51 protein-coding genes and 1 pseudogene (1 of these 52 only partly in view) are annotated in these 56826 nt (G+C 70.2%); 24 read left to right on the top strand and 28 right to left on the bottom strand.

What is annotated here, in order from left to right; translation table 11 throughout:
* Positions 1-633: transposase family protein (locus ACFPZN_RS03240; RefSeq protein ID WP_378279959.1), on the bottom strand; the 633-nt coding region annotated here is incomplete at its 3' end.
* Between the two features lie 304 nt (positions 634-937).
* Positions 938-2302 (bottom strand): group II intron reverse transcriptase/maturase, encoded by a 1365-nt coding sequence (ltrA, locus tag ACFPZN_RS03245; RefSeq protein ID WP_378279961.1) that lies wholly within the window; start codon positions 2300-2302, stop codon positions 938-940.
* 3373 nt (positions 2303-5675) lie between these two features.
* Here ltrA and ACFPZN_RS03250 point away from each other — a divergent pair.
* The 4 genes from ACFPZN_RS03250 to ACFPZN_RS03265 all read left to right on the top strand — a co-directional run bounded on the left by ACFPZN_RS03250 (position 5676) and on the right by ACFPZN_RS03265 (position 10433).
* On the top strand, positions 5676-7136 hold the full coding sequence (locus tag ACFPZN_RS03250; RefSeq protein WP_378279963.1) for an alpha/beta hydrolase: 1461 nt from the start codon (positions 5676-5678) through the stop codon (positions 7134-7136).
* Positions 7137-8737: 1601 nt separating this feature from the next.
* Positions 8738-9088, top strand: a complete 351-nt coding sequence (locus ACFPZN_RS03255; protein WP_378279964.1) for an ArsR/SmtB family transcription factor — start codon at positions 8738-8740, stop codon at positions 9086-9088.
* Positions 9085-9729, top strand: a complete 645-nt coding sequence (locus ACFPZN_RS03260) for an SRPBCC family protein (RefSeq protein WP_378279966.1) — start codon at positions 9085-9087, stop codon at positions 9727-9729. Before ACFPZN_RS03255 ends, ACFPZN_RS03260 begins: the two co-directional genes overlap by 4 nt.
* A 59-nt stretch (positions 9730-9788) precedes the next feature.
* Positions 9789-10433 carry a DNA alkylation repair protein gene (locus tag ACFPZN_RS03265; protein ID WP_378280445.1) on the top strand — a complete coding sequence of 215 codons (645 nt, stop codon included), beginning with the start codon at positions 9789-9791 and terminating at the stop codon, positions 10431-10433.
* A gap of 545 nt (positions 10434-10978) precedes the next feature.
* Here ACFPZN_RS03265 and ACFPZN_RS03270 read toward each other — a convergent pair.
* Positions 10979-11359, bottom strand: coding sequence for a winged helix-turn-helix transcriptional regulator (locus tag ACFPZN_RS03270; protein ID WP_378279968.1), 381 nt, complete (start codon positions 11357-11359; stop codon positions 10979-10981).
* Between the two features lie 206 nt (positions 11360-11565).
* Here ACFPZN_RS03270 and ACFPZN_RS03275 point away from each other — a divergent pair, with 206 nt between their 5' ends.
* Positions 11566-11970: a RidA family protein gene (locus ACFPZN_RS03275; protein WP_378279970.1), complete on the top strand. Its 405-nt coding sequence runs from the start codon at positions 11566-11568 to the stop codon at positions 11968-11970.
* Between the two features lie 274 nt (positions 11971-12244).
* Here ACFPZN_RS03275 and ACFPZN_RS03280 read toward each other — a convergent pair whose 3' ends face one another.
* The 6 genes and pseudogenes from ACFPZN_RS03280 to ACFPZN_RS03305 form a co-directional block, all read right to left on the bottom strand.
* A complete protein-coding gene (locus ACFPZN_RS03280; RefSeq protein ID WP_378279972.1) occupies positions 12245-12610 on the bottom strand; it encodes an SCO6045 C-terminal-like domain-containing protein in 366 nt (121 codons plus the stop codon).
* Positions 12607-13131 carry a hypothetical protein gene (locus ACFPZN_RS03285; RefSeq protein ID WP_378279974.1) on the bottom strand — a complete coding sequence of 175 codons (525 nt, stop codon included), beginning with the start codon at positions 13129-13131 and terminating at the stop codon, positions 12607-12609. Before ACFPZN_RS03285 ends, ACFPZN_RS03280 begins: the two co-directional genes overlap by 4 nt.
* Positions 13131-13987, bottom strand: a pseudogene (locus ACFPZN_RS03290) (MbnB/TglH/ChrH family RiPP precursor modification enzyme). The gene ACFPZN_RS03285 and the pseudogene ACFPZN_RS03290 overlap by 1 nt, the downstream one beginning before the upstream one ends.
* Positions 13987-14886 (bottom strand): TIGR04222 domain-containing membrane protein, encoded by a 900-nt coding sequence (locus ACFPZN_RS03295; protein ID WP_378279976.1) that lies wholly within the window; start codon positions 14884-14886, stop codon positions 13987-13989. The pseudogene ACFPZN_RS03290 and the gene ACFPZN_RS03295 overlap by 1 nt, the downstream one beginning before the upstream one ends.
* Before the next feature lie 513 nt (positions 14887-15399).
* Complete coding sequence (locus tag ACFPZN_RS03300) at positions 15400-16494, bottom strand: HAMP domain-containing sensor histidine kinase (protein ID WP_378279977.1); 1095 nt, start codon at positions 16492-16494, stop codon at positions 15400-15402.
* 10 nt (positions 16495-16504) lie between these two features.
* Entirely contained in the window at positions 16505-17200 is a 696-nt protein-coding gene (locus ACFPZN_RS03305) for a response regulator transcription factor (protein ID WP_378279980.1), read from the bottom strand.
* A gap of 168 nt (positions 17201-17368) precedes the next feature.
* On the opposite strand from ACFPZN_RS03305, the gene ACFPZN_RS03310 reads away from it, so the two are divergent.
* The gene (locus ACFPZN_RS03310) at positions 17369-17968 is read left to right on the top strand and encodes a M15 family metallopeptidase (RefSeq protein ID WP_378279982.1); all 600 of its coding nucleotides are present in this window, start codon (positions 17369-17371) and stop codon (positions 17966-17968) included.
* Positions 17969-17991: 23 nt separating this feature from the next.
* Entirely contained in the window at positions 17992-19071 is a 1080-nt protein-coding gene (locus ACFPZN_RS03315) for an endonuclease/exonuclease/phosphatase family protein (RefSeq protein ID WP_378279984.1), read from the top strand.
* A 315-nt stretch (positions 19072-19386) separates the two neighbouring features.
* Here ACFPZN_RS03315 and ACFPZN_RS03320 read toward each other — a convergent pair whose 3' ends face one another.
* The 3 genes from ACFPZN_RS03320 to ACFPZN_RS03330 form a co-directional block, all read right to left on the bottom strand.
* Entirely contained in the window at positions 19387-20634 is a 1248-nt protein-coding gene (locus tag ACFPZN_RS03320; protein ID WP_378279986.1) for a tetratricopeptide repeat protein, read from the bottom strand.
* Positions 20635-20821: 187 nt separating this feature from the next.
* A complete protein-coding gene (locus tag ACFPZN_RS03325; RefSeq protein ID WP_378279987.1) occupies positions 20822-21043 on the bottom strand; it encodes a hypothetical protein in 222 nt (73 codons plus the stop codon).
* Between the two features lie 22 nt (positions 21044-21065).
* On the bottom strand, positions 21066-21821 hold the full coding sequence (locus ACFPZN_RS03330; protein WP_378279989.1) for a L,D-transpeptidase: 756 nt from the start codon (positions 21819-21821) through the stop codon (positions 21066-21068).
* A 93-nt stretch (positions 21822-21914) separates the two neighbouring features.
* On the opposite strand from ACFPZN_RS03330, the gene ACFPZN_RS03335 reads away from it, so the two are divergent.
* A complete protein-coding gene (locus ACFPZN_RS03335) occupies positions 21915-22604 on the top strand; it encodes a response regulator transcription factor (RefSeq protein ID WP_378279991.1) in 690 nt (229 codons plus the stop codon).
* Positions 22594-24567, top strand: coding sequence for a sensor histidine kinase (locus ACFPZN_RS03340; protein ID WP_378279992.1), 1974 nt, complete (start codon positions 22594-22596; stop codon positions 24565-24567). Before ACFPZN_RS03335 ends, ACFPZN_RS03340 begins: the two co-directional genes overlap by 11 nt.
* Positions 24568-24771: 204 nt before the next feature.
* On the opposite strand, the gene ACFPZN_RS03345 is transcribed toward ACFPZN_RS03340, so the two are convergent.
* Complete coding sequence (locus tag ACFPZN_RS03345) at positions 24772-25545, bottom strand: IclR family transcriptional regulator domain-containing protein (protein ID WP_378279994.1); 774 nt, start codon at positions 25543-25545, stop codon at positions 24772-24774.
* Positions 25546-25697: 152 nt separating this feature from the next.
* On the opposite strand from ACFPZN_RS03345, the gene ACFPZN_RS03350 reads away from it, so the two are divergent.
* The 9 genes from ACFPZN_RS03350 to ACFPZN_RS03390 all read left to right on the top strand — a co-directional run bounded on the left by ACFPZN_RS03350 (position 25698) and on the right by ACFPZN_RS03390 (position 33420).
* On the top strand, positions 25698-26210 hold the full coding sequence (locus ACFPZN_RS03350) for a nuclear transport factor 2 family protein (protein ID WP_378279995.1): 513 nt from the start codon (positions 25698-25700) through the stop codon (positions 26208-26210).
* A gap of 30 nt (positions 26211-26240) precedes the next feature.
* Complete coding sequence (locus tag ACFPZN_RS03355) at positions 26241-27416, top strand: serine hydrolase domain-containing protein (RefSeq protein WP_378279997.1); 1176 nt, start codon at positions 26241-26243, stop codon at positions 27414-27416.
* A gap of 114 nt (positions 27417-27530) precedes the next feature.
* Positions 27531-28367: a cupin domain-containing protein gene (locus ACFPZN_RS03360; protein WP_378279998.1), complete on the top strand. Its 837-nt coding sequence runs from the start codon at positions 27531-27533 to the stop codon at positions 28365-28367.
* Positions 28364-29338, top strand: coding sequence for a fumarylacetoacetate hydrolase family protein (locus tag ACFPZN_RS03365; RefSeq protein WP_378280000.1), 975 nt, complete (start codon positions 28364-28366; stop codon positions 29336-29338). Before ACFPZN_RS03360 ends, ACFPZN_RS03365 begins: the two co-directional genes overlap by 4 nt.
* Before the next feature lie 15 nt (positions 29339-29353).
* Positions 29354-30190, top strand: coding sequence for a mycofactocin-coupled SDR family oxidoreductase (locus ACFPZN_RS03370; RefSeq protein ID WP_378280002.1), 837 nt, complete (start codon positions 29354-29356; stop codon positions 30188-30190).
* Positions 30174-32153, top strand: a complete 1980-nt coding sequence (locus ACFPZN_RS03375; RefSeq protein WP_378280004.1) for an acetoacetate--CoA ligase — start codon at positions 30174-30176, stop codon at positions 32151-32153. The genes ACFPZN_RS03370 and ACFPZN_RS03375 overlap by 17 nt, the downstream gene beginning before the upstream one ends.
* Positions 32154-32172: 19 nt before the next feature.
* The gene (locus ACFPZN_RS03380; RefSeq protein WP_378280006.1) at positions 32173-32934 is read left to right on the top strand and encodes an SDR family NAD(P)-dependent oxidoreductase; all 762 of its coding nucleotides are present in this window, start codon (positions 32173-32175) and stop codon (positions 32932-32934) included.
* A complete protein-coding gene (locus ACFPZN_RS03385) occupies positions 32934-33194 on the top strand; it encodes a hypothetical protein (protein ID WP_378280008.1) in 261 nt (86 codons plus the stop codon). Before ACFPZN_RS03380 ends, ACFPZN_RS03385 begins: the two co-directional genes overlap by 1 nt.
* Positions 33195-33273: 79 nt before the next feature.
* A complete protein-coding gene (locus ACFPZN_RS03390) occupies positions 33274-33420 on the top strand; it encodes a hypothetical protein (RefSeq protein WP_378280010.1) in 147 nt (48 codons plus the stop codon).
* Positions 33421-33435: 15 nt separating this feature from the next.
* Here ACFPZN_RS03390 and ACFPZN_RS03395 read toward each other — a convergent pair whose 3' ends face one another.
* From ACFPZN_RS03395 to ACFPZN_RS03410, 4 genes are read right to left on the bottom strand one after another with little or no spacing between them, the layout of a single operon-like run.
* Complete coding sequence (locus ACFPZN_RS03395) at positions 33436-34173, bottom strand: SDR family oxidoreductase (protein WP_378280012.1); 738 nt, start codon at positions 34171-34173, stop codon at positions 33436-33438.
* The gene (locus tag ACFPZN_RS03400; RefSeq protein ID WP_378280014.1) at positions 34170-35567 is read right to left on the bottom strand and encodes an amidase; all 1398 of its coding nucleotides are present in this window, start codon (positions 35565-35567) and stop codon (positions 34170-34172) included. The genes ACFPZN_RS03395 and ACFPZN_RS03400 overlap by 4 nt, the downstream gene beginning before the upstream one ends.
* The gene (locus ACFPZN_RS03405; RefSeq protein WP_378280016.1) at positions 35564-36838 is read right to left on the bottom strand and encodes an aspartate aminotransferase family protein; all 1275 of its coding nucleotides are present in this window, start codon (positions 36836-36838) and stop codon (positions 35564-35566) included. Before ACFPZN_RS03405 ends, ACFPZN_RS03400 begins: the two co-directional genes overlap by 4 nt.
* A 26-nt stretch (positions 36839-36864) precedes the next feature.
* Positions 36865-38574, bottom strand: a complete 1710-nt coding sequence (locus ACFPZN_RS03410; RefSeq protein WP_378280018.1) for a thiamine pyrophosphate-binding protein — start codon at positions 38572-38574, stop codon at positions 36865-36867.
* A gap of 165 nt (positions 38575-38739) precedes the next feature.
* On the opposite strand from ACFPZN_RS03410, the gene ACFPZN_RS03415 reads away from it, so the two are divergent.
* The 4 genes from ACFPZN_RS03415 (at position 38740) to ACFPZN_RS03430 (ending at position 42803) form a co-directional block, all read left to right on the top strand.
* On the top strand, positions 38740-39516 hold the full coding sequence (locus ACFPZN_RS03415; protein WP_378280019.1) for an IclR family transcriptional regulator: 777 nt from the start codon (positions 38740-38742) through the stop codon (positions 39514-39516).
* Between the two features lie 269 nt (positions 39517-39785).
* Positions 39786-40766, top strand: a complete 981-nt coding sequence (locus ACFPZN_RS03420) for a tripartite tricarboxylate transporter substrate binding protein (protein WP_378280021.1) — start codon at positions 39786-39788, stop codon at positions 40764-40766.
* Positions 40767-40781: 15 nt separating this feature from the next.
* The gene (locus tag ACFPZN_RS03425; RefSeq protein WP_378280023.1) at positions 40782-41237 is read left to right on the top strand and encodes a tripartite tricarboxylate transporter TctB family protein; all 456 of its coding nucleotides are present in this window, start codon (positions 40782-40784) and stop codon (positions 41235-41237) included.
* A 12-nt stretch (positions 41238-41249) separates the two neighbouring features.
* Positions 41250-42803, top strand: coding sequence for a tripartite tricarboxylate transporter permease (locus tag ACFPZN_RS03430; RefSeq protein ID WP_378280025.1), 1554 nt, complete (start codon positions 41250-41252; stop codon positions 42801-42803).
* 198 nt (positions 42804-43001) lie between these two features.
* On the opposite strand, the gene ACFPZN_RS03435 is transcribed toward ACFPZN_RS03430, so the two are convergent.
* The 9 genes from ACFPZN_RS03435 to ACFPZN_RS03475 form a co-directional block, all read right to left on the bottom strand.
* Positions 43002-44303 (bottom strand): cation:proton antiporter, encoded by a 1302-nt coding sequence (locus ACFPZN_RS03435; protein WP_378280027.1) that lies wholly within the window; start codon positions 44301-44303, stop codon positions 43002-43004.
* Between the two features lie 22 nt (positions 44304-44325).
* Positions 44326-44469: a hypothetical protein gene (locus ACFPZN_RS03440; RefSeq protein WP_378280029.1), complete on the bottom strand. Its 144-nt coding sequence runs from the start codon at positions 44467-44469 to the stop codon at positions 44326-44328.
* A gap of 65 nt (positions 44470-44534) precedes the next feature.
* The gene (locus tag ACFPZN_RS03445) at positions 44535-46211 is read right to left on the bottom strand and encodes an NAD(P)/FAD-dependent oxidoreductase (protein WP_378280031.1); all 1677 of its coding nucleotides are present in this window, start codon (positions 46209-46211) and stop codon (positions 44535-44537) included.
* Between the two features lie 9 nt (positions 46212-46220).
* On the bottom strand, positions 46221-46583 hold the full coding sequence (locus tag ACFPZN_RS03450; RefSeq protein WP_378280033.1) for a hypothetical protein: 363 nt from the start codon (positions 46581-46583) through the stop codon (positions 46221-46223).
* An 893-nt stretch (positions 46584-47476) separates the two neighbouring features.
* Positions 47477-48358, bottom strand: a complete 882-nt coding sequence (locus tag ACFPZN_RS03455; RefSeq protein WP_378280035.1) for a glycosyltransferase family 2 protein — start codon at positions 48356-48358, stop codon at positions 47477-47479.
* A gap of 152 nt (positions 48359-48510) precedes the next feature.
* Entirely contained in the window at positions 48511-50301 is a 1791-nt protein-coding gene (locus ACFPZN_RS03460; protein ID WP_378280037.1) for an AfsR/SARP family transcriptional regulator, read from the bottom strand.
* A 107-nt stretch (positions 50302-50408) separates the two neighbouring features.
* A complete protein-coding gene (locus ACFPZN_RS03465) occupies positions 50409-50795 on the bottom strand; it encodes a rhodanese-like domain-containing protein (protein ID WP_378280038.1) in 387 nt (128 codons plus the stop codon).
* A gap of 33 nt (positions 50796-50828) precedes the next feature.
* Entirely contained in the window at positions 50829-51197 is a 369-nt protein-coding gene (locus ACFPZN_RS03470; protein WP_378280040.1) for a hypothetical protein, read from the bottom strand.
* Between the two features lie 43 nt (positions 51198-51240).
* Positions 51241-51675: a hypothetical protein gene (locus tag ACFPZN_RS03475; RefSeq protein WP_378280042.1), complete on the bottom strand. Its 435-nt coding sequence runs from the start codon at positions 51673-51675 to the stop codon at positions 51241-51243.
* Between the two features lie 523 nt (positions 51676-52198).
* Between ACFPZN_RS03475 and ACFPZN_RS03480 the strand changes: the two genes are divergently transcribed.
* Positions 52199-53476, top strand: coding sequence for a hypothetical protein (locus ACFPZN_RS03480; RefSeq protein WP_378280044.1), 1278 nt, complete (start codon positions 52199-52201; stop codon positions 53474-53476).
* Between the two features lie 293 nt (positions 53477-53769).
* Here ACFPZN_RS03480 and ACFPZN_RS03485 read toward each other — a convergent pair whose 3' ends face one another.
* Positions 53770-54399: an LUD domain-containing protein gene (locus ACFPZN_RS03485; RefSeq protein WP_378280046.1), complete on the bottom strand. Its 630-nt coding sequence runs from the start codon at positions 54397-54399 to the stop codon at positions 53770-53772.
* Between the two features lie 157 nt (positions 54400-54556).
* Here ACFPZN_RS03485 and sigJ point away from each other — a divergent pair, with 157 nt between their 5' ends.
* Positions 54557-55468: an RNA polymerase sigma factor SigJ gene (sigJ, locus tag ACFPZN_RS03490; RefSeq protein WP_378280048.1), complete on the top strand. Its 912-nt coding sequence runs from the start codon at positions 54557-54559 to the stop codon at positions 55466-55468.
* A gap of 457 nt (positions 55469-55925) precedes the next feature.
* On the opposite strand, the gene ACFPZN_RS03495 is transcribed toward sigJ, so the two are convergent.
* Positions 55926-56826: the final stretch of a WD40 repeat domain-containing serine/threonine protein kinase gene (locus ACFPZN_RS03495; protein ID WP_378280050.1), read on the bottom strand. 1151 nt of this gene lie beyond the right edge of the window; the window shows 901 of its 2052 coding nt (coding positions 1152-2052); its start codon lies beyond the right edge, outside the window; the stop codon is at positions 55926-55928.

Genomic DNA, 56826 nt, shown 5'->3' on the forward strand with positions numbered 1-56826 from the left:
GAGTCGTGCGTGGGCGCGGTTGGCCTCCTTCTGGGACTCTGGCTTGCCGCGCCCTTTGTAGGGCGTCAGGACGTGTTCACCGGCTCCCTGGTAGGCCTTGTCGGCCAGGGTGAGCAGCCCGGCTTCGGCCAGCGCCCGGATGATGCCCCAGATCCGCGCGGCCCTCAGATCGTGGACGGCGCCGCGCAGTTCCCCCGACACCCACAGCCATGTTCCGTCCGGTCCGGCGATGACCTGGAGGTTCATTCCGTGCCGGCGGTGCTTGCCCGAGTAGAAGGGGCGGTCGGCGGCGACCCGGTCGATCGCGATCAGGACGCCGTCCAGCACCAGGTAGGGCAGCGCGTCGCGACGCGCTCTGCGCAGCACGGCGGGCAACTTCGGGGCCCGGGCCGCCAGCAGGTCGATGGCCTCGTTGACATAGCGCCAGGCGGTGGCGACCGATACACCGAACCCGGCGGCCAGCGCGGCATAGGTCTCGCCTTTACGCAGGTGGACCAGGGTCATCAGGGCTTGGGTGCCGGGCGGCAGCGCCCGGCCCCTGCTGCCGATCGCCCTGCGGTGGCGGCGGACCACGCCGGTGGCGTAGGCCAGGGTTCGGCGCGACAACGGCAGCGAAGCACGGTAGAAAAGCATGGAAGCCTCTGGTGTGGACGGCCGGTTGTGAGAGATCAACCGTCCTACCAGGGGCTTCTTCTCTTCTTGGAGCCACCACGCCGCCCGCGATCATGCTGTGATCAGCCCACCTCAAACCACTGCTGTAGGGTCGGGAGCTGGCGCGGTGGCGTTCCTGGCGGTAGGGCTCGGGGTCTTTCTTCCGCCGGTTTCCCGGACGGCTGTGCCCTCCCCGATGACCATGGCCAGGTCCTTGCTCCGTTTCCAGCTCCCGCCACTTCGAACCGTGCATGCGGTTCTCCCGCACACGGCTCACCGACGCCGTTCACACGGGGGCATTCGGCCTCACCCGCCAGGGCTTGCCCGCCCTGGGTGCGACGGTGATTCCATACAAGCCGATCAGACCGAGATCGACCGGCCGGGAGTTGATCAACACCTGCCAGCCGAACATCATGCTGCGGCGGTGACGTCGGCGCATGAACTGCGCCAACCGCCACTGCGCATACCGTCTGATCTTACTGAGGCGCTGAGCCGAGTGCCCGTAACGAAAATAGGCCGCCCAGCCTCGCAGAAAAGCGTTCAGCCTCTCCACGATCACCTCTGGCCGCAGCAGCAGCCACCGCCGGGACGTCATTTCCCGGACCCGGTCACGGGCATGCTGCATGGCCTTGTCCGCAGGCCAGCGAGCCAGGAACGTCACCTTCGGGCGGCCCCGATCGCCCCGCGACCGCACCAGCCGATGGTGAAAGCCCAGAAACTCAAAGCCGCCACCTCCAACCTCAAGGTGCAGGATGCGGGTCTTGGCCGCCTTGGGCTCCAAACCAAGTTCAGCCAGCAACTCGACCAAGCGCGCAAGCGCCCGCTCGGCCTGACTGGCCGACCAGCACATCACGACCACGTCGTCGGCGAACCGCACCAGCGCCCCATCACCGTCATCCCACGCCCGATCCAATCGATGCAGGTAGACGTTGCAGAGCAGCGGTGACACCGGCCCTCCTTGCGGAGTTCCGGTGATCTCTCGCCGTACTTGCCCGTCCTTCATCACCCCGGCACGCAGGATCGCGCGCAGCAGTTTGAGCACGGACTGGTCGCAGACGCGTTCCTCGATCGCCTGTATCAACTCCGTGTGCGGAATCGCCGAGAAACAATCGGCGATGTCCGTCTCGACCACCCACCGCCGCCCCCGATGGCACTCATCAATGAGCACCTGCAGGGCGTCGTGTGCCGACCGCCTCGGGCGGAAGCCGAACGAGCAGTCGGCCATGTCCGCCTCGAAGACCGGCTCGAGCACGATCTTCAACGCGGCCTGCACGATGCGGTCACCGACCACGGGAATCGACAACGGCCGGAACTGATCTTTCAGCCCAGGTTTGGGGATCAGCACCCGCCGCGCCGGCAGCGGCCGATACCGCCGCTCCCGCAGTTGGCCGGCCACCTCACCAAGGAGCCGGTCCACTCCGTACTCCTCGACCATGGCCAGGGTGGTCTTGTCGATACCCGGTGCGCCGTTGTTGTTGCGCACCGCCACCCACGCGCGCTGCAGCACGTCCCTGCGGCAGACTTTATCGAACAGCGCGTGGAATCTCCGCCCGGGATCGGCCTTGGCCGCCCGGTAAAGCGCATGCTGCAAGGCACGGACCGGATCCCCAAGGGATCCCTTCGCGGCGGGGATAGCCTGACCGGCACTCACCGGGTCTCCTCCTTGAAATCGCTGCGCATCGACGAAGCAGCGGCCCTTCCCTCACCGCCGGTTGTGTTGTCCGGTCGGCTCAAGCGGTACTACGGCCGCCTCCGACGCCCACCCGGCACCCGCTCATTTCCCGAGGTCATCGGTTATAGAGCGCGATGCTCCGGCAACGACACTTCCGCAGGTTGCCGGGCCGGGGAGGGCCTCCCCAGTTCCCGCCGCCACTATTGATGCGTTCCGCGCCCCCATACGCCGGGGAGTCCTTGGCGGCTGCGCTTCCAGGCTCTTCACCGCGTCCCTGGCCTTCGCCCCGATTTCGAGAGGCTCGGCACTCCCTTGTCCCACCCGAGCGGGCGGGCTGAGTAACGACGCCGCAGGCTTCGCTTCATGCTACGGACCGCACCATCGCTCCCCCATGAAAGGGCTTTTGACGCTGGGCTTCGACCCCGCCCGTTTCCAGACGAAGCCGCCAGCCTGCTACCGGGCCTCCTGGCAGCTACCCGGACCGGACTCCCACCGGCAAGCGACGACGAGCTTGCGAACAACAAGATCCACCGCTACGTCACGGCTTCACCTCCTGCTCTGCTGGGCGCACGAAAAAGGCTCAATGAGCGAGTCGAAGACCTGCATCTCATCTTGACGCATGATGCGGTGGTAGCCCGCGGCACTACGGTTGGCGTCGCGGGCTTCGGCAGAGAAGTATTCGGAGCTCGCCACACCGTCGTGCATTCTGGGTGAGGTGTCGTGGAGGACCTCACACTGGATGTATCGCCGTACGGTCGCCGACTCCTTCTGGGATTCGGCGAGACGCCAGTGTTGCCGCCACCGCGGAACCCATTGCTCGCGTGTCATGCCCGGATTGCGGTGGGCCAGATAATTGATCCGCAATATGGTCATCGATTCTGCCGTTCGTCGTCGGTATGCCTGCCCAGCCCGTCGCCGTGGCCCATCTCGATCACCGGACGCCCTCGGCCGTGATGGCGTGCATCCCCTCCCGCAACGTGACGTCCAGGAGGTAGACCTCCGATCCGGCCATCAGACCGCCTCCTCGGGAACAGCCCGGCGACCAAGATCGGGCATCGTCGGCTGAGCGGCGAGCGAGAGAGCGCGCACAGGTCAACGGACACGGCGAACCCTCCCTGCCGACGCCGCCCCTCGCCCTACCCGCGGTGCGACACCACCATTTTTCGCTATTTACACATTAAGACTCGTTAAGTACACATGCTAGTTGTCACTGGAGGCGCCGTCAACGGCGTGAACCGGTGCGGGGCGCCACCTCAATGACAATGAAGGGCCATGGCTGCTGCGGATCATCCGTCGCGGCACCGTGTCCCGCGCGGCACCGGCTCCCTTCTGTGAGCTAAGCGGCATGGTCGCGACCGTTGCTCTACCGGTTGCTCCGGATCTTGCTCCGTCCGATCGGGGAGCTGGTCCGCTGGGACCGTCCAAGGACGTGGTACTGCGGCACGAGAACCAGGTGTTACACCGATCTCCACGGTCGGCCACGCCGGGAGCACGCCGATCGGCTCTGGCCGGTGGCGCTGTCGCGACTGATGCACCGCCGACATTGGGCGGAGATCTTCACGGTCACCCCAGGGACGATCCTGCGCGAGCGGAACTACTCCCCGAGCGGATGGCGCGGGAGAACCCGACGTGGGGCCTCCACGGCTGCACCGCGCAGGCAGTGATCCCGCGCAGACGGGCAGGACGTTGAGCAGGTAGCCCAGGATGCCGACGCGCTGGACTGCCTCCCTCCAATTAACGAGCCGTTCGCGACCTGGCGGGGTGCTGCGCACGCTCCTCAGAGGGAGCGCCGGATGGAAATAGGGAAACCGGTGCCAGATAACGGACGAACATCATTTTTCGGCTTGCCCCCCACATGGCGAGGAAGTTATCTGCCTTGACCTCTGGGGTCACCTGACCAGACCCGAACCGGGAATAACTGCAGGTGGATGGGTCACCCCGAGCGCGGTAATCGGCGGGCGATAGACCGCCTTGGCCATCTACTTTCGTCCTCGATCGCTGCTTGATCTCGCGGACAGCGGGGCGGGAATGACTGACAATGCCTGAATCGAGGAGTTTGCAGCTTGGGTAAGTTCCTGGACGCCGGCGCCGCCCTTCACGCGCTGGAGACCGCAGCGCCGCACGCCAACACGGCCGGACAAGAAGTGTCCGACCTGTGGAACGGTTCGAGCTGGACGTCGCCGGGCGGGGAGAGGCGTGACCTTCCGGCGATACGCCCGGGTATGGGTGAGTGGCTGATCTCCCCGGTTGAGCCCTGGCACTAGAGAACGCCGGCGCCGACGAGGCCCAGCATCAACATGACGCACCGCGCCGTGACATTGCCTTGATCGTGGCTCCGCCCGGGACGGTTGAGCGGAAGATGTCCAGCGACATCTACGCGGTGGCTAATGAGCTGCCGTCCGCCACTGACGCCCGTGCTACACAACTCCTCTCGCCAGCCAGTTCGACACCTTCCGTGCTCCCGCCGAGTGGGTCTCTGCGTCGTGCAGTGCTCATATGCGTACTTCGGCGGTCGTGCGGGAGGCGTTCCGTGCTGCTGAGCCCGTTCTCACCCGTTCGCCGGGGGTGCAGACGGGGAAGCGTCGCAGGCGCGCCGGCTGCGGCGGGTCCGTCTCCGTACGGCCGCGATGGAGCGGGACGAGGGTCGGCGAGTGTGTCCGGTGCGAGTGGCCGAGTTGGAACACCACAGGAACGCGGTGTACAGCTCGCCGCAGTCCCGCCCGAGGGCCTGGGTCGCTCGAAAGGGAGCGTTCGTCCAAGCGTCTGGATGAACGCTCCGGCGAACGGTTCATGCGCCGGATCTGGTTTCGAACGGTCATTTGCCGTCGTTGCCGGTGGTGGATCTCGAATTGGCTCGCCCGTGGCGGGCGTTGGGCCAGGTCTGGTCGCCGGTGGTCCGGTCTGCCGGGCCCCGCCCCGTGAGGGATGGTGACCGCTAGGCCCGCTCCCACGTCCACCGCCGCGGTCACCCGTGAGCGCTACGAGCACATCATCGCCGGTGACCGCGAACTGGTCGGACAGATGCAGCACTGAGACAGGGCGGGCCCGTCCCACGATCACTCCATCCGATGAAAGAGGTTGCGGGGCCAAAGTCGCTGGGGCCTGGCGCCGGATGCGACCTTGCGCCGGGCGCAGTCGCTGGCCGCCTCGACGGCAGTTGACACGGATGTGTGCCGACGTCCAGCGCTTTGGCGGCATCGGGCGTTCAGCCAAAAAGGAAGGACAGAGCATGCCCATATCTGGACCCCTGGCGGCTCGCCGACGTGCCGCCGCGGTCATCGCCGTGGCGGTGGTCTGCTCGACGGCATGCAACGGGCTGGACGTCGGCACGTCCCACCGACCGTCACCTTCGGTGCCCACCCCGCAGCTGGACTGGAGTCCCTGCGTCCAAGGCAGTGAGTTCGACTGCGCGACCGCGAAGGTGCCACTGGACTACGACAGCCCAGGTGGTCGCACCATCGAGCTGGCCGTCATCAAGCACAAGGCAACCGGTCCCGGACGGCGCATCGGCACCCTGTTCTTCAACCCCGGCGGCCCCGGCGGGCCCGGGACGGTGCAGATGCCACAGAGATACGAGTTCTTCCCGCGGAAGGTGCGGGAGCGGTTCGACATCGTCAGCTGGGACCCCCGCGGGATCGGCAACAGCACCGCGGTGAACTGCTTCAAGAGTCGCGAGGAAGCCGACGCCTGGATTTCGAGCAAACCGGCAGGCTTCCCTGTGGGCGAGCAGGAGCGGACGACCTGGATTGCCGCGTACAAGGATCTGGGACAGCGCTGTCACCAGCGTGACCCGGAACTCCTGCGTCATGTATCGACCGTCGACAGCGCTCGCGACCTCGACCACCTCCGCCAGGCGGTGGGCGAACCACAACTCACCTACTTCGGGATCTCCTACGGCACGATCCTCGGCGCCACCTACGCCAACCTCTTCCCCGGCAAGGTCCGCGCCATGACCCTCGACAGCAATATCGACCCGCAGGCCTGGACGAACCACGCCAACGACACCCCCCGGCTCCCGACGCTCCTGCGCATGGGGGCGGACCGCAGCGCCGCCGCGACGCTGGACCAGTTCCTCTCCCTGTGCGGGTCGACCACTACCGCCGTCTGCGCCTTCTCCGCCGGCGGCCCCAAAGCGACGCGGGCCAAGTTCGACCAGCTGATGCGGCGCCTCCGGGAGCATCCGGTGGGCACCTGGACCTACGGCCGTACGGTCGGTGACACAGTGAACAGCCTCTACATCGTCCACCCCGGATGGATGAACCTCGCCGGCAGGCTGCAGGACCTGTGGCACGGCCGCGTCCCGAAGCCGTCCGCACCCCCACCCGCACCACCGGTCCCGAATCCGAATCCGTATCTGGGCGAGGAACAGGCGGCTGCGGTGTTCTGCGGCGACAGCCCCAATCCGCGTGACCCCGGTGCTTACCACGCCCTGGAGAAGGCCAGTGCCTCCCGTTCAGGCGACGCCGGACGCTACTGGACCTGGGCCGCAGAGCCGTGTGCCACCTGGCCGGCCGTAGCGGCCAACCGCTATCGCGGCCCGTGGAACAAACCGACGGCACACCCCGTCCTGGTGGTCGGCACCACCTACGACCCGGCCACCCCCTACTCGGGCTCGCAGGCCATGGCCAAGGAGCTGGCCAACGCCCGCCTGCTCACCAACAGCGGGTACGGGCACACCGCACTGAGCAACCCCAGCAGCTGCATCAACGAGCACGAGAGCCGATACTTCATCGACGGCACCCTCCCCCCGGCCGGAACCGTGTGCCACCAGGACACGCCCCCGATTTCGGAAGGCAAGTCAATGGGCGCGTAGCCACCGGCGGGAGCAATTGGCCCGGCATCGTCTCCTGACCCGGCGGTAGCTCAGCAGCCAGGAGATGCAGGACGAGCCGCGGCAAGGCGGTCGCCGCGGAATGATGGGCAGCTCTGCTCTTGGCAACTGCGATTGTGGTGCTGCGGCATCAGATCACCGTGCTGGAGCGCCAACAAGGCGGGTTCCACCCCCATCGAGCACTACTTGCGGCGCCGCCGCACCGACTCCCCCGAGCGTGTTCCGGCGGACGCGGTGACTGGTGCGCCCAAATACGACACCGTGAGTTAAAGCCGACCGGCATGCTGCCCGATCCAAAACCAGGCGGCTGGGCCGCCACTCTGCACCAGGTCACCCTCGCAGACGGCAACCGCACCAGCCGCTCCCCCAACAAAGCCCAAGACGCCGGATAGCAATGGCCCCCGTCCATATCAGCGAACCCAACGCCGCCTGCGTCCACTCACCAATGGTGAGGGACCCCATCACTTCGCTGAGCACGGCGTTGCTCAAGACCCCGGCCAACGCGCCCCCGCTCTAGCCGCTGGACGACTTCCAGGACAGCATCACCGACGCTCCACCACCGCCCTGATCAACCCGTACGGCTCGCCGATCACCACCAGCGGCGCACCCCACTGCGCTTCCACGACCAATACCGAAACTCCCAGACCAGCCTCTACGACATCCGCGCCCGCAACTACAACCAGTGCTGCCGGAGGATGGCGCACCACGCAGCAGAGAAGACCGCCGCGCACCCGCTGAGTGCCGCGGGCATCATGCCCGGGACCTCCCGCCACCGCGGCCGTGCCCCAGCCCACCGTCAGCGCCCTACGCGAAGCCACCCTCAATCGAGTCCGGTGCAGCACCGCGTGAACACCCTGCATCCCAAACCGAGCCCGCCCACCGGGTGGCTTCCTGGGACGCCCGGGAGTTGCGCGGCACGCCGGGCCGGCGTCCCGGGACGTCGGCCGCGCTGCGGTGGCCGCCAGCGTGACGCCGCCAGGCGATGGCCGCTCCCGGGCCGCCACGTACAGCGGTGTCCAGCCGCCCACCACCACCTTGCCGCCGGGCCGTGGGTCAGCGGCTTGACTGGTACGGCCACGCACTCGGGCTCGGCCACCTGGCCATGCCCGCTCGCGCACCGCGACACCGGCGGAATGATCGAGAGCATCCGCTGCCTGACGACCTGCGAAAGGACTAACCGCACATCAAAGGCGCGTCAGCCTCGACGAGGTCGGCGCGGGGACAGCCTCGCTCGCGATCGAGCAGCGGTACGTCGAAGGACGTGGTGCCGGAGTGCGCGTTGTTCTAGCCGCAAGGTGGCCCCAGGCGTGATCGCCGGGATGCCTAGCCGTGGAAGTTTGACCAGGTCACATGGCGGGTCACGATGGTCGGCGGCGAGAGTGCGTGGTGGGTATCTGAGGCAGTCCTGGTGAGAGGAGCACCAGCTCGTGGCCGTGGGGCACGGACGGGGTGTCGCAGAGGGGCTCTGGCGGTGCGCCACCTTCGTCCGGCTCCGCTCCTGCTGCTGGAGTGCTTCCTCTCGCCTGCGCTTGGCATGAACTTTAGATGCGGCTAATATTCGTGGAGCCTGATATAAAGGATTCGTGCATGCGTTCGATGTCCTCGGTGATCCGGTTCGTCGCCGCGTCCTCGAACTGCTGGCCGAGGGTGAGCGCAGCGCCGGTGAGGTGGTGGCGACCGTGGGGGCGGAGTTCGGTATTTCGCAGTCGGCGGTCTCGCAGCATCTGGCGGTGCTGCGTACGTCCGGCTTCGCGACGATGCGACCGGAAGGGACCCGTCGGCTCTACTCGCTGGACCTGACGGGGCTCCAGGAAGTGGACGCCTGGGTCGACCGCTTCCGCCACCTGTGGGGGGCGCGGCTGGACGCCCTGGAAACAGAGATCGCGCGCGGCAAAGCGCAGCGGCAATCGAAGGAAGAGGGAAACGAGACATGAGGGACCTGATCGACGAACTGGCGGCGGTGCACCGTCACGTGGCACGCGAGAACGCGGACGGCGGCGAGGTGGTGCGCGTGACGATGCGCCGTCGGTACTCGACGGACGCGGCAGACCTGTGGTCCGCGCTGACCGAACCCGAGCGGATCGCGCGGTGGTTCATGCCGGTCTCCGGCGACCTGCGCGAGGGCGGGTCGTTCCAGCTTGAGGGCAATGCGAACGGCGAGATCCTCACCTGCCGCCCTCCGTCGTTGCTGCGGACGACCTTCGGTGGCCCCGAGAGCATCCTGACGGTGACGCTCACACCGGAAGGGGATGCTGAGACCGAGCTCCAGTTGGACCACACCGTTCCCCTGTCGATGGCGCAGAGTGTCGCAGGTGCGCTGTTCGTCGGCCCTGGCTGGGACGGCGCGTTCCTTGGTCTCGGCCTTTACGTCGCCGGTGAAGCCATGGGAGACCCGCGCGAGGCCGCGAACTCGCCGGAGGTGGTGCAGTTCAACGTCGCCTCAATCGACCGGTGGACCACCGTCGCCGACCAGGCCGGCGCCACACCGGAGGAGGTCAAGCAAGGACGAGCGATGGCGCTTGCGCAGTACGCACCTGACACGCCTGAAGCTGCCGGGGCGACCGGGAGCGCATGACACAGAGTCGTCATGGTGGACAGGAGGCTGAGGTGGCCGAGGCGACGGTGGCCGAGGTGATGGCCGAGCTGGCCGCGCTCGAGGACCCGAAGATCCGCGCGGTGAACGAGAGACACGGCGACGATCACGGTGTGAACCTCGGCAGGCTGCGCGCGCTCGCGAAGCGGCTGAAGACGCAGCAGGAACTCGCGCGCCGGCTCTGGGAGACCGACGACACCGCGGCGAGACTGCTGGCGCTCCTGATCTGCCGCCCGAAGGCGTTCGAGCCTGGCGAGTTGGACGTCATGCTGCGCGAGGCGCGCACCCCCAAGGTGCACGACTGGCTCGTGAACTACGTGGTGAAGAAGAACCCGGGCTCCGAAGAGCTGCGCCTGGCCTGGTTCACGGATCCGGATCCAGCGGTCGCGAGTGCCGGCTGGGCACTGACCACCGAGCGGGTGGGGAAGAAGCCCGAGGGGCTTGACCTCGCGGGATTGCTCGACGTCATCGAGGCGGAGATGAAAGACGCCCCGACTCGGCTGCAATGGGCGATGAACGAGTGCCTGGCCCAGATCGGGATTCAGCACGTCGAGCACCGCACCCGGGCCGTCGACATCGGCGAGCGCCTGCAGGTGCTCAAGGACTACCCGACGCCACCGAACTGCACCTCTCCGTTCGCGCCCACCTGGATCACCGAGGTGGTGCGCCGCCGGCACGATAGGTGATGACCCAAGTTGGGACTTGGAACTGGGCCCGATGGTTGCCGCCGCCCTCCGTCGGAGCGGCTTCGGCGGAGGCGTGGGAGCGCCTGGAGCCCACTCATTGGCCGAACGACCGTCGGTCGCACACGTGGAGGAGATGTTCGCTGTCATCTCCCGCTAGCACCAGCAGGCGGGGCGCCGGTTGACGGCCGCGCTCCTGGACCGGATCCTCGCCCGCCTGCGCGGCGCTGAACGCCGCACTCCGTCAAGGGCTACTCGAGGAGAACCCAGCATCCCTGGTAGTGCTGCCGCCGACGCGGCCGTTCCGAGCCGTGGGGTAGACCGCCACCCACATCGAGCGCTGGCGCAAGACCAGCGAACGGCCCACGCTCGCAGCACAGAGCGCCCAATTCCTGGACGCGATCACCTCGCATCGCCTGTACACGGCCAATCACCTGATCGCGTTACGTGGGCTACGGCGCGGCGAAGCTGCCGGGCTACGTGCGTTGGGCGCGGTGCACCGTGAGCCGGCCGGGACGCGTTTCCTCTCGGCTACGTGCTTCGAGCCGTCAGGCGTCGAAGCGCCGCCGGGCGCCCTCGATGTGACCGAAGTACTCGTGCGTCCAGCCGCAGATCAGGTCGACCGTGGCTCGAAGGGCTTGGCCCGGCTGGGTGAGGGTGTACTCGACCCGCGGCGGGACGGTCGGGTACACCTTCCGCTCGGCCAGTCCGTTGCGCTCCAGCATGCGCAGGTTCTGGGTCAGCATCTTGTGGCTGATGCCCTCGACCTCGTTCCGTAGTTCGCTGAAGCGCAGGGTGCGCTCACCCAGCGCCTCGATGATCAGCAGCGCCCATTTGTTGGCGACATCCGAGAAGATCTCCCGCGCCAGGGAGTCCGCGCGCCTCAGATCCGCCTCGTCGGACGAGCCTGTGAACCGCTTGGTCACCATCAGGTTCCCCAGTCACCGAAAAGTGCGTTCTTCCACGTCAGCGCTCACTCTCCTACAGTTTCCGGGTAACCACAAGTGAGCACGGGGTGCCTGGACAAGGAGGCCTGCGGCATGGCCCTCACTCCGGCGTACCGCCTGGAGCGGCCCGCCACGGCGCTCGCCGCCTCCGCGCTCACCCTTGTCCGATGAAGTGAAGAGGAGATCGTATGGCTGTTCAGCTCATCAACCCTGACAGGCTCGTCCAAGTCCCGCTCTACCATCACGTCGCGGTGGCGACGGGGAGCAGGCAGGTTCACATCGCGGGGCAGGTCGCCTGGGACGAGAGCGGCGAGCTCGTGGCACCGGGTGATCTCGCGGGACAGGTGGCCCAGGTCTACCGCAACCTCGCCAGGGCACTCGACGCCGCGGGAGCGACGTTCCACGACGTGGTCCGGTTCACGTGGTACGCCGCAGGCTGGAAGAGAGAAATGTACGACGCCTTCAACGCCGGCGTTGAACAGGCAGCCCGTGAGTTCGATATCGCCACCCCGCCGGCTGCACTGATCGGGGTCGACATCCTCTTCGAGCCCGGCATCCTCATCGAGGCCGAAGTCACCGCGATCATCGAGTGAGGACGGCCGCAGCCGGCGAAGGCGATCAAGGCATTCGCGGTGGACCGTCAGGTGTCGGCGCAGCGGCCGACCCGGCTCCTCCCACTCCTTCAGCGGATTGCGGGACTGTCGCACAGTCCATGGGCACTGGCGACGCGGTCGATGTGACCAATGCCCGGGACCTGGTCCCGGGCCGAGGCGAACTGTCAGGCGCCTTCGGGCGGGGTGGCGGCGACCTGGCCAGCGCGGTGGCCGGAGGCGACCGCCGACGCGTACCCGCCGGGACGTCGTCGACCTATGACCGGCCGTTCTCCCCGCGTGCACGCCGGCGGAACCAGCGGCGTGGTTCGCGGGGTGTCTCGTCGAGGTGGCCACCGTCGTGCAGCCAGGATTCGAAGCGGTCCAGGTCGGCGCGGAACGACGAGTCGACCGGTTTCGGGTGGTCGAGCGCCCAGGCGTCGAACAGCGGGCGGAACTCCGCACCGAGCCGTTCGGCCAGGTCAGGGCGCAACCTGGCGGCGACCGACCGGCGTTTGGACCGGAGCGACCGGGCCTCGACCTCGACCCGGTGCGCGTCGAACCCGTCAGGCACCTGGCCGCCGGCCAGCAACGCGCGAACGAGGTCTCGCTGCCGCGCGGCCAGTTCCGCTCGCTCTGTCACCGGCGGAGAGCGGCCAGTGTCACTGGCGGGAAGCGACCGGACCACGATGGAGAACGCCGCGATGATCGCCATGCCGGCCAGGAGGTGACCGATCGGGTCGCGGTCGAGGGCGGTGTCGTCGACCAGGCGGACCAGGCTGACCGCGACCGGCAGGCACGGCAGCCCGTCGAGGTGTGCTCGGCGAGCGCCCGCTCCCGCGGCATCACCTTGAGGCGGCGCCGCAGCGCGTGGACCTTCGCCGGGTGCTGATGGACGTCCCGGTCGATCGGGTGGTCCGAGGCCGGATCATCCGGCGCGGACAGTGCATCCTTGCGGTTCTCCCCGAACTGGACGAACCGGGCGACGGCCGCGTCGACCACCCGGTCGGTCCCACCCGCGAGGAAGGTCACAGTGGACGGCGGCTCGACCGGTGTGGTCCTGCCGGCCCAGCGGCGGCCGTACCACACCGCGGCCCGACCGACGATCACGGCGACGGGGCAGGAGAGCAGGAACCGCAGGACCGAGACGGCCCACGAGTGCATCAGGACTCCTTGGCGGCCGCTACGACGGCGCGGATCGCGGCGAGTTCGGCGGCCAGGTCGGCGTCCGCCGGGTAGTCGTCGTCACGTTCCAGCATGACCCCTGGCGGGTCGACGCGGGCGCACAATGCGGCGAGTGTGTCCAGCACCTCGTGCGGTACCGCGTGGGCATGCGTGTCGTGGTAGAGCCCGTCGTGGACGACCCCGCCCGCGACGTGCACGTAGGCCAGCCGCTCCAGCGGCAGTTCGTCGAGGAAGGTCTCCGGCTCGGTGCCGAAGTTGACCGCGCCCGCATACAGGTTGGCCACGTCAGCAGCCGGCACTCGGTGCGCTCGACCAGTTCGGCGAGGAACTGGCCCTCGGTCAGGTCGTCGTCCGGCCAGCCGAGCAGTGCCGCGATGTTCTCCAGCGCCAACGGCACCGGCAGTTCCGCCTGCGCCTGCTTGACGTTGTCCGCCAGCACCTTCAGCGCTTCACGGGTGCGCGGCACCGGCAGCAGGTGCCCGGTGTCGAGGCCGCCGGCGCGCGTGAACGCCACGTGCTCGCTGACCAGCGGCGCGTCCACGGCCTCCGCCACCGCCGCCAGATGCGCGATCCGCGTGCGGTCCAGCGGCTCTGCCCCGCCGAGGGACAGCGACACCGCGTGCGCGGTCACCGGCACCCCGCGTGCACGCAACACGGTCAGCGACTCGGGCAGGGGGTCGAGGTGGACGTTCTCCGCCAGCACCTCCACGAAGTCGACGCCGGGCAACCGCTCCACCGTGAGGTCGATCTCCGGCCGCCAGCCGATCCCGATGCCCAATCTCGGCCGCGTCATGGTGCCACCCACCGTCGTGCGATCTCGGCCCGCAGCGGACATCAGGAGCTGCCGCCGCCGCAGCCACCGCCCGACGACGAGCTTTCGCCGGACGACGACGCGTAGTTGTGCGTGTAGGTGCTGCCGCCGGACGAGCCGGTGGAGACGAAGGAGTCGAACGAGCCGGCGGAGGCGTAACTCCACGCTCCCCCGATGAACGCCACCGCCGCACCGTCGGCCAGTGCCCGGGAGAACTCCGCGTCCGGGTAGGCCGACAGGCCGCTGACCGCCACCCGCTCCAGCGGATCCGCCTGGCCACTCGCCTTGACCTCGGCCACGACCCGGTCGCCGTGCACCGTGCGGGCCTTGAGGGCAGAGGTCATCCGGCTGCTCAGGTAAACGCTTGCGACGAGCGTCGGAGCGAGCAGAAAGGCCAGGTAGCCGGTGGGCAGGTCGTTGACGGTCCCGTTGATCCACCGGGCCACGCCGATCACGAACAGCAGATACAGCGGGATCGGGGCGAGCCGACGCGTCCGGACCGCCCGGCCCGGCCGGACGAGCAGGCCCCGACGGGCCAGCGACTCGCCGATCTCGGTCACCACCGGTTCGCCGGCGAGCTTGGTGGCCACGGCGGCGACCTTGCGCGGTCTGGTGAGCTCGGCGAGCACAGCGTCATCAAGCGGGTGCCCGGTCGGACCGCCATCCGCCATGGAGCTCAGGGTCCCGCGGCGATCGACCCGGACGAGACCGTTATCGACCAGCCGGGCGATGGCGACCTGGACCGCGTGCCGGGGTCCGCCGGCGAGGAAGCCCAGCTCCTCAGGGGCGGGCCGGTGGGGCGGCTCGGAAAGTCGTGGGCGGCGCGCCGCGACCCGCACACCGAACGCCACGACCAGGCCGACGACCAGGCCGGCGGTGTACAGCCAGAGGAACTCCGGCCCCGACAGCCCCCACGGATGCATCGCCTACCCCGTTTCCTCACGTCCAGGGGGACATTGTCCTCTGGTGGTGATCAGCAACGCACGGCGGGGATGTCACTCGGAGTTCCGGTCGAGACGCCGGTGGGGGATCCCCATGAGCCGCCGCCGCAGTCACCACCGACGAGACGCCTATGGCGTCCAACGCCGAGCGGTTGATCTGTGCGCGGGGTCGGTGCCGGTGGTGCGGCACGGCGGCATGACCGAGGTGTTCGACGCAATCCGGGCGCTGGCCGCGTTCCTGCGTGGCCGGGCGGGCTCGCCGGTGCGGTCAGCCACACACCTCCTGCGCGCCACGCACCCGGGCTCACACGCCCACCGCGGCATCAGCGGCGTGACCCGGAGCACCCGCTCCCTGCCCCACCGGACGACGTAGGTTCTCGACGGCTCGACAGGAGAAGCCAACCACCTTGCGGGAGCGGCCGGATCGACTGCGGGCTACCCAGCGGATGGCTCCAAAGGATCATGTCGGCCGGCGTGGACGTGCTGGGGCGCCGCTCATCTGCCGGTGTGCGGTGGCGCGGCGGGTAGTTGCACCGTGACGCGGAGGCCCCCAGCGGGGCGGGGGGTGAGGGTGAGGGTTCCGTCGTGTGCTTGGGTGATGCTTCTGACGATGGCCAGGCCGAGGCCGACGCCGGCATGCTCGTCGGTGCGTATGCGTTCTGTGCCGCGCTGAAACGGCTCGACGAGCGTGGCGACCACCTGGGGGGCGAGCTTTTCGCCCATGTTCTCGACGGTGAGCACCACGGTCTTGGGGTGGGCACTGGTCGTGACCCACACGGTGCCCTGTTCAGGCAGGTTGTGGACGATCGCGTTGTGGACGAGGTTCGTCGTCATCTGCAGCAGAAGCGCATGCGAGCCGGTGGTGAGGGCGATGTCGCCAGAGGTGGCGATGGTGAGGCCGCGTTTCTCTGCGAGGGGCAGGAGCGTTTCGGTGGCTTCTTCCGCGATGAGGGACAGGTCGAGGTGTTCTCGGGTGAAGGACCGCTGGTCGGCGCGGCTGAGCAGGAGCAGGGCTTCGGTGAGGTCGATCGCTCGGGCGTTGACGACGCGGAGGCGGTCGTCGAGCTCGCCGTTGCTGCGGTTCGGATCGTTGCGGGCCACGTCGAGCAGGGTCTTCGTGATCGCCAGCGGGGTGCGGAGTTCGTGGGAGGCATTGGCGGCGAACCGTTGCTGTTCGGCGATATGTGCTTCGAGCCGCGCGAGCATGGCGTCGAAGGCGTCGGCGAGCTCGCGGAACTCATCTCTGCGGCCCGGTAGCCGGATCCGGTGGGACAGCGATCCGTTCGCGGCCATGCGCGTGGCGTCCGTGATGCGGGTCAGCGGGGCGAGCATGCGGCCGGCGAGAAGCCACCCGCCCAGCAGACCGAACACCAGCAGGAACACCAACATCGCGGCTGCCATCTGGCCGAAGGCCCGCTGGGTGCTGGAGCGGCCTGGAACGAACGCCCCGCCGATGCCGGATCTCGTGTCTCTGATGACCGCGGCATGGGGGAAATATCGCATGAGGAACACCCACAGGGCGAGCAGCAAGGCACCTGCGAGCACGAGGAATCCGGCGTAGCTGACGGTGAGTTTGAGGCGGACGCTCAAGCCGGGGGCTCTATCCACGGTCTCCTCCCGCACGCCCGGTGCCGGATGCCGTGTCGATGCGGTAGCCGACGCCTGGCACGGTGGCGATGGTCCAGGGTTCGCCGAGCCGTTTGCGCAGTGCCGAGACGGTGATGCGCACGGCGTTGGTGAACGGGTCGGCGTTCTCGTCCCACGCGCGTTCCAGGAGCTCTTCGGCGCTGACGACACCGCCTTCGGCGGCGACGAGGACTTCGAGCACGGCGAACTGTTTCCGGGTGAGCGCGACGTAGCGGCCGTCGCGGTAGACCTCGCGGCGGAACGGGTCCAGCCGCAGGCCCGCGATCTCACGCACGGGCGGCCTGTTGTGCGCGCGCCTGCGGTCGAGTGCTCTGAGCCTGAGCACGAGCTCGCGCAGTTCGAAGGGTTTGGTGAGGTAGTCGTCGGCGCCGAGACCGAACCCGGAGGCCTTGTCGTCGATCCGGTCGGCCGCGGTGAGCATCAGGATCGGCATGCCGCTGCCGGAGGCGATGATGCGTTTGGCGATCTCGTCACCGGACGGTCCGGGGATGTCGCGGTCGAGGACGGCGATGTCGTAGGCGTTGACGCTCAGCATTTCCAGAGCGGTGTCACCGTCGCCCGCGATGTCGGCCGCGATCGCCTCCAGGCGCAGGCCGTCGCGGACGGCTTCGGCCAGGTAGGGCTCGTCCTCGACGATCAGCACGCGCATGCCGTCGATGCTACGAGCAGGCGCATATCGTCGGCATATCCAAAACCGCATACGTACCGGCAACACCACGCCGCCTTGACTGGCGGCATGAGTCAGAGCCCACCATCGGCACGGATAGCGCCTCGGAAGGTCTACCGGCGGCTCCTTGTCGTCGGCCCGATAGTCGTCATGGCAGCGATCGCCGCAGCCCTCGTCTATCAGTCGCAGAATGCCTCGTCCTCTTCGGACGCCCTACCGCCCTCCTCGGCCCCATCACTGTCTTCCTTGGCCGCACCCCCTCTGGATGCTCCTCGCCGCGAGCCCCGGGGTGCGCTTGGCGAGGCCAACGGTGCCGTCCCGGACGGCGTGACCGTCTTCAATGACGCGATTCCGGCTGTGGCCAACCTCGACCTGGATTTGCTCAAGGCCCTCCGCAAGGCTGCGACGGATGCAGCGGACGACGGAGTCAAGTTCTACGTCAATAGCGGCTGGCGTTCCCCGGAGTACCAAAATCAGCTCCTGCGTGAGGCGGTCTCCAGGTACGGCTCGGAAGAGGAAGCCGCACGATGGGTGGCCACCGCGGACACCTCTCCTCACGTGTCGGGGGACGCGGTCGACATCGGGCGGTCCGATGCCACGGCGTGGCTGTCCGAGCACGGCGCCGGCCACGGGCTCTGCCAGATCTACCGCAACGAACCCTGGCACTACGAACTGCGCCCCGACGCGGTCGATCGTGGTTGCCCGCCCATGTATGCCGACCCCACCCACGACCCGAGGATGCAGCAGTGACCGGCGTTGAGCGAGGACAGACGATGACGCAGGTGGACACGGCGGAGACCGGACAGGGCGACACCGGCCGCCGGGATGCCGGCTCCGGCCCCTGGCGCGCGGGCCTCCGCCGGGCGATCCGCATCGGCTCCCGGCCCGGGCCCTGGCAACGTGGCCTGGTCCTTGCGGCGCTGGCGCTGCTGCTCGGCCTGTTCATGCTGCTGCACGCACAGATCCCGAACCGGATCGGGAACCTCGGCAGCCTGATGGAGACCCTCCTGCCGTGGTTCGGCCTGTCCATCCCGGTGCTGCTGGCCGGGGCGCTGTGGCGCCGCTCCGCCTCCGCGGTGGCCGCGCTGCTGCTGCCGGTCGTGGTGTGGCTGAACCTCTTCGGCGGGCTGCTCGACGACAAGTCGCACCCGGGCAGCGATCTGACCGTGGCCAGCCACAACGTCGGTGCCGGCAACCCCGACCCGACCGGCACCGCCCGTACCCTGGCCGCCTCCGGTGCGGACGTGCTGGCTCTGCAGGAGCTGACCCAGCAGGCTCTGCCCACGTACGAGAAGGAGCTGGCGAAGGCGTACCCGCACCACACGGTGCAGGCCACGGTCGGGCTGTGGAGCAAGCTGCCGCTGTCGGGCACCCGGCCGGTCGACATCAAAATGGACTACGGACCGCTGGCGGACACCAAGCCGATCGACACCAGAATGGCCGACAACCGGGCGCTGCGCACCACGGTGGCCACGGACCACGGGCCGCTGGCGGTGTATGTGGCCCACCTGGGATCGGTCCGGGTGAATCCCAGGGCGGGCTTTTGGACGGCCCACCGTGACAGAGGCGCGCAGGCGCTCGGCAAAGCCATCGCCGCCGAGCGGAATGACCGGGTGGTGCTGCTCGGCGACCTGAACGGCACCATGAACGACCGCGCGTTCGACGACATCACCTCGCAGATGCGCTCGGCCCAGGACACGGCCGGGGACGGCTTCGGCTTCAGCTGGCCGGCGAGGTTCCCGGTGGTGCGGATCGACCAGATCATGGTCAGGGGCATTGAGCCGGAGAGCGCGTGGGTACTGCCGTCCACCGGCAGCGACCACCGGCCGGTGGCAGCCGGAATCAGCTGGTGAACATCGGATCCGTCCCCGCCCCTCCGGGCCCCCCACAGGAGGCACCAGAGCTGAGCGCAACCAGCCCCGGCCGTGGCCTTGGGCCCGTACCGCGTCGGCGGGCGTCTGGCCCTGGTGCGGGCCGGAAGTGGTGGTGATGACCGGGTCGGCTCCGGCCCGTCCAAGAGCTCCTAGGCGACCCGGGCGGTGGAGCCCCGCCGATCGAAGCGGGTCGCGAAGCCGTCATCGGCCGTGCGGCACCGGGCACGGGCGTGACGTGCTCACCCCCGCGCCCCGTACCAGGTGGCTTTCATGACGCCCGTGCGGTCGCGGTGATCAGGTGGCCTTGCCGCGGGCGACGTAGAGGTTCATGGCGGTGAAGTCGACGGTGATGTTGTAGGGCTTGTGGAAGCAGTGGGAGAAGGAGACCGGCACGTCGAACCCGAAGGGGGCGAGCGAAGCCTTCGGGTTCGTGTAGCAGTAGGCCTCCTTGGCGACGGCGTCGCCGAGCCGGATCTCCTTCGGGTAGCAGGGGTAGGCGACGGCCGGGTGGCTTTGGGCGAACGTCCCGATCGGACGGTCGTGGTCGGTACGGATCCCCAGCCGCTCGGCCGTGTCCCCGAACACGATCGCGGCGGTCTCGCCCCGTCCGCCGAAGTTCACACCCACCACCCGTGAGCCGGAGCCGGCGACGCTGCCTCTGCTGTGCAGATATTGCTCACGGGCCAGCCACAGCGGCAGGGGCTCGGCGCCTGCCCGGGTGGCGGCGGCGCGTGCCGTCCTGGCCGTTTCGGGGGTGCGGCGGCGCAGGATCAGCGACCGGCCCGCGTAGTCGAACGTGGTCAGCAGGTGGTAGAAGACCCACGTGCCGATCATGCCGTCGCTGTCGCTGTCGACGTCTTCGCCCGACTCCGTCGACGACCAGCCCACGGGGACGTTGCGCAGTTCGATGCCGCCCAGTTTGAAGGAGTCCAGCAGCCCGTAGTGCGCCCATATGGCGCCGCCCTCGTAATCGATCTTCTGACTGGCGACGGGGCTCAGCCCGGCTTCCTTGGCCATCGTCGAGGTCAAGCTCAGATTCGGGGCGCCGGTGTAGAACGTGAAGCGCTTCGGCGGTCCGCCGTTGACCGAGGCCTCTACCAGCGGCATCGGGTCCATCTGCTGCCAGGGCAGCCGTGCGATGTCGCCGTGGACCTGATACGCCTCGCCGCGGACCGCCGCGAACCATGTGGCGTAGGCTTCCTCGCCGATCGCCCGCCAGTGTGGTGCGGACAGGGAGAACTTGTCCTGCCGGACGTAGCAGTCGGCCAGGAAGTAGTGGGCGTCCTTGTCGTCGGGGGCCGACTGAAGCGCCATCTTGAGGTATTTCTCGGCGTCGGGGAACCGGTTGGCCAATAGCCCGACAAAGCCGCGCCGGCGGGCCGCGTGCAGGTTCGTGGGATCTTTCTTCAGGATCTCCTCGTAGGCGCGGCCGGCCTGCTCGAACTTCCCGGCCTTGAACAACGCATCCGCATCACCGCTGTCGGCGAGCGCCGTGCCCGGCTGGCCCAGCAGCGGGGCGGTCGCGGCGGCACCGGCCAGCACGGCGGCGCCCCGGAACAGCGAACGCCGGTCCCATTGTCCGTCATTGACCACGGGCCTTCTCCTTTTCGTGATCACCTTCCGCGCGCAGCCTGGCGGAGGTCTTGAGCAGATCTGGATCGAGATCGGCCACAGCCGAATCCCGGCAGGCCCGCACGACGGGAGACGTGCGGGCCTGCCGTCCAAGGGGTCAGCCGGTGTAGGTCGGCATCTTGGGGATGGCGTTGCCGGGCGGCGCGGCGGGCGGCAGCTCGCCGGGCTTTGACGGCTTGTCGCCGGGGTGGCTCCGCTTCGGGTGGCCGGGCGCGGCGGGCGGCGTGGGCGTGGCGGTGGTGGCCTCGGCGGCGGCCAGACCGGTGCCGGCCAGGCCGACGCCCAGCGCGACGGCTGCCATGAGGGACTTCAGGCGCATCGATGTTCCTTCCGGTGTTGTTTCATTCCTTGACGACGACAGGCGTGCCGATCGCCAGGTTCTGGGCCATCCAGGTGATGTCGTCGTTGCCGACCCGCACGCAGCCGTGGCTGACCGTGCCGCCCAGCGCCGACGCCTTGTTCGTGCCGTGCACGGCGAGCTGCCCGGGGCCGCCGGCGAACGTCGTCAGCGTCGGCGAGAAGCCGCTCAACCCGAAGGCGTACGCGCCGTAGTCGCCGCCGGGGTTCGGCGGTTTGACCAGCTCGGTGAAGTAGAAGCGGCCGGCCGGGGTGGGGGTGCCGCTCTCGCCGGTGGCGACCTTGCCCGTGCGCAGCACCCTGTCGCCGTCGAAGACGGTGAACGTGAACGCCTTCGGGTCGATCTCCACCCGGTGGGTCGTCGACGACAGCTTGACGTCGGACGCCTTGACCCAGCCGGTGCTTCCGTTGGGACGGATCGGCAGCAGCACCCTGAGCCAGTCGCCGTCCTTGGCGTCGACGAGGAAGACCCGGGTGGCGCCCATCTCGTTGGGGCTGGACAGCGTCTTCCAGGCCGCGCCGTCGCCCTTGTGCCTGTGCACGGCGATCCGGCGGCCGCGCACGGTCGCTATCTCCGCACCGCCCTGCCGCTGTGGCTCGGCGGCGGCCGCCGCCGAGTGGTCCGCCTTGGGCGGCGGGTCGTCCCCCGCTGTCCCATCGGTGGACGAGCCGCAGCCGGCCAGCCCGGCGATCAGTCCGGCGGCGAGCAGGGCGCCGGTGTGAATCTTGACGTGGCGCATGCCGCGAGATGCTGGCCAAGGAATGTGAAGAAGCTGTGAGGCCGATGTGATGATCCCGTGGTGCCGGTCACGGGTCGCCTACGCTCGGGGGCTATGTGCGCGAATGTCCTGGTCGCGGAGGACGACGCCAAACAGGCGGAGCTGCTGCGCCGCTATCTCCGGCGCGAGGGGCACTCCGTGGTCGTCGTCCACGACGGGCGGGCCGCGATCGACGAGGCCCACGCCCGCCGCCCCGACCTCGTGCTGCTCGACGTGATGATGCCGGGCGTCGACGGCCTCGACGTGTGCCGCGGGCTGCGCGCCGAGTCCGACGTGCCGGTGCTGATGCTGACCGCCCGCTCGACGGAGGACGACCTGCTGCTCGGCCTCGACCTCGGCGCCGACGACTACGTCACCAAGCCGTACAGCCCGCGCGAGCTGATGGCCCGGGTGCGCACACTGCTGCGGCGGGCCGGGTGGGAGAACGGCGAGCGGGTGTACCGGGTCGGCGGAATCACGGTGGACCCCGAGCGGCACACGGTGCTCGCGGACGGGCGCGAGGTCGAGTGCACGCCCGCGGAGTTCCGGATCCTGGAGGCGCTGGCCGCGCGGCCGGAGCGGGTCTTCACCCGGGCGCAACTCCTGGAGCACCTGCACGGCTTCGACCGCTTCATCACCGAGCGCACGGTCGACGTGCACGTGAAGAACCTGCGCAAGAAGATCGAGCCGCAGCCGCGGCGGCCGGTCCGGCTCTGCACGGTGTACGGCGTCGGGTACAAGCTGGTCGGCGACCGTGCGCCATAGCCTGCTCGTACGACTGGTCGCCAGCTCGGTGCTGATCGCGGTGTGCTCGATCGTGGCGACCGCGTGGCTGGCGGCGCGCAGCACGTCCGGCGAGATCCGGCACCGGCAGGGCCAGACGCTCGCCCGCGACGCCCGCGTCAACGACGCGCTGCTCGGCTACGCGGCGAGCCACCCGCGCTGGGACGGTGTCGAGGAGACCGTGCGCGGGCTGGCCCGCCAGAGCGGCCAGCGGGTCGCGCTGGCGACCGAGGGCGGCACCCGGATCGCGGATTCGGCGGGCGGCCGGCCGCCGCTTCCGGCGCGCGCCTCGGCCGTCGTCGACCCGCTCGCCGTCGATGTCTCGCTGGTGCCCGGCGCGGCCACCGACCGGATCGACGCGCGCGCGGTCGGGCCGTTCCGGCTGCCGGAGGCCGAGCGGGTACGGCTGCGCGAGGAGGTCGACGCGCAGGCGGCGTGCCTGCGCCAGGTGCGCCAGCGCGCCACGGTCGTCGTCGGGCCGGGCGGCCGCCCGTACCTCCGCCGCGAGGGCGGTCCGGCCACCCCGGCACCGGGCATGGAACGCCCGCGCCCACCTGGCGGCGCGCCGTCCGGACACGGCCCTTCCACACCGCGGGTGGCGCTCGCAGGGGCGCGGTCGGTCGCGGTCGCGACGACGCTGGAACCTGCTCCGCCGATCGAGCCGGTGGAAAGGGCGCGGCAGCCGGGAACCGCGCCCGGCACGCCGACCGGCGCCCCCGGCGGCCGGCCGGAGGACCCGCCTCCCGTGACGCCGGAGCGCACGGTGCCGCCCGAGCCGCCGAGTCCCGGCTCGCCGCCGTGCTCGCCGGACGCGCCCGGGCCGACCACCACCGAGAAGCGCGCGCTCAACCAGCTCGCCGCCCTGGTCCGGCAGTGCCACGGAAGCCGGGTCGACGTGTGGCTGGACGAGACCGGCACGCCGGCCGCTCCGGCGTCGGCCGCCGAGTGCCTGGCCACCGCGCGCCGCACCCAGTTGAAGCCGTACGTCGCGCCGGCCGCGCTGCTCTACATCGGCTCGCCGGAGGACCGTGCGCCGGCCATCGACCCGTACGGCATCGCGGGGGTCACGGCGGTGATCCTGGTCCTGGCGGTCGGGGTCAGCGTGCTCGTCGCCACCCGGCTGGTGCGGCCGGTGCGGGCGGTGACCGCGGCGGCCCGGCGGATGCGGGCCGGCGACGGGTCTGCGCGGGTCATGGTGCGCGCCAAGGGCGAGGTCGGCGAGCTCGGCGCCGCGTTCAACGAGATGTCCGAGCACCTGGACCGCATGGAGCGGCAGCGCAAGGCGATGGTCAGCGACGTGTCGCACGAGCTGCGCACGCCGCTGAGCAACATCCGCGGCTGGCTGGAGGCCACCCAGGACGGCGTGGCCGAGCTGGACCCGGCGCTGACCGCTTCGCTGGTCGAGGAGGCCATGTTGCTGCAGCACATCGTCGACGACCTGCAGCAGCTCGCGCTCGCCGACGTGGGCAGGCTGCGGCTGCATCCCGAGCCGGTCGACGTGGCCGACCTGGTCGAGCAGATCGCGACCGTCCACCGCGCCGCGGCCGCCGGACCGGTGCTGACCGTCGAGGTGACCGGTCGTCCGCACCTGGACGCCGATCCGGTACGGCTGCGGCAGGCGGTCGGCAACCTGCTCGCCAACGCGGTCCGCTACACGCCGGCCGGCGGACGGGTGAGCCTGCGCGCGTACGCCGACGGCGACGACGTGCTGATCGAGGTGGCCGACACCGGGCCGGGCATCACGCCCGAGCACCTGCCCCACGTGTTCGACCGGTTCTGGCGGGCGGAGAAGTCGCGCAGCCGGCAGACCGGCGGCAGCGGACTGGGCCTGGCCATCGTGCGGCAGCTCGCCGAGGCGCACGGCGGATCCGCGGCGGTGCGCAGCGAGCCGGGCCAGGGCGCGACGTTCGTCCTGCGGCTGCCCCGGACGACGGAGACCGCGTGATCACGGCGGAGACGCCCCTCCGTCGTGACCACGCGATCCGGGGTGGTGGCGGCGCTGGGAGCGGCGCTCCTGAGACGACGACCTCACCGGGCCGCCGGCCGACCACCGGCGTCACGCCCCGGGCGGACGACGTTCAACGATCCGAGTCTGTGTGACGCGGACTCGGCCTTCTCGGACCTGATCGGCCGAACTCGCCGACGGGCGTCAGTTGAGCACCGCCAGGTCCGACTCGATCTGGCGCGCCGTTCGCCGGAGCCTGGGGAGGAGTTCGCCGACGAGCACATCCACCGAGTAGGCAGCCGCCATGACGCCGATCGAGATGGCGGTGACGACGGCGCCGTCCCGGTCGTGCACCGGGATCGCGATGGTGAGCAGCCCTATCTCGAGTTCCTGGGCGCCGATCGCATAGCCCTGTTCGGCCACCTCGGTGAGCCGCTGCCGCAGTACCGACGTCTCCGTGATCGTGTACCGGGTGACCGGCACCAGTTCCGTGCGCTCGAGATAGTCCGAGAGCGCGTCGTCCGGGAGTGCGGCCAGCAGGACATGCCCGAGCGGGCTCTGGTAGGCCGGTATCCGTAGTCCTGCCCGGACGTTGATGCTGACCAGCCGCCGGGCCTGGACTCCGGTGATGTACACGACGTCGTCGCCGTCCAGGACGAACGCCATGGACGTCTCGTGGATCTCGCTCGTGAGCTGGGCGAGGTGCGGCTGGATCACGTCCGGGAAGGCCACGGCGCCCAGGTAGGCCTGCGACAGTTCGAGGACCTTGGGCCGGACGTAGAAGTTCGTCCCGTCCTGCCCGACGTAGCCGAGTTGGACGAGTGTGCCCAGGAGGCGCCGGGCGACGGCGCGGTCCACGCCGACCTCGCGGGCGACGTCCGAGATGGACAGCCGGGGGCGGTCCTCGCCGAAGCACCGCAGGACGGCGAGCCCGCGATCGAGGGACTGGACGTACGGGCCGTCACCCGTGCGAGGCATTCGTCTCCCTTTCCACCACTGGTCGAGGGCATCCCTGGTACCGCCACATCCTGCCCGATTCGCCGCCCCGATGGTTGACAGGCGCCGTGCCCGGGTGCCACGCTTTGTGCGCTTAGAGCATGAGTATGCGCTATACGCACAAGGAGTGTCGAGTGGGAGAGCCGACCGTCTCCCGGATCGCCGACCGGATCGCGATCCAGGACTGCCTCTATCGCTACGCGCGCGCCGTCGACCGGCTCGACTACGCGGGCATCGCCGGGAGCTACTTCGACGACGCCACCGACGCGCACGGCTCGTATGTGGGGCCCGCCGCGGGCCTGGTCGAGGACATCAGGCTGCGGCACCGGTCCATCGACGCCGCGCAGCACTTCGTGACGAACGTGCTCATCGACTTCGACGGGGACGACCGGGCCTTCGTGGAGTCCTACTGCCTGGCGTTCCTGCGGCAACGGCCCGTCGAGGGCGCGTCGTCGCAGGAGGAGGCGGTCACCAGGTGCCGCTACGTGGACCGCTTCGAGCGGCGTGACGGGCGATGGGCCATCGCCGACCGTGTCGTGGTGTTCGACGAGACGCTCTCGGTCGAGGTCGTGGACGCGCGCCGCCCCGACTGGGTGGCCTCACGGCGGGACAGGACCGACCCGGTCTATTGGTGGGGACGGGACTAGAGGTAAGGGCGAAGCAGAAGGGAGACCGTGATGGCCGTTCAGGGACACTGGGACGCTCGGTTCGCCGAACTCGCGACCATTCTGGAGAAGAACCTCGCCTCGGGCGAGGACGTCGGCGCCTCGGTCGCCGTCATGCTCGACGGCGAGCCGGTCGTCGACCTGTGGGGCGGCTGGGTCGACCAGGCTCACACCCGGCCGTGGGAGCGGGACACGATCACCAACGTCTGGTCGAACACCAAGACCGTCACGGCGCTGGCCGCGCTGATCCTCATCGATCGCGGCCGGCTCGACCTCCACGCCCCGGTGGCCGCTTACTGGCCGGAGTTCGCCGCCAACGGCAAGGAGGACATCGAGGTCCGGCACATCCTGTCCCACACCTCCGGAGTCGCGGGCTGGGACGTGCCGGTCACGATGGACGACATCTACGATCCGGTGACGTCGGTCGAGATGCTCGCCGCCCAGGCCCCGTGGTGGGAGCCCGGCACCGCCGGCGGCTACCACGCGCTGAGCATCGGGCATCTCGTCGGCGAACTCGTCCGGCGGGTGACGGGGCTCAGCCTGGGCCGATTCGTCGCGCAGGAGATCGCGGCGCCGTTGGGTGCCGACTTTCATATCGGACTGCCGGAGTCCGAGGATCCGCGGATCTCGCCGCTCATCCTTCCCCCGCCCGGCCCCGCCTTCGACGCCGAACTGGCCGGCGTCGACACCGACAGCGTGGGCTACAAGCTCACGGCCGCCGGCCTGGCCACCGACCCGGCGACGACGTGGGACGTGCGATGGCGCCGCTCGACGATCTGCGGCGCCGGCAACGGACATGGCAACGCGCGTTCCCTGGCGACCGTCCAGGCGGTCGTGTCACACGGTGGCGAGTTCGGCGGGGTCCGCCTGCTCTCGGAGGAGACCTGCGACCTGATCTTCCAGGAGCAGGCCAAAGGCACCGACCTCTATCTGGGCCTGCCGATCCGGTGGGGCGTGGGCTACGCCCTGTCCTATCCGGAGGCGTTCCCCTACCTGCCGGACGGCCGCATCTGCTTCTGGGCGGGCTGGGGCGGCTCGATGGTCATCAACGATCTCGACCGGCGCATGACCTTCGCCTACGTCATGAACCGGATGGAGCCGGGTGTCCTCGGTACCTACCAGGGCATCGTCGGCGGCGTCCGGAGCGAAGAACTGATCCGAGCCACCTACGCGGCGTTGGACGCGTAGCCGAGCCGCCCTCATTGCACCTGGCCGACGACGAGGCGCGGGCCGTTTCGGGGACGACGCCCGACATCGTCGCGGCATCGAATGCCTCCCGACGCCGGGAGAAAGGCGAGATCCATGAGCTCATCGACGACATGGAAGTCCGGCTGGGACGCGGAGGACCCGCTGGACATCACGACGGGACTGGTCGGCAGGGACGACGGCACATGGGAGCAGGGCCCGGTGCCGGGGATGCTCCACCGCGATCTCGGTCTGGCCGCGGCCACCGGTGGCCTGCTCAAGGCCCGGCACACGCGTTGCTCCGCCGAGGCCGACGGCAGGACCGACTGGCAGTTCCACGACCTGGACTTCCAGTGGTTCTTCGTGCTGAACGGCGAGATCGGGGTCCGTACCGAGGACGGCCGAAACCTGACGCTGGGCCGGGGCGCCTCGGCCTACCAGCCGCCGTTCTGGCGCCATCAGATCACCTCGGTCTCCGGCGACTACGAGGCCGTCGAGGTCACGGGCCCCGCAGAGCACGCGACGGTCACCGGCAGAGACGCGGTCAAACCGGGGCGCGCCGCGGAGTTCGCGCACCTGAAAGGTGTCTACACCTTTGACCACCCGGACGAGTACGTCCGCGGCGACGGCCCCCGCGCCTGGTCGCTGTACCGCGATCTCGGCACCCGGACGCCCACGGACGGCCGCGTGCACATCCACATCATCAAGCTGGACACCGAGCGGCCGTCCCCGCCCGGGGGCACCGGCGCGCACCACCATTCGATGGCGCAGTGGTTCCTGCCGATCCGCGGCTGGATCGACATCGCGGCGGAGAGCCGGCCGGACCGGCGGTTGCACGCCGGCGACTTCATGATGCTCCAGCGGGGCGCGGTCCACGACGCGTTCGACGCCTCGCCCGACTACATGACGCTGGAGTTCTGCGTCCCGGCCGAGTACACGACGGTGGCGCGGTGATCCTCGCGACCCTGCGCGGCGGAGGAGCCGACGGGACGCTGGTGGTGGTGAGCCGAGACCGCCGCCGACTGGTCGTCCCGCCGAGGGGCCCGCGGACGATGCAGCAGGCACTGGACGAATGGCCGTCGTGGGAGAGGGCGCTCGAAGACACCTATGGCGAACTCGACGACCAGCGGTACGGCCTCCCCGCGGATCGCGCGGTGTTCGACGCGCCGCTCCCGCGCGCCTACCACTGGGCGGAGGGCAGCTGCTACCTGCGGCACATGGAGCGCATCAGGGGCGGACGCGGCGAAGCCCTACCGGACGACCACCGCGATCAGCCGATCGTCTATCAGAGCGGCAGCGCGACCAACATGGCGCCACGGGACGACATCGCGCTGCCCGATCCGGGGTGGGAGCTCGACCTCGAAGCGACGGTGGTGGTGATCAGCGGCGGTGTCCCCGTCGGCGCGGACGAGCACGAGGCCGCGGCCCGGATCCGGCTCGTGGGCCTGACCAACGACCTGACCTACCGGAAACTGCTGGTGGCCGAACGGCGGCGGGGGACCGGCGTCTACGGGTCCAAGCCGGGCCGCGCCTACGCGCCGTTCGTGGTCTCGCCGTCGGCCCTCGGCGCCGCGTGGAACGGTACGAATCTGTCCGCCACCACGCGATGCGAGGTCAACGGGGCCCTGCTCGGCGCCCCGCGCACCGACAGGGACATCGCGTTCGAGTTCCCGCGGATCCTGGCCCACCTGGTGCGGAGCAGGCCCCTGGTGCCCGGGTCGATCGTCGGCACCGGGACGGTCTCCAACGCCGACCCGGCGGCCGGCTACGCCTGCATCGCCGAGAAGCGCGCCGTCGAGCTCGCGAGGGACGGCGCACCCGCGACGCCGTTCCTGGACGCCGGCGACACGGTGACCATCGAGGCCGTGGGCGACGACGGGACGTCGCTTTTCGGCCGCATCCGACAGACCGTCGTCGCCACATGAAGGAGAGCTGAGTTCATGTCCGGATTCAAGGGAAGGGTCGCCTTCATCACCGGTGCCGCCCACGGGCAGGGCCGCGAGCACGCGGTTCAGTTCGCCCGCGCGGGCGCGGACGTCGTGGTCGTCGACGTCCCGGACAGGATCGAATCGGTGCCCTACCCGCTGGGCACGGCCGAGGAGCTGCGCGAGACCGCGGCCCTGGTCGAGCGCGAAGGCGGGCGCGCCCTCGCGATCGAGGCCGACGTACGCGGCGGGGACGGCATGCGGCGGGCCGTGGACCAGGCCGTGGAGCGCTTCGGCGCGGTCGACATCGTGGTGGCGAACGCGGGCATCGTCACCTACCGCCCTCTGGCCGACATGGACGACCGGATGTGGCAGGACACCATCGACGTCAACCTCACGGGCGTGGCCAACACCCTGCGCGCCGTGCTGCCGCACATGATCGACCGGCGTTACGGGCGCATCGTGGTGACGTCGTCGCAGGCCGGGCGCCGCGGCGTCCCGAACCTGGCGCACTACTCGGCGTCGAAATGGGGACTGATCGGGCTGGTGAAGACGGTCGCGCTGGAGACGGCGCCGATGCTGGGGATCACGTGCAACGCCGTGCTCCCCGGAGCCGTCGACACCCCGATGATGCACCACGACGAGGTGTACGCCGTCTTCGCGCCCGACGTCCCGGCACCGTCGCTGACCGATCTGGAGGAGCGGCTGGAACAGATGAACCCGATGCCGGTCACCTGGATCGAGCCGCGGGACGTCTCCCACGCCGTGCTGTACCTCGCCGGCGAGGAAGCGCGCTACATCTCCGGTACGACGATCGACGTCGCGGCGGCCTTCAATGCGAACGGCTCCTGACCCGGTGGGGCGGGTGCTGTGGCGGCCGACGCCGGAGTCGGCGGCCCGGACCCGCCTCCACCGCTTCGCCGCGTGGGTCTCCGAGCGCCGCGGGCTCGACTTCGGCGATCCCGCCGGCTACGACGCCGTATGGCGCTGGTCGGTCGACCACCTCGAGCAGTTCTGGTCGGACCTGGCCGTCTGGACGGGGGTGCTGCCGGATCCTCCCGGCGCCGCTCTCGCGAACCCGGAGATGCCGGGCGCCGTGTGGTTCCCAGAGGCTCACGTCAACTTCGCCGAGCAGGCACTGAGGAACCGGAGCGACGTTCATCCCGCCTTGATCGTGGTGGACGAGGATCTGGAGACCGCGGAGGTGTCGTGGGCGTCGCTGAGCGTCCAGGTCGGAGCGTTCGCCGACACGCTGCGCCGCCTGGGCGTGCGCCGAGGCGACCGGGTGGCCGGCTACCTCCCCAACAGTGCCGAGGCGGTGGTGGCCTTCCTCGGCGCCGCCTCGATCGGCGCGGTGTGGACGGTCTGCGCTCCCGATTTCGGCGCGCGGGCCGTTCTCGACCGGTTCTCCCAGGTCGAACCGGTCGTCCTCGTGACCGCCGACGGCTACCGGTTCAACGGCAAGGCCTACGACCGGAACGCACAGGTCGCGGAGATCCGCGCGGCGCTGCCCACGTTGCGGGCCACCATCGTCGTTCCGGTCCTGCGGCCCCACGACGACCGTGGCGGCACGATCTCCTGGCAGGAGGCCGTACGGCACGAGCAGGAACCCCGGTACGAATCCCTGCCCTTCGACCATCCGCTGTGGATCGTGTACTCGTCGGGGACGACGGGCCCGCCCAAGGGCATCCTGCACGGTCACGGCGGAATCGTCCTCGAACAGCACAAGCAGTCCGCTCTCCACAACGACGTCGGGCCCGGTGACCGCTTCTACTGGTACGCGTCGACGGCGTGGATCATGTGGAACATCGCCACGTCGGCGTTGCTGTCCGGGGCGACCGTCGTCGTCCACAACGGCGGCCCGTCCCATCCGGTGCTCGACGTGCAGTTCGCGATCGCCGAGAAGACCGGCATCACCTACCTCGGCACGAGCGCCGGATACCTCAGCGCCTGTGAGAAGGCGGGACTGCGGCCGGGTGACCGCTTCGACCTGCGGGCGCTGCGCAGCATCGGCTCGACGGGATCTCCGCTCCCCGCGTCGACGTACGCGTGGGTCTACGACTCGGTCAAGCCGGACGTGTTCCTCAGCTCGTGCTCCGGAGGCACCGACGTCGCCAGTGGTTTCGTCGGCGGTACCCGGCTCCTGCCGGTGACGGCCGGAGAACTGCAGCGTCCGATGCTCGGCGTCGCCGTCGAGGCGTGGGACGACAGCGGACGGCCCGTCGTGAACGAGGTGGGCGAACTCGTCGTGACCAGGCCGATGCCCTCCATGCCGCTGGGATTCTGGCGCGACGACGGTGAACGCCATCGAACGGCGTACTTCGAGCCTTGGCCGGGCGTGTGGCGGCATGGGGACCGGCTCGAGATCACCGACCGGGGCACCTGCCGGATCATGGGCCGCTCCGACTCGACACTGAACCGGGCGGGCGTGCGGATGGGCACCGCCGAGATCTACTCGGCGGTCGACGCGGTCCCGGAGATCGCCGACGCCCTCGTGCTGGGAGTCGAGCATGGGGACGGCACGTACTACATGCCGCTGTTCGTCACGACGTCCCCTGGCATCGACCTGGACGACCGCCTGGTGGCCACTGTCCGCGAGGCCATCCGTACCCGGGCGAGCCCCCGCCACGTCCCGGATGAAGTGATCGCGGTACCCGCCATCCCGCGCACGCGGACCGGAAAGCGCGTCGAAGTGCCCCTCAAACGGCTGTTCCAAGGGGTAGCGCCGGAGAAGGCGTTGGACGCCGCCTCGCTCGCCGACCCGGACTCACTCGGCGTGTTCGTCGATCTCGCGAGAAAGCACCTGAAACGCTAGGGAGGACGTGGTGACGGACATGCGGCTCGCCGGCAAGGTCTGCATCGTGACGGGAGCCGGCGGCGGTATCGGCGCGGCGACCGCCGCATTGTTCGCCGGGCACGGGGCCCGCGGTGTCGTCTGCGCGGATCTGTCGGCCGACGCGGCCGAAGCCGCGGCCGAAGCCATCGTCGCCGAAGGCGGGGACGCGTCGCCGTTCGTGCTCGACGTGTCCGACGAGGCCGCTGCTCAGGCTTTGATCGACCACACGGTGGCGATCTACGGACGGGTGGACGTCCTGCACAACAACGCGGCCATGGCGATCTCCGGCGCGGTTCACGAGACCAGCCGAGCGGACTGGGACCGGGTGATGGAGGTGAACGTCACGGGCACGTTTCTCGTTTCGCGTGCGGCCCTGCCCGTCATGGTGGACCAGAATTCGGGGGCGATCGTCAACACCTGCTCCAACCACGCCACCGTGGCCTCGCCCCGGCTGGCCTCGTACCACGCCTCCAAAGGCGCGATCCGCGCACTGACGCGGCAGATGGCGCTCGACTACGCGCCGCACATCCGAGTGAATTCCCTATCTCCCGGACTGGTCGACACCCCGGCCGCTCGCGGCATCAGGGACGGAACGGACGCCGCCTGGGCGCGCAAACAGGAGTCGAACCGCTACTTCCGACGAGCCGCGGAACCCCTGGAGATCGCCTACGGGGTGCTGTTCCTGGCCTCGGACGAGGCCGCGTTCCTGACGGGCCACGACCTGGTCATGAGCGGCGGCCAGGGGGAGGTGGCGTTCTGATGGCGGTGCCGGGCGCTGTCCGGCCGCCTCGCCCAATCCAGCTTGGTGGTGCTGCTGACCGAAGCCCCTACCCGCTCAAGGGTGCCCGGGAATGGCTGAGAACGCTGACCGGGAACGGCTCGATCAGCATTCCCCAGGACCTGCCCCCGGCGCTGGATTTCGCGGCCCCGCTGGACCCGAGGTACGTCGGTCAGTGGCCGCCGGTGACGAACGTCGGGTTGAAGATGATCGTCATCGTCACCGGCGGACTGGCCGCCTGAAGGAACTCAACCACCACTGGCTCGCCATGGCCATCGCCAGCGGCGTCCAGCGCTTCTCCAGCATCAGATCGAACACGCCGTGGACCTGGCCGCGGGCCGGACCTACCAGGTCAGGGTCGACGGCCTGACGTCCTACCTGGACGGAGCAGGAGTCGACCCCGACCACAACACCGCGACCTTCACGGCACCCGACTGGCCGGGGGCTTGCACGGCGTTGAGACTCTGAGGTTCAGCAAGCCGGTCAAGGTCGTGAGTCTCGCGTGGGGAACGGCAGGATGGTGATTTCGCTGAGGCAGACGCCAGGCGGCTGTTCCAGTGCGAACCGCACGGCGTTCGCGACGTCGGCGGGGTCGAGCAGGGCGGGATAGCTGTCGTAGTAGGCGGCGGCTTTGGCCTGGTCGCCGCGCCAGCGCGTGGCGGCGAAGTCCGTGCGGGTCATGCCCGGGAGCACTTCGGTCACGCGTACCCCGATCTCGGAGCATTCTTCGCGAAGCGCCGCGGTGAAGCCGTGCACCGCGAACTTGCTGGCGCTGTAGGCGGCCAGCCCCGCCGCGGCGCGCACGCCGTTGACCGATCCGACGTTGACCACGTCCGCCGGATCGGCCTCGGCCAGGGCGGGCAGCATCGCGTGGGTGAGGCGGAGCAGTCCGGCTGCGTTGGTGTGCAGCACCGACAGCGCGTCATCGATCTCTGACCGGTGGAACGGGGTCCGGCCGCCGAGGTCGTGACCGGCGCAGTTCACCAGCGCGTTCAGCTCCGGCCCGTTCCGGATGGAGCGGGCGAGGCGGTCGACCGACTCCGCGTCGGTGACGTCCACGGCGGCGGGGACGCAGGCGGGTCCGAGTCGTTCCGCGAGTTCGGCCAGCGCGTCCAGGCGGCGGGCCGCGACCGTGACCCGCCAGCCGGAGCGCAGCAGGGTCTGCGCGACGGCGGCGCCGATGCCGCTGGACGCGCCCACCACCAGGGCGTGCCTGCTCATTGGTCACCCGGCAGCGGGGCGTGCGGCGTCCAGGGCTGGGCCTCCTCGAAGCGTGCCGCGGCCGCGATCACCTGGTCGTCGCGATGGTGGTCGGCGACGATCTGCAGCCCTACGGGCAGCCCCGCGCCGTCGAGGCCGCAGGGGACGCTGGCCGCCGGATGCCCGGTGAGGTTGAACGGGTAGGTGAAGGGCAGGCGGTCGAACAGCGGGGTGTCCGGTTCCGGCTCCGCGGGCCAGGCGGCGAGCGGCATCGTCGGGGTGAGGAGCAGGTCGTAGGTGTCGAACAGCTGCCGGACGCGGTCGTAGAGCTCGGCACGGCGGGCGAGGAGCCGCCGATACTCCAGGGCGCCGCGCGTGTGCCCGTCCCGGACGTACTCCAGCAGGCTCGGCTCGACCCATTCGGGACGCTCCTCGGCCTTCTCCGCGAAGCGGGCGACGAAGTGGATCCCCCAGGTGGGTTCGATGATCTCCCGCGCGAGTTCTCCCCAGGCGATCGGCACCTCTTCGACGGACGCTCCGAGCTCCTCGAACCGCCGGGCGGCCAGCGCGGTGATCTCGGCGACCTCCGGGTCGACGGTCGCGTGACCGAGGTCAGGGCTCCAGGCGACGCGCAGGCCGCGCACGGATCCTTGGCACGCCACGGTGAAGTCGGGCGGCACGCGGTCGATCGACAGCGGGTCCCGCCGGTCGGGTCCCGCGAGCGCGTTGAGCATGAGGGCGGCGTCGGTGACGGTGGTGGTGAGCGGCCCGGCGGTGGCCAGCGTGGCGTACCAGTCGTTGCTCGGCCACTTGGGGATCAGCCCGTTGGACGGCTTGACCCCCACCACCCCGGAGAGTGCGGCGGGGATCCGCACCGAGCCCGCGCCGTCCCCGCCCTGCGCCAGGGATCCCAGCCCGGCGGAGACCGCGGCGGCCGCGCCGCCCGAGGAGCCGCCCGGGGTCCGGGTCGGGTCCCAGGGGTTCCTGGCGGGCGGACCCAGCAGGTTGTCGGTCATGTCCTTGTAGCCGGCGTTCGGGGTGTTCGTCTTGCCCAGCAGGGGCGAGCCGGTGGCGCGCAGCCGCGCGGCCACCAGCGAGTCGTGGTCCGGGACGTGGTCCTTCGTCCACAGTGAGCCGCCGGTGGTGCGGATCCCGGCGGTGGGCTCCAGGTCCTTGAGCGAGTGCGGGACGCCGTCGAGCGGGCCGAGGCGCTCTCCCCGCACGGCGCGTGCCTCGGCCGCCTTCGCGTCCTGCCGGGCTCGTTCGGGCGTGACCGTGATGAACGCGTTGAAGTGCGGGTTCAGTGCGTCGACGCGCTGGAGAAGGGCCTCGGTGAGCTCGACCGGGGAGAGCTTCCCGGACTCGATGAGCGCCCCGGACTCATGCGCGGACAGCCGCCACAGATCGGTGCTCATCGGGCGTCCTCCGTGAGTTCTGCGAGCGCGCCGCGGAACGCCTTGAGCGTGGCCGCGACGTCGTCGTGGGTGTGGGCCGCCGAGAGATACCAGTTGCCGCGTGCGCTGGCCCAGACGCCCCGTCTTGCCAGCCCTTCCACGAGCCGCTGGTAGCCCCGCATGTCCGGCGGTACTTTCTCCTCCCAGGGCTCACCGGGGTCACGGTCGACCAGGGCGAGGTAGAACGCCGCCGGGAAGCCGCGGACGCGCACCCGGATCCCGGCCTCCTCGGCGCTGTCCGCGAGGCCCGACATCAGGTGCGAGCCGACGTCGTCGATGTGCCGGTGGACCTTGCCGTCGGCGAGGGCGTCCACGGTGGCCACGACGGCGGCCATGCTCGCGGTCGATCCGTTGTAGGTCCCGCGGTGATTGACCGTCCCGTCCTCGACCTTGCCGAGGGCCGCGCGGTGACCCGCCACCGCCGCCACCGGCCAGCCCGAGGCGATGCCCTTGGCGTAGGAGGCGAGGTCCGGGGTGACGCCGAACAGCTCGGCCGCCCCGCCGGGCGCCAGGCGGGCACCGGTGACGATCTCGTCGAAGATGAGCTGCGCGCCGCACGCCTCGGTGAGGCGGCGGCACGTCTGGAGGTATCCGGGGGCCGGAAGGGTGCCGCGATGGTTGAACATCACCGGCTCCATGATCACGGCGGCGATGTGCGCGCCGCGGCGGTCCAGGAGCGCCTTCAGGGCGTCTGCATCGTTCCAAGGCAGGAGGTGCGTCCACGGATCCACGCCGGACGGCCAGCGCGTCGCCGCCTGATCGCCGCCGGGCGCGGGAACGTCGTCCACCAGCCAGCCGTGGTAGTGGCCCTCGAACCGGACGATCTCCTGGCGGCCCGTGTACGCCCGCGCCACGCGCAGGGCCAGTTCGGCGGCCTCGCTGCCGGTCGTGGTGAACCGGAGCATCTCTGCCCAGCCGAGCAGTGAGCGCAGCTTCTCGGCGGCCAGCACCTCCAGCGGATGCTGCGACCCGAGGCTCATGCCGGACGCCGCCGCCGTGTTCGCCGCTTCCAGGACGGCCGGTGGCGCGTGCCCCAGCAGGTTGGGCCCGCGCCCGAGGACGTAGTCGATGTAGCGGCGGCCCGCCATGTCCCACAGATGCGCCCCGCTGCCACGCTCGAAGAACGCCCCGGCGTGGGCGAGACGGGCGTTGGAATGCACCCCGCCCGGCGCCACGTCCAGGGCACGCGGACGTAGATCGGCGCCGCCCTCGTCGGTTCGGTTGTCGGTCATCGGCTTGCTCCCTAGCGTGGCGTGTTTCAGTAGGCGGTGACGGCCTGCCGGCCCCCGGGCTTGATCACCGGGGACTCGGTCTTGGACGAGATCACTTCGAGCACGACCGGACCGTCGGCCTGGCCGGCGGCGGCCTTCGTCGCGGCCTCCGTGAACTGGTCCGGCGTCGTGCAGCGATGCGCGAGAGTGCCCATCGCCACGGCCGCCGCCGCGAAGTCCACGTCGGTGAAGTCCTGGGAGATCGGTTCGGTGTCCGGGTAGCGGTGCGCGGCCGAGTGCCGCGTCCACCCGAGCACCGAGTTGTTCAGCACCGTCGCCACCACCGGAAGCCGCAGCCGGGCGAGCGTTTCGAGCTCCGACTGGGAGTAGGCCCACCCGCCGTCACCGGCGACGCAGTACACCCGCGCGTCTTCGCCCGCGTCCCTGAGCGCCAGCGCGCTGCCGATCGCCGCAGGCAGGCCCCAGCCGAGACCGGCGAGCCCGCGCGGGGCCAGGAAGGTGCGGCCGGACCTGCGGGTGCGCCAGTACGCGGCGCCCCATCCGGAGGACAGGCTGGCATCGGTGACGAGGACGTCGTCCTGGCCCATGACCGCGTCCAGGGCCCGCATCACCGCCTGCGGCTTCACCGCGCCGTCCTCGTCCAGGCCGTCGTCCTCCGCGCCGCGCCACCACTGCTCGGACAGCCGCCGGACGCGCTCCAGGTCCCAGCCGCCGCGCCCCCTTTCCGGGAGGGCGTCGGCGAGGGCCCGCGCGCCGAGTTTGGCGTCGCATTCCAGCCCCAGGCTCTGCGGGAAGTTCCGGCCGATCTCCGTCGCGTCCAGGTCCAGGTGGACGATCGGCGTGCCGGGCGGCGGCAGCGTCCAGTTCAGGGTGGCGCCCTGGGCCGCCTTGGTGCCGACGAACACCACGCAGTCGGCCTCGGCCAGCAGGTCATTGACCAGCGGCACCCCGAACGACCCCGCGGGCCCGACGGCCAGCGGATGGTGTTCGGAGAGGACGCCCTTGCCGTTCAGGGTCGTCGCGACGGGCGCGCCCAGACGTTCGGCCAGCCGCTGGACCTCGTCGCAGGCCCCGGCGCCCAGCGCACCGCCGCCGGCGAGCAGCAGCGGCTTGCGACTGTTGCGCAGCAGTTCCACGGCGGCGTCCACGGAGGCGGGGTCCGGGCTCGTACGCGACTGCGGGTACGCGGCGCTGAGCCGGGCGACGGGCAGGGGGCCGGGCGCCTGAGCCGAGAAGACGTCGTCGGGTATCTCCAGGACGACCGGGCCCGGCCGTCCCGAGGTGGCGATCCGCAGTGCCGTGGCCAGCACGCCGTCCAGGTTCTCGGGAAGCTCGACCCGGCCGTAGTACTTCACGCACGGTTCGAGGAACGAGCGCTGCTCGAAGCCCTGCGAGGCGGACCCGAACCGGCGGCGGGTCTCCCAGTGCCGGGGGATGTCGGCGATGATCGCCAGCACCGGGATGGAACTGGTGTAGGCCTCCAGCAGGCCGGACACCAGGTTGCTCGCGCCCGGCCCCACGGTCGCGTCGCAGACGCCGACCCTGCCCGACATCCGCGCGTAGGCGTCGGCCGCGAAGGCGGCGCTCCGCTCGTCGCGCATCAGGGTGTGCGTGATCGCCCCGTCCTGTCCCGCGATCCCGTGGTAGAGCGGGGTCGTCTGGCCTCCGGGGACGCCGAACACGCGCCGGACACCGGCGGCGACGAGTAGCGCGCCGAGGCGCTCACCAACATGCACGAACCGCTCCCGTTAAATCGTTCACATGACGGTTACTCTAACCTCATCGCGAACAGTACGATGAGAGTAGTGTAAGCGTCAACACATCATGAACACGTTGTCCACGATGCGGCGACCGAAGGGTGCGCGGCGCGTGGCCGAAGACGGAAAGGGTGCTCCGCTTCGATGGATCCAGCGAAGATCGGCACGATCAAGGTTCTGGACAAGGCCGCCACGATCCTGGACGTCTTGAGGGAACGCGAGCGGGTGACCCCGGCCGACCTGGTCGAGTCCATCGGCGAGAGCCGGACGACCGTGGTGCGGATCTGCGAGACGCTCGTCCGCCATGGGCTGCTGGAACGCGAGGACACCTCGCGCGTCAGCTACCGCCTGGGCCTGGGCCTGGTGGAACTGGGCGTGCTGACCAGGCGGCGGCTCAGCATTCGCGGCGTCGCCCATCCCATCCTCACCGAGCTGTCGGAGAAGACGGGCGACTCGACCAACCTCGTGGTGAAACAGGACGACGCGGCCGTCTGCCTCATCCGGGTCGTCGGCTCCTACCCGGTCGTCAGCCAGGCTCTTGACGAAGGCGGCCGGCTTCCCTACGACCGGGGCGGATCGAGCCTCGCGCTGCTCGCCTTCGGCGGCAAGGAACTGCAGGAATCCGTGCTCGCGCGCCTGGCGGCCTACCAGCGCCCGGCGCTCCGGGACCGGATCGAGGAGATCCGTGAGCTGGGCTATTGCGTCAGCCGGGGCGAGTTCCTGCCGGAGACGGGCGCGGTCGGCGCCCCCGTCTTCGACGCTCACGGGGACGAGGCGGTCGCCGGCGTCAGCGTCAGCGGCGTGGTCGGCCGCCTCAGCGATTCCCGCCTGCCGGAGCTGGCGGACGCGGTGATGGCCGCGGGCGAGGCCATCAGCCGCGGACTGGCTTACACCGGCCCCTATCCTCCCCCGCGGAACTGAACACCGCGCTCACCCGAGCGCGCCCCACGACACGACTCGTTCAGGTCTGATCGAGCCCTTCACCGGCACGTCCCAAGGCCGTCGCCTGCACGTTCGAGGTTCCTCGACACCTGCGGGCCGGCCGGGCGGGCCGCGCCGATCTCCACGTCTCCAGGCCATTGACAGCCTCGCGTGGGCCGCCTCATAGTATCCCGTACACATTGAGGTCAACATCACCACAATGTGAACACTCGCGGGCCGATGGCCCGACGCGGACCACGGGAGACGTGATGATGAAACGCAGCCTGCCGGCCGCCGCGCTCTGCACGGTGTTCCTCTCCGCCGCCTGCGGCCTCGCGGGCGCCGGGCCCTCCGGGTCGGACGGGGCGGACTACCCTGCCAAGGAGGTGCGGATCCTCATTCCGTTCGCGGCGGGCGGTACGACGGACCTGCTGGTCAGAACGGTCGCCAAGGGCCTGGAACCGCGGCTGGGCAAGGCGGTGGTCGTCCAGAACAAGCCGGGCGCGGGCGGCGGCAACGCCTACAACGAGGTGCTGCGCGCCAAGCCCGACGGGTACACGCTCTGCGACCTGAGCCTGCCGTTCGCGGTCATCAGTTCCACCAGGCAGAACGTCGGCTTCACGATGGACAGGTTCCAGCCCATCGGTCAGACCTACCGCGGAGCCGGCGTCCTGGTCGTCCCGAACGACTCGAAGTACCGGGGCGCGAAGGAGTTCTTCGACGCGGCGCGGGACAGACCCGGCGACGTCGAGGTGGCGACGGCCGGAGCGACCGTGTCCGGGCACATCGAGATGGAACGCCTGCAGCGCGAGTACAAGGTGCCGATCAAACCGGTGCCGTTCGAGGGCGTGGCGCCCGCCCTGACCGCCCTGCTCGGCAAGAACGTGGACGCCGCGATCGTCGACGCCAGCAAGGACATCCTGAGCCGCGTCAGCGCGGGAGAGATGCGCGCGCTGGCGATCACGTCCCCCGAACGGGCTCCCTACCTGCCCGACGTCCCCACGCTCAAAGAACTGGGGTTCACCACCCTCACGCTCAGCGTCAGCATGAACGGCCTCGCCGGTCCCAAGGGCATGCCCGACGCCGTGACACGCAAGCTCGAGACGGCCTTGCGGGAGACCCTCCAGGACCCCAAGGTCGTCGCGACGATCGGGGAGAACTACATTCCCAAGCAGTTCGTCGGTCCCGATGCTTATGCGAAGACGATAAGTGACCTCCAGCAGACCTACCGCCAGATTTTCAAGCGCTGACCCCCGGAGTCCGGCATGGAACACCCCCTGAAGATCATTGGCCGTCGGGCCGCCGCCGTGGCGTCCCTGTCCGCGGGCTGCCTCGGCATGGCCGGCTCGCTGGCCCTGGACGCCGGGACGCCGAGCGACCCGGGGGCCGGCATGTGGCCCCTCATCGTGAGCTGCCTGACCGTGCTCGGATCACTGGCGCTCCTGCTGCGCCGCGACTTCAGCGACCACGAACCGTTCACCGGCGGGGCCGGAGCCGTCTGGTCGGCCGTCGCCGGCATGATCGGCTACGCCTTGCTGTTCCCGCACACCGGGTTCACACTCCCCGCGTTCCTGCTGCTGACGTTCTGGATCCGGGTGCTCGGCAAGGAGCCGTGGCTGCTCACGGTCGCCGTGTCAGCGGCCGCCTCGACCGCGTTCTTCTGCCTGTTCGCGCTGGTGCTGAAGGTTCCACTGCCCCGCGACATCATCTGGGGAATCTGAGGGAGACGGCATATGGGCCTGCTCGACGGCCTCGCGGTCGCGCTCCAACCGGCGAACCTGCTGTTCGTCTTCATCGGAGTGTTCGCGGGCATGGTCATCGGAGTGCTACCGGGTCTCGGACCGGTGGCGACGATGTCCCTGTTGCTCCCGCTGACCTTCTCCATGGGCCCCGAGTCAGCGATCATCATGCTGGCCGGGATCTACTACGGCTCCATGTACGGCGGGACGATCACGTCCGTACTGCTGCGGCTACCGGGTGAGTCCGCGTCGATCGTCACCACCTTCGACGGCTACCAGATGGCGCGGCAGGGCCGCGCCGGCCCGGCGCTCGGCATCGCGGCGGTCGGCTCGTTCCTCGGCGGCACGGTCGCGGTGATCGGCCTGACCCTGGTGTCGGGCCTGCTCGCGCGGGCCGCGCTGGCCATCGGGCCACCGGAGTACGCGGCGCTGACCGTCCTGGGAATGGCGATGGTCGCGTTCCTGGGGACGAAATCGTTCGCCAAGAGCCTGGTCATGGTCGGAATCGGCCTGCTGATCGCCACCGTGGGCCAGGATCCCATCACCGGCCAGGCGCGCCTGACCTTCGGCTTCGGCGAACTGCTCAACGGCATGGACATGGTCGCCGTGGCCATGGGCCTGTTCGGCATCGGCGAGATGCTCTACAACCTGGAGCACCAGACCACCACGCCGGGCTCGCTGCCTCCGGTCTCCCGGGTCTGGCCGTCACGGCGCGACTGGCGGCAGGCCCGCGGGTCGGTGCTGCGCGGCGGCGTGATCGGCTTCCTGATCGGCATCGTCCCCGGCGGCGGAGGCGTCATCTCCTCGCTGGTCTCCTACGCGGTCGAGAAACGCCGGGCGAAACAACCGGAGCGGTTCGGCAAGGGGGCCATCGAGGGCGTGGCCGGGCCGGAGACGGCGAACAACGCCTCGTCCACCGCGGCCTTCATCCCGCTCCTCACGCTGGGCCTCCCGTCCAACGTCGTGATGGCGGTGATCTTCGGCGCGCTGCTGATCCAGGACATCACCCCCGGACCCCAGCTCATCAACGAGCACCCCGAGGTCTTCTGGGGCGTGATCGCGTCCATGTACGTCGGCAACCTCATGCTGCTGGTGCTCAACGTCCCGCTCGTCGGAATGTTCATCCGGCTGCTCAGGCTGCGCTTCACCCTGCTCGCCCCGCTGACCGTCACCGTGATCCTGCTCGGCGTCTACACGATCAACAGCAGCACCTTCGACGTGTGGGTGGCCCTCGGCTGCGGGATCATCGGCTACCTGATGCGCAAGACCGGCTTCGACCCGGCCCCGCTGGTCCTCGCCCTGGCCCTCGGCGCCATTCTGGAACGCTCCTTCCGCCAGTCCCTGCTCATCTCCAACGGCGACCTCGGCATCTTCGCCACCCGCCCGGTCTCCGCCGTCATCCTCGTCCTCACCCTTGCCCTGCTGCTCAGTCCCCTGATCGGCAACATCCGGCGTTCCAGGAAGCGCCCCGACCCGGCGGAGCCGACAGACGCCTCCGAACCGGCCCCCGATCACCAGGAGAAAACGGTCCGCAGCATGAACGATTGAGACTGCCCCGTTCCGGTGGCGATCGTCGTCGACTCCCAGACCGCCCGGGCGGCGGCGACGGTCACCACCAGGGGATACGAGGGCACGAAGGACATGGCCGGCAGGAAGCTTGCCGGAGCATTCCGAAGCTCACATCTCATGGGCCGCGAGGACGTTGAGGCACCCCGCCGGCCACCCGCAGCCCGCCAGGCCGCCCCGTCATGGCGCGGCGGGTTCAGGGATCTGGGGGAGCAAGTGGCCGCGGGCCACGGCGCGGTCCAGCAGGGCGCCGGCCAGCAGGGAGGTGGCCACGGCGGTCAGGATGAGGGCGGTGAACAGCTGCTGGCTGACGATCCCGGCGTCGTAGGCGAGGGTGGCCATGACGATGCCGGGGCCACCGCGGGCGTTCATCGCGGCAGCAAGGTTACCGGCGTCCACCGGGCCGTGGCCGGTCAGCCGGGCCCCGGCGTAGACGCTGGAGATCTTCACCAAGCAGGCGAACAGCAGGAACGCCAGGGTGAAGCCGGGCGCCAGGCCATGCACCAGGTCCAGCTTGAGGCCGACGATCGCGAAGTAGATCGGGATGAAGAACGCCGAGGCGAACGTCCGGGTCGTGGCCAGCGCCGCCGACTCGCCATCGCGGGAGCCGACCAGGAGCCCGACGACGAACGCCGCGAACATCGGTGCCACGCCCAGCAGCAGGGCCAGCGCAGTGACCGCCAGGGTGAGCGCCACCTGGGCGGTGACGCGGTCGTCGGTGCGCCCGACGGTCAGGCGGTGTGGGCGATCGCGTGCCTGCAGCCTGCCGGCGGCCAGTGCCAGGGCGAAGAAGAGGAGCGAGGCGAGCGCGTGGTAGCCCGCGACCGTGGCGGTGGATTGGCCGTGCAGCAGGGCGGTCATCCCGAAGCCGCCGCCCTGGTCCTCGTTCACCAGACCCAGGGCCACGGCGAGGAGGATGTTGAGGACGATGTCCTCCAGCACCGCCACCGACAGCACCGTGCGGGCGAACCAGGTCTGCATGATCCCCAGGTCGAGCATGATGCGGGAGATGACGGGGATGCTGGTGACCGCCAGCGCCGCGGTCAGCACCAGTACCAGGGCGGTGTGGTCGCGGGCGGGTCCGGCCAGGGCGGACAGGTCCACGAACCGGACCGCCAGCAGCCCGGCCGCCAGCGGCAGCGCCATCCCGACCACGGCGATCACCGTCACCGCGGCGGTGTCGCGGCGGGAGAACACGCTGCGCATCTCCGCGCCCGCCACGAACATCAGCAGCAGCATCCCGAGCTGGTAGACCAGCCCGAGGCCGGAGGCGACCGGGCCGTCGGCGGGGAACAGCCAGCGCTGCGCTTCCGGGGCGAGCAGGCCGAACAGCGTCGGCCCCAGCAGCAGCCCGCCGAGGATCTCCCCGACGACCGGCGGCTGCCGGAACCGCGCGAACAACCTGCCCAGCAGGCGGGCGGCGACCAGCAGCAGGACCATCGTCGCCAGCAGCCGGAACAGGTCGGCGTCGGACAGGCTCATCGCACGCTCCTGGTCCTGAGGGTCACCAAGCCCCCACTACCAGCAGGGTGCCGTTGGCCGGCACGACGGCCACGCCGATGACCGGGACGGTCAGGCCCAGGTAGGCGACGACGAAGTAGCTCGACACCAGCTCCGAGGCACCGCGACCGGATGACCCGGTCGGCAAGGTTCGGCTCCGTCGGCTGCTCGAGAAAAGGAAACGGGCCGCCTTCACAGAAGGCGGCCCGTGGATCACTCACCCAGAAAGTCCTTGATCTCCCGGCGGACGGCGTTCTCGTGGCCGGTGATCTGGCTGTCCAGCGGCAGCAAGATGCCCTCGGCGAACAGCCTCCCGATCTCCGGAGGAGCCTCCTTCCGGGTCCAGAGCACCGTCTGTGCGAGCTTCGCCGGGGTGATGTCGAACCACCGGTGGGCGCGGTCGGCCAGGCCGAACGGTGGCGGGATGAAGTCGGCCTCCCGCAGCAGGGCGAAGATCTGGTCCGCACCCTCGGCCGCCGTACGCAGCCCCTCCTGGACCTCCGCGGCGACCGTGTTCGCCTGCTGCGTCATCGTGCGCAGCGGAGCGTGGTCGGGCAGCAGCCCGCTCGGGCCGACCGCCGCCAGGTGGGCCAGGGCCTCGGAGTCCTGGTCGCGCAGGTACTTGGCATAGGCTCGCGAGACCTCCATCGTGGACAGGACCTGGTTGCTCTCCCAGACGCGGAACCAGGCGTCCCAGAGGTCCCAGTGCCCGAACGAGGTGTAGGCCCCGGCGACCAGCTCGTCGTTGACGTCGAGCAGTCCCTGTTCCAGGTCCTCGACGGGCTTGAAGCGGCCGGCCTCGAAGTGATCGTCGCGGCATGCCTCGATGACGCGCCACAGCAGCTCGTTCAGCACCACCATCGTGTTCTGCAGACCGCGCGAGAACAGCGCGTCGATGAACCCGGCCGCGTGCGCGGTCAGGCACCAGCGGTCGCCCACGGTGCGGTTGGAGGAGTACTGCAGCCGCCCGGTGGACACCCATGGCCGGATGGCCTTCGCCTCATGGAACTGCTCGCGCACCGAAGGGTGCTCGGCCAGGAACCGGTCGAACTCCGCTTGGGGGTCGTCCCCCTTGGGGTGCATGCGCGGGTCGTAGCTGATGCCCACGCTGCACAGGTCGCTGGTGGACCCGGCGTGGTTGTCGAACGGGATGACCCACATCCAGCCGCCGGGGAACACATGGTGCAGCGTCCCCTCGCTCCACGGGCTGGGGTTGCCGTAGGCGTCGGCGCGGTCGAGGGTCTTCTCGAACGGGACGACGCCCGTCATGTGCGTGAAGATCGAACGCGAATGGGTGCGCAGCCGCGTCGGCGTCTCGCGCAACCCCTCCTGCACCGCCAGCGGCGACCGGAACCCGCTGGCGTCGATCAGGAAGCGGCCGCTGATCTCCACGCCGTCCTCGGCGAGCAGCGTGACGGCGTCGTCGGCGATGCGGATGTCGCCGACCCGGGTGTTCTCCTGCAGCCGCGCGCCGTACCGCTGCGCGACGCGCACCATCCAGTGGTCGACGTCGGCCCGGAAGAAATGGCTCTCGGTATGCGCGATCTTCGAGATGGGAAACTGGTGGACCTGCCCGGGGTCGACCTCTTTCCCGGCCTCGTGGTACACGAAGCCGAAATTGCGTTTCACCCCGCAGTTGGTGCTGATGTGCTCCTGGACGCCCTCGAACGAGGAAAGGTGCGCCAGTTCGGGAACGCCATAGCGTTCGGCGAGCAGCCGTTCCATCGTGGAGGTGACCGGAATGGTCGACTCGCCGACCGCGAAGCGCGGGTGGCTGCCCGCGTCGACCATCAGGACGTCCAGTCCGGACCGGGCGAGGCAGGCCGCCGCGACGGAGCCCGCGATGCCCGAACCGAGGATGACGACGTCGTGATCCGTAGCGTTGGCCATGGAAACGGCCTAGAGCCGAGTCTGCTGGTGGTAGGCCATGTACAGCTCGCCGTCCTGGACGGTGTAGACGCTGGAGATGGCGGCCTTGAAGCCTTCCTGACCCTTGCGGCGCTGCCACATCGAGTAGACGATGACGCCGCTGTCGGGGGTCAGGAGGACGACCTTGGGGTCGAACAGCTCGTACTCCACGATCGGCGGCGCCCCGGTCACCTCGCTGACGACGGTGTCCCGGTCCATGATCCCATGCGGCGCGGGCACGGCCATGAGCGCGTCCTTCAACAAACGGTCGCGGTAAAACGCCGCACCGTCGTCGGAGGAGAGAATCTTCCATTGCTCCAGTTCGACCTCGAGGATTTGCTCTTCGAGACTCATCGCGCCTCCAGCCGTCGGTGGGAGCTGACTGAATGAGGCTAGATCAGCCGCCGCCGGTTTCCAGAGGGCCGACGTTTGCCGGAGCGAAATCCAGCCGTCTCGCCAGCGGGACACCAGAGGGATCTCAGCGGCCACCGAGCGCGGTCGCCCCGAAGCGTTGGATGTCCCTGCTCAGCCGCAGGTCGGCCAGCGCGCCGCGGGACGAAACCCTCACTCGCTACACCGGGAGGCGCAACGCGGCGCCAGGGGATGTTTCCGGCCGGGGGCGTCGAAGGCTGAGGACACCTGCATCAGCCAGCCGGCCCCGCTGTCGAGGTCCCCTCGCCCTGGCCGGTCGCCGCGCCTGGTAGGCGGTCAGGGCGGAGCGGATCGCGATCGCCTCCGCCAGCGCCCGCCACACTTGATCGCCAGTGCTGTCAGCACCGGCAGGCCGACCGAGAACACGCACCAAGGTGGGTGGAGAGAGCTGGGGCACGGCCGGTCGTGCCCTGGCGTCGGCGGCCCCAGCCACTGCGTGATCACCACTGCGGTCTTCTCGGCGAGGTAGACGAGCCCCAGGACGCACCCGACGGTCACGATCCGCGGACCGGCGCGAAGCGCAGGGTGATCACTGCCAGCTCGGTCATAGCCCCTGCTGGACTTCCGCCACACGGGGCTTCACGGGGCTCCACACCATCCGGCCGATCGGTCAGGACTGACGCGGCGGGTTGACGCGGGTGAGGTTGACGCCCGGTGCGCTGCCGGTCGCTTGCATCCCTCAGGCCGGCGGTCGGCCTACGGCTCGTCGCTGCGCCGGACGACGAAGATGCGCAGGGCCGACAGGTAGCTCACGAGGTAGCGCAGCCACCACAGGTGACGCACGGTGGTCCCGCGCATCCAGCGGAGTTGCTGCTTCAGGTAGTGGTCCAGCCGTTCGGGGACCAGCGTGAACGCGATCGAACTCGGCCGGCGAACCGCTCGTGCTCGTACACACCCGCGGCGCGCCGCACCACCTCGCCCCGGTAGAACGCCAGCGTCCCGGAGTTGGTGGTCACCCGCCGCAGCACCGACTGGGCGCTGCGCATGCCGCGCGTGAACGGCAGATACAGCACGCACGTCATGCGGGTCAGCAGGTTCGCCCTTCGGTTGAGGACGAGGACGTGCCCGCCCACCGACTGCACGCGCGGGTCCGCGAACGACAGGAGCCCCTCCCGGACGACGTGCCGGTCGAGGACGGAGTCGCTGTCGAGGGTGACGAAGACGTCGGCGTCGTCGCCGGCGAGGGCGTGCATCTGCGCGAACCGCTTGCCGCGGTTCGCGGTGAGCTCCCATGTGGTGTCGATCCCGAGCGCGGACGCGGCGGCCTCGAAGTCGCGGCGCACGTCGTCGTAGGTGACGGGCTCGCCGTCGGTGTCCGCGGACCCGTCGTTGACGACCCGTACGCGGTCCACCCGCCGGCTCTGCTCCAGCACCGAGCGCAGGCAGGCGCGCAGCGCGGCCGGGTCCTCGTTGTAGACGGGCACCTGGACGGTCACGGTCAGCTTGTCGAGGGCCGCGCGCCGTTCGCCGGACGCACGGAACGGGCGCTCCAGCCAGGAGACCGGAAGCCACCGCAGCGTCAGGAACGACACGGTCCAGGCCACGCAGGTCGCCCCGAACGGCGTCCGGAAGGTGGTGACGATCGCGACGAGGTGGGTCATGGCCCAGGCGGCGAATCCGGCCAGCGGGAGCGCGGCCAGCACGATCCGGGTCCGCGGCGCGTACCGCCCGGCCGGTGCCCAAAACTCAGTGCTCAAGCGGCCCGCGTCCGCGCCGGAACCCGACGCCGCGCGCTTGTCGTCATCGATCCTCACCGCCGCGGGCGCCCTCACCTGGCCCGCCACGAACCTGCCCGATAGGCGGCGGCCCGGCCTGGCCGAGTACGAGTCGTTGGTCGGCACCGTCCTGTTCAGAGCCGCTTCGCGAGCGCGGGATTGTCGATGTCGGCGGCGAGCAGCCGGGCGGCGGTGAGCGCGCTCCCGTCTCCGAGGCGGTGCCGGTGCAGATGGGCGCGCACCACGAACTCGCGCATGTCGCAGCGGGCGGCCAGCGAGGCGAACGCCGCCACGAGCGGCCCGGCGCGGTCGGCGTCGCCGTCGTCCAGCGCAGCGGTGATCATGGCGTCGAGGACGTAGCCGTGGACCCACTGGTAGCGGTCCGGGATCCGGGTGCACCGGGTCGCCGCGTCCTCGAACCAGCCGGTGGCGGCGGCGCGGTCCCCGCGGTGGACGCCGAGCAGGCCGAGCCCTCGCGCGGACATGCTCTGCCAGCACGGGTCGCCGAGCAGGCAGGCCAGCACCCAGGACTGCTCCAGCGCGTCGGCCGCGGCGTCGGCCTCGCCGGCGGCCAGGTCGAGTTCCGCCTGCAGGACCCTCGGCCAGGGCAGGAACGCCATCCAGCGCTGTTCGTACACCAGCTCCAGGGAGTCGGCCAGCGCGGCGATCGCCTCGGCGCGCTCGGCGCGCAGCAGGTGCGCGCGGGCTTGGATCGACAGCGACCACGCCCGCTGCCGGTGGTCGCCGCAGCAGCGTGCCCGCTCCACCGACCCCCGGAGGTGGCGGAGGGCGGCCGGGTAGTCGCCGCGGTCGGAGGCGTTCATGCCGCGGACGCCGAGGACGGCGCTGAGCTGCTCGTCCGTCTCCGCCAGCGCCTCGGCCTTCGCCAGCCAGGCGTCGGCGGTCTTGCGGCGGCCCGCCTTCACCTCCAGGAAGCCCAGCTGCCGGTGGGCGGTCACCGCGGTGGCGCGGTCCCCCGCCCGGTCGGCCAGCTGGATCGCCTCGTGCAGCAGCAGCGGCCCCTCCTCGTCGCGGCCCGGGGTCGCGTGGGCGAGCGCGCCGCCCAGCGCGGCCGCCGCGCGGGCCCGCAGTGCGACGTCCCCGGAGCGGGCCGCCTCCGCCACGGCGGCGCGGAGGCACTGCAGGCCGGCGTCGATGACGCCCGCCACGATGGCGGCGCGGCCGGCCTCCAGCCGGCTGGACGCCGTCGCCCGGGCGCTCAGCGCCGGGACGGGCGGGGGGACGGGGGCCACGGCCGCCGCCTCCCGGAGCGCCGGCGAGGCCGCGACGCCCAGTTCGCGGCGCAGGATGTCCTCGCACACCGCGGCCTGCCGCAGTGCCGCGGCCCGGTCGCCCGCCGCCGCCAGGCCGCGGACCAGGACCTCGTGATGGCCCTCCTCGACGGGGTTGCGGGCGACGGCACGCGACGCGTACGGGATCGCCTCGCGAGCGTTTCCCGCCGCCAGCAGCGCGACCGCCGCCTGGTGCAGCCGCGCCTCGACCGCCGCGGACACGCGGTGCCGCTCCACCAGCAGCCACGACTCGAACTCCGGGTTCGCGGCCAGGTTCACGCCTTCGAGGAGTTCGCCGCCGAGGTCCAGGAGCGGGGCGGGGTCGTCACTCGCGTCCTTGAGCACGTGGAGGTCGACCCGCACCCCGCCCCCCAGTTCGGTCGCCACGGGGTCGCCACCGAACAGGCCGGGGGTGCCGAGCGCGCGGCGCAGCTCGGCGAGCGCCCAGCGCAGCGCCCCAAGCGGGTCGCCGGCGTCGCCGAACAGCAGCTCGGCCAGGCGCTGCCGGCTCGGCGGCCGCTCGGCCAGCAGCAGGTAGCCGAGCAGGGCCCACGCCTTCCGGCCCCGGGGCGTCCGCACCGGCTGCCCGTCCCGCTCGATGGTCGGCGGGCCGAGCAGCCGGATCGTCACCATGGCTCCCACCTCGTTCGACGGCGCGCGCGGGGCGCCCGTCCGGAGAGTCACCAGTGTGTCCCCGCACGCGGCGCCCCCGCACGCGGCCATCCGGATCCGGCCACCTGTCACGGCTGGGACGTGACCGGGCGGCCGTCCTCCTCCCACGCCGTCAGCCCGCCGCCGAGATGGGCGACGTCGGTGTACCCGATCTCCTTCAGGCTCCGCGCGGCCAGCGCGGACCGGCCACCGGACGCGCAGTACAGGATCGTCCGCGTAGCGGGGTCGAACTCGGGCCGGTGGTAGGGGCAGGCGGGATCCGCCCAGAACTCCAGCATCCCGCGGGGTGCGAGCACCGCGCCGGCGATGGCGCCGTCGCGGCGCACCTCGTCCGGCTCGCGCAGGTCGACGACGACCGCGGTGCCGCCTTCCAGTGCCTCGGCGACCTCGGCCGCCGACATGTCACGGACCTGCTGCCTGGCATTGGCCACCAGGTCCTTGACGGTCTTTCTCATGGTTTCTCCAGTTCTCCTTCCGAGCGGAATCGCTCAGTTTCCGATGTGCGGAGCCGCGTCTGCGGCGTTCACGTCCCTGTGGAAGCGCTTGTGGACGTAGAGTCGTTCGCCCAGCGTTTCGCAGCGCCACCAGACGCCGCTCGGGGGCCCGATCCGCAGATTGCGCGGATATTCGCTGATGACGCCGCCGACCTTGCTCATGCTGAGCCGTCCGGACCGGCACACCAGGATCCGCCTGTCGGTGACCACGACAACGCGGTAGGCGTCCTTGACAATGATGATCCAGATGGAGAGCAGCGCGAGGAACGGGTTCGTCGTCTGTGCGCAGAAGGCCGCCTGCAGCGGCTCGCCCGGGTGGAGCAGATGGGCCGCGTTCGCGTGCAGTTTCCCGCGAATGGCCATGGCATTGTCCTTTCTTCGGTTCCCGCGTGTTCCGCCGGCGGCGCTAGAACGGCCAGAAGTCGCCGTGCACCTCATTGGATTCGACGGTGTAGATGGACCCGTTCGGCCGCACGAACCTGTTCTCCGTGTAGACCTCGTCCCCGGTGGCCCTGTCCTCGTTGAGGAGGACCGTCTGGACCGTGTACGTCTCGTTGAGGAGGACCGGGCTCCGCGAGTACCGGAAATCGTCGCCGTCCGGCCAGTCGGCGCCCCACATGATGGACTGGACCATCCGGTCGCGCGTGTCGGCGGGCGTGCAGGTGTTGGTGACCCGGTTGTACTTGACCAGTTGGTATTCGAAGGACGCCGAGATGCGCAGCGTGCACCGCGCGGTCGCGGCACCCGCGGGCGCCGCTGGCAGTGCGCCGGTGACCAGGGTCGCCAGCGCGCCCAGCGCGAGCGTGCCCGCGACTCTCCCCCGCAGAGTTTTCACCTTCATGTTCGCCTTCTGCACGTCGTCGAGAAGGCGCACGCCCCGGATTCCCCGGCATCGGTGAAGGCACGCCAGCCGGCCATCACGGCGGTGCGTGGCATTTCATCCCCCGTTCGTGCGCCCCGCGGCAGTTTCCGACTGCCGTTGACATAGACGATGCGGTGCCGGCGTGTGAGCGAACGTGTGACGGCGCGATCGCCAGGAAGGATGACCGTCATGCCCGCACCGCACCCGCCCGAGTTCCGGCGCCGCGGTCGAGCCGGCGCGCCAGGGTGACACCTCGATGGCAAGGACCTGTGGATCAGCCGGACCTGCCCGCAGAACTGGGTGAACCAGGCCAGCGCCGACAACGGATCCGGCCGGCCGACCTCGGCGGAGAAGAAGGAACTGGCCGCGTAACCGGCAACTGGAGACCGAGAACGAGTTCCTGAAGTGAAGCCGAGGCACCACCGCCTGAGCACGACGCGGTCGTCCCAGTCCAGCCACGACCTGACGGCGCAGCACCACCAAGATCCCTTTGCTGCGCCTCTTGACCACTCCCGGACATTCGTGTCAACGCTTCCATGAATCCGAACGTCCTGCAGATCGAGCGCGGTTCAGCCCGGTCACCGCCTTTCTCGATCTACGTGGATCGGGTGGAAGGAAGGACGGGGGAATGTCTCGAGCATTCGCCTTGCATGCTGCCCTGACGGCGGCCGTTCTCGGGCTCGGCGTCGGTATCGCTCCCGCGGCTGCGTCGGACACGACCGGGGCGGCTCCGGCGGACACGGCCAGAACGCCCGCATGGCGTATCGCCGACATCAAGGATCGGGGCCACTACGACTGGCTGGACGAGGTGGTCGCGACCGGACCGGCCAATGCCTGGGCGTTCGGCGGGAGCCTGTCGGACGCCGGATCCGTCCCGACCGCCGAGCGTTGGAACGGCACGTCGTGGAAGAAGGTTCCGCTACCGGCCGGGCTGGAACGTCCGATCTCTGCGGCGAACGCGTCGGGCCCGCGCAACGTCTGGGCGTTCGGCGGCAGTGACTTCGCCGGGGAGGCCTTCGCACTTCGCTGGAACGGGCGCACGTGGAGCGTCTCCAAGCGGTGGCCGTCGGGCGAGCTCATCACCGATGCCGTGGTGTTGAGCCGACGCGACGTGTGGGTGTTCGGCGGCTCGCGCGTAGGGCCGGGCGTCGGCACCTGGCGCTTCGACGGCCGCACGTGGACGCAGGTCGAGACCCCGCCGGGGACTTTGGCGGGCGCCGACGCCGTGGCCGCGGACGACATCTGGGCCGTGGGCACCGCACCGACCGGCTACGACATGGTGGCGCACTGGGACGGCCGCACCTGGAGCAAGGTGGACCTCCCGGATCTGCCGGAGGAGGACGACCACAGCGTCGGCTTCTTCGACATCCGCGCCCAGTCGCCCCACGACGTGTGGGTGGTGGGGTTCGAATACCAGGCGAGCGAAGAGAACTACACCGAGACTCCTCTCGCGCTGCATTTCGACGGGACCTCGTGGCGCCGCGTCCAGGTGCCCGATATCGGTGCCAGGTCCCTGCGGCAGGCAATTCCCGACGGGCGCGGGGGCGTGTGGTTCATTTCGGGCACCGACCAGCCGTATGAGGCGCCTGAGCTTCTGCACTACGCGAACGGGCGGTGGACGACGGCGCGACCGCAACGTCCCGACGGGAAGGCGGTCCTGGTCTACGACCTGACGACCGTGCCGCGCAGCCCGCGGCTGTGGGCGGTCGGCGAAGTCTTCCCGGTGGACAGGGCCTCCGCCGACTCTGCGATCTGGAAGCACGGACGGCTGACCCGATAAGCCCTCGATACCTCACGCGCGTCCCGGCGGCGGAGCGGCCGACAGCCCGTGACCGCCGGCGCCGGCCACGGGGCGAGGTCGGCCGGTAGGTCCGCGTACAGGATCTGCTGGCCGGCCCGGTCCCGAAGCCAGCCTGCGACCTCAGGCGGATGAAGCCGCCGCTGTCGACGAGCACGGCGTCAGGTTCGCCGCTCAGCGCGCCATCGCGGCCGCCGAGGACAGTGCTCAGACGCGACGTCTGATCGGCCCGTAACTCCGGCTGGAGCATCTGGGCCCACTGCCCGACGGGTTGTTCAGAATCCGATGGCTTCGCGGAGCAGCAGGACGGTGCCGCGTCCAGGCTGGTACTCCGCGTTGAGGATGAGAAGGCGGTTGATGGCGCTGGGCCACCCATGGGCCTCCTGGGTGCGGGCGTTCTCCAGCGGCAGGCAGTGGTCTTCGACGCGACGCAGCGCGACGCTCAGATCGGGCACCACCTTCTGCGCCCCGACGATCCATATCGCGCGGGCGGCGCCGCCGGAATAGCCGGGCAGCTGGCTTCCGCTGCCCGAGGCGATCACGAGGGAACCGGTCTCGGTGACCGCGTGGACGCTGCCCACGACGACGTCGGGGCCGGCGCGCAGCCGCCGGATCTCGTCCGCCTGGGTGGTGCGGTCCATCGCCAGGGTGCGCGGCTTGACGGCCTCGTATCGCCCACCGGTGTTGATGTCCTCATCGATGCCGGACAGTCGGAGGGTCTCGCTGGCCCCGGTGAACACGCTGGCTCCGTCGGGTATCAGCTCGCTGACACGGGTACGCGCGGCGGCGGCGTCATCGAGGATCTCGACGGTGAAACCGTGCGCGGTCAGCGCGGCAGCCGCCCGCTCCAGACTCTGCGGGGGCGCCGCGTCGGCGAACGGTGTCTCCGGAGTCGAGCTGGTCATGATGTCTCTGAGCTCCCTGTGCGCTGGATGACGATTGGTCTCGGCAGTTCGACAACGCAGCCCTCAGGAATGTGAGGCCGGTGCGTCGCCTCACATTCCGGTGCGCCGTCTTGTCGAACTGGTGAGGACCGATGCGACAGAGGGAGCCGACGGCGCCATGACCACGCGATCCGAGCCGGAACAGGGCCGGCCCGCCCCGGGCCTGGACGCGATCATGAGCGAGCGGCGTCACCTGATCAATCTCGCGTACCGGTTGCTGGGCTCGCTGACCGAGGCCGAGGACGCCGTGCAGGAGACCTACACCCGCTGGTACGCCATGTCCCGGCGGCAGCAGGACGCCATCGAGTCTCCCGGCGCCTGGCTGACGACGGTCGCCAGCCGCGTCTGCCTCAACGTGCTCGGCTCGGCACGGGCCCGGCGAGAGACCTACGTGGGCGAGTGGATCCCCGAGCCGCTCCCCGACGGCACCGTCGCCGACCCCGCCGACCGGGTCACCCTGGACGAGTCGGTCAACCTGGCCTTCCTCGTCGTGCTGGAATCGATGACCCCGGCCGAACGCGTCGCGTTCATCCTGCACGACGTCTTCTGCCACTCCTTCGCCGAAGTGGCCGAGGTCGTCGGCCGTACCCCGGCGGCGTGCCGCCAGCTGGCCTCCTCGGCCCGCCGCCGCATCCGGGACTCACAGCCTTCCGCGACGACTCCGGCAGCCCAGCCCACCCGAGTCATCAGGGATTTCAAGCAGGCTTGGGAGGCCAAGGACATCGACGCCCTGATCGGCCTGCTCGACCCCGACGCCACGGCGATCGCCGACGGCGGCGGCCTCGCCACCACCTTCCTGCACCCCATCGAAGGCAGTGAGCGGATCGCGCGCACCTGGGTCGAGCTCGCCCGCCGCACGCCCGCCACCATGACCTTCCTGGAACGGACGGTCAACGGTCAGCCCGGTCTGGTGGCTCAGCAGGACGGCGTCACCGTGACGGTGTTCGCGTTCGAGGTCGCGGGCGACCGGATCAGGCACATCTGGGTAGTACGCAACCCCGACAAACTCCGTCGCTGGACGACCGGCTGAGGCGCCTCTCCCTGGCTCTGAAAGCTACGGGGCCGACGATCCCCTACGTGCCGCCGGGCCCGTGAGGCAAGGTGCCGCACCGCGGCGGAGGTGCGGCCGACGACCTGGGCGATCTCCGCCGAACTCGGTGCGCTCGCAGTTCCAGGACGAGCAGCGCCGGGCGGCCAGGTCGCGGACGTCAAGCCCGCGCAGCAGCCGCGGCCGGGGGTCTCGAAGGACCGCGCGAGCAGTTCCTCGGCGTCCCGGTCTGTCATCCCCATGCCTGGTCGACGGCGAGGCAGGGCCGAGTGTGACACCCTCGACGACGGGCCCGCGCCGGCGTCGTCGACCACGAAACCGAGCCGGACGACACCATGGCGCTCGGGCCCGCGCGCTGCGGGCCGTCCTGGACGCCGAATGCGACAACGTCGACCGGCTCAGCCTGGCGGGAGCCGCATGAGAACACGGAAATTCTCAGTCAGGTGTTCCACAGCCGGATGGTCTTGTCGGCGCTGCCGCTGGCGAGAAGTTTCCCGTCGGGGCTGAACGCCACCGAGGTGATGGCGTCGCTGTGCCCGGTGAACGGGGCGCCGACGACCTGGTGTTTCTTGGTGTCCCACAGCAGGATGGTTCCGCCGCTGGTTCCGACGGCCAGCCTCGTCGCGTCAGGATGAAACGCGATCGCGTTCACCGGACTCGTCGTGCGCAGTGGCGGCGGGACGCTTTTCTCTCCGTCCCACAGCGAGACGATGCCGGGAGTGGCGCCGATGGCGATGAGTCCCCTCGACACCGCCAGGCCGTTGACGGAACTGATGTCGTTGATGGTCAGGACGCCGGGATCCTCGCCGGGCTTCGCCGTCCGCCAGAAGCCGACGGTGTTGTCGGCGTAAGCGGTCATCAGCACCGTCCCGTCGGGCCCGAACGCCACGAAGTTCACGGTGACCGGCCGTTTCCTCAGCGTCGCGGTGTTCTGTCCCGTCGCCACGTTCCACAGGCGCCCGGTCTGGTCGGTGCTGCCGCTGGCGAGGAAACCGCCGTCGGGCGAGAAGTCGACGGAGGTGACCGGGCCGGTGTGCCCGGCGAGCGTCGCCTTGGTGGTGCTGCTCCGCAGGTCCCAGAACCGGATGGTCCTGTCGGCGCTGCCGCTGGCGAGGGTCTTCCAATCGGGGCTGAACGCCACGGACGTGACACCGGCGGTGTGCCCGGTGAGCGACGCGCGGGCCTTCCTGCTCACCGTGTCCCACACTCGGATGGTGTGGTCGGCGCTGGCGCTGGCGAGCGTTTTGCCGTCCGGGCTGAAGGCCACCGAGGTCACCGAGGCTTTGTGCCCGGTCAGCTGGTTCGGGTCGGACGGCGCGGTGCTGCCGCCGCGGGGGCTT

Origin of the sequence: Actinomadura rugatobispora (assembly GCF_042656285.1) — a bacterium.
In the GTDB taxonomy this organism is placed as follows: Bacteria; Actinomycetota; Actinomycetes; order Streptosporangiales; family Streptosporangiaceae; genus Spirillospora; species Spirillospora rugatobispora.

Coding starts and splice junctions, on each gene's coding strand:
- ACFPZN_RS03260 (WP_378279966.1), top strand. CDS start 9,085: ATGAGGGACCTGATCGACGAACTGGCGGCGGTGCACCGTCACGTGGCA.
- ACFPZN_RS03265 (WP_378280445.1), top strand. CDS start 9,789: ATGGCCGAGCTGGCCGCGCTCGAGGACCCGAAGATCCGCGCGGTGAAC.
- ACFPZN_RS03270 (WP_378279968.1), bottom strand. CDS start 11,359: ATGGTGACCAAGCGGTTCACAGGCTCGTCCGACGAGGCGGATCTGAGG.
- ACFPZN_RS03275 (WP_378279970.1), top strand. CDS start 11,566: ATGGCTGTTCAGCTCATCAACCCTGACAGGCTCGTCCAAGTCCCGCTC.
- ACFPZN_RS03285 (WP_378279974.1), bottom strand. CDS start 13,131: ATGCACTCGTGGGCCGTCTCGGTCCTGCGGTTCCTGCTCTCCTGCCCC.
- ACFPZN_RS03295 (WP_378279976.1), bottom strand. CDS start 14,886: ATGCATCCGTGGGGGCTGTCGGGGCCGGAGTTCCTCTGGCTGTACACC.
- ACFPZN_RS03305 (WP_378279980.1), bottom strand. CDS start 17,200: ATGCGCGTGCTGATCGTCGAGGACGAGCCCTACCTGGCCGAAGCCGTC.
- ACFPZN_RS03310 (WP_378279982.1), top strand. CDS start 17,369: ATGGCAGCGATCGCCGCAGCCCTCGTCTATCAGTCGCAGAATGCCTCG.
- ACFPZN_RS03315 (WP_378279984.1), top strand. CDS start 17,992: ATGACGCAGGTGGACACGGCGGAGACCGGACAGGGCGACACCGGCCGC.
- ACFPZN_RS03325 (WP_378279987.1), bottom strand. CDS start 21,043: ATGCGCCTGAAGTCCCTCATGGCAGCCGTCGCGCTGGGCGTCGGCCTG.
- ACFPZN_RS03330 (WP_378279989.1), bottom strand. CDS start 21,821: ATGCGCCACGTCAAGATTCACACCGGCGCCCTGCTCGCCGCCGGACTG.
- ACFPZN_RS03335 (WP_378279991.1), top strand. CDS start 21,915: ATGTGCGCGAATGTCCTGGTCGCGGAGGACGACGCCAAACAGGCGGAG.
- ACFPZN_RS03345 (WP_378279994.1), bottom strand. CDS start 25,545: ATGCCTCGCACGGGTGACGGCCCGTACGTCCAGTCCCTCGATCGCGGG.
- ACFPZN_RS03355 (WP_378279997.1), top strand. CDS start 26,241: ATGGCCGTTCAGGGACACTGGGACGCTCGGTTCGCCGAACTCGCGACC.
- ACFPZN_RS03360 (WP_378279998.1), top strand. CDS start 27,531: ATGAGCTCATCGACGACATGGAAGTCCGGCTGGGACGCGGAGGACCCG.
- ACFPZN_RS03370 (WP_378280002.1), top strand. CDS start 29,354: ATGTCCGGATTCAAGGGAAGGGTCGCCTTCATCACCGGTGCCGCCCAC.
- ACFPZN_RS03375 (WP_378280004.1), top strand. CDS start 30,174: ATGCGAACGGCTCCTGACCCGGTGGGGCGGGTGCTGTGGCGGCCGACG.
- ACFPZN_RS03380 (WP_378280006.1), top strand. CDS start 32,173: ATGCGGCTCGCCGGCAAGGTCTGCATCGTGACGGGAGCCGGCGGCGGT.
- ACFPZN_RS03385 (WP_378280008.1), top strand. CDS start 32,934: ATGGCGGTGCCGGGCGCTGTCCGGCCGCCTCGCCCAATCCAGCTTGGT.
- ACFPZN_RS03395 (WP_378280012.1), bottom strand. CDS start 34,173: ATGAGCAGGCACGCCCTGGTGGTGGGCGCGTCCAGCGGCATCGGCGCC.
- ACFPZN_RS03400 (WP_378280014.1), bottom strand. CDS start 35,567: ATGAGCACCGATCTGTGGCGGCTGTCCGCGCATGAGTCCGGGGCGCTC.
- ACFPZN_RS03405 (WP_378280016.1), bottom strand. CDS start 36,838: ATGACCGACAACCGAACCGACGAGGGCGGCGCCGATCTACGTCCGCGT.
- ACFPZN_RS03415 (WP_378280019.1), top strand. CDS start 38,740: ATGGATCCAGCGAAGATCGGCACGATCAAGGTTCTGGACAAGGCCGCC.
- ACFPZN_RS03420 (WP_378280021.1), top strand. CDS start 39,786: ATGATGAAACGCAGCCTGCCGGCCGCCGCGCTCTGCACGGTGTTCCTC.
- ACFPZN_RS03425 (WP_378280023.1), top strand. CDS start 40,782: ATGGAACACCCCCTGAAGATCATTGGCCGTCGGGCCGCCGCCGTGGCG.
- ACFPZN_RS03430 (WP_378280025.1), top strand. CDS start 41,250: ATGGGCCTGCTCGACGGCCTCGCGGTCGCGCTCCAACCGGCGAACCTG.
- ACFPZN_RS03435 (WP_378280027.1), bottom strand. CDS start 44,303: ATGAGCCTGTCCGACGCCGACCTGTTCCGGCTGCTGGCGACGATGGTC.
- ACFPZN_RS03445 (WP_378280031.1), bottom strand. CDS start 46,211: ATGGCCAACGCTACGGATCACGACGTCGTCATCCTCGGTTCGGGCATC.
- ACFPZN_RS03450 (WP_378280033.1), bottom strand. CDS start 46,583: ATGAGTCTCGAAGAGCAAATCCTCGAGGTCGAACTGGAGCAATGGAAG.
- ACFPZN_RS03460 (WP_378280037.1), bottom strand. CDS start 50,301: ATGGTGACGATCCGGCTGCTCGGCCCGCCGACCATCGAGCGGGACGGG.
- ACFPZN_RS03465 (WP_378280038.1), bottom strand. CDS start 50,795: ATGAGAAAGACCGTCAAGGACCTGGTGGCCAATGCCAGGCAGCAGGTC.
- ACFPZN_RS03470 (WP_378280040.1), bottom strand. CDS start 51,197: ATGGCCATTCGCGGGAAACTGCACGCGAACGCGGCCCATCTGCTCCAC.
- ACFPZN_RS03475 (WP_378280042.1), bottom strand. CDS start 51,675: ATGAAGGTGAAAACTCTGCGGGGGAGAGTCGCGGGCACGCTCGCGCTG.
- ACFPZN_RS03485 (WP_378280046.1), bottom strand. CDS start 54,399: ATGACCAGCTCGACTCCGGAGACACCGTTCGCCGACGCGGCGCCCCCG.
- sigJ (WP_378280048.1), top strand. CDS start 54,557: ATGACCACGCGATCCGAGCCGGAACAGGGCCGGCCCGCCCCGGGCCTG.